This window comes from Methylocella sp. (assembly GCF_044226135.1).
GTDB lineage: Bacteria > Pseudomonadota > Alphaproteobacteria > Rhizobiales > Beijerinckiaceae > Methylocapsa.
Window position 1 is genome coordinate 1 of sequence record NZ_JBGAHM010000028.1, and the last position, 44,820, is coordinate 44,820.

Annotated in this window: 31 protein-coding genes, 1 tRNA gene and 1 pseudogene; 20 read left to right on the top strand and 13 right to left on the bottom strand. The window is 70.9% G+C overall.

What is annotated here, in order from left to right:
* The 3 genes and pseudogenes from ACILRB_RS11800 to ACILRB_RS11810 all read left to right on the top strand — a co-directional run.
* Positions 1 to 450, top strand: a pseudogene (locus ACILRB_RS11800) (NAD(P)/FAD-dependent oxidoreductase); the annotation flags it as partial.
* A gap of 270 nt (positions 451 to 720) precedes the next feature.
* Entirely contained in the window at positions 721 to 2,682 is a 1,962-nt protein-coding gene (locus tag ACILRB_RS11805; RefSeq protein ID WP_395666488.1) for an autotransporter assembly complex family protein, read from the top strand.
* Positions 2,682 to 6,950, top strand: a complete 4,269-nt coding sequence (locus tag ACILRB_RS11810) for a translocation/assembly module TamB domain-containing protein (protein WP_395666489.1) — start codon at positions 2,682 to 2,684, stop codon at positions 6,948 to 6,950. Before ACILRB_RS11805 ends, ACILRB_RS11810 begins: the two co-directional genes overlap by 1 nt.
* Before the next feature lie 22 nt (positions 6,951 to 6,972).
* Here ACILRB_RS11810 and truA read toward each other — a convergent pair whose 3' ends face one another.
* The 7 genes from truA to ACILRB_RS11845 all read right to left on the bottom strand — a co-directional run bounded on the left by truA (position 6,973) and on the right by ACILRB_RS11845 (position 13,135).
* Positions 6,973 to 7,710: a tRNA pseudouridine(38-40) synthase TruA gene (gene truA / locus ACILRB_RS11815; protein ID WP_395666490.1), complete on the bottom strand. Its 738-nt coding sequence runs from the start codon at positions 7,708 to 7,710 to the stop codon at positions 6,973 to 6,975.
* A gap of 10 nt (positions 7,711 to 7,720) precedes the next feature.
* Positions 7,721 to 8,641: a methionyl-tRNA formyltransferase gene (fmt, locus tag ACILRB_RS11820; protein WP_395666517.1), complete on the bottom strand. Its 921-nt coding sequence runs from the start codon at positions 8,639 to 8,641 to the stop codon at positions 7,721 to 7,723.
* A gap of 24 nt (positions 8,642 to 8,665) precedes the next feature.
* Entirely contained in the window at positions 8,666 to 9,241 is a 576-nt protein-coding gene (gene def / locus ACILRB_RS11825) for a peptide deformylase (RefSeq protein WP_395666491.1), read from the bottom strand.
* 86 nt (positions 9,242 to 9,327) lie between these two features.
* On the bottom strand, positions 9,328 to 10,323 hold the full coding sequence (locus tag ACILRB_RS11830) for a hypothetical protein (protein ID WP_395666492.1): 996 nt from the start codon (positions 10,321 to 10,323) through the stop codon (positions 9,328 to 9,330).
* 237 nt (positions 10,324 to 10,560) lie between these two features.
* The gene (locus ACILRB_RS11835; protein ID WP_395666493.1) at positions 10,561 to 11,436 is read right to left on the bottom strand and encodes a C40 family peptidase; all 876 of its coding nucleotides are present in this window, start codon (positions 11,434 to 11,436) and stop codon (positions 10,561 to 10,563) included.
* Positions 11,429 to 11,647: a hypothetical protein gene (locus ACILRB_RS11840; protein WP_395666494.1), complete on the bottom strand. Its 219-nt coding sequence runs from the start codon at positions 11,645 to 11,647 to the stop codon at positions 11,429 to 11,431. The genes ACILRB_RS11835 and ACILRB_RS11840 overlap by 8 nt, the downstream gene beginning before the upstream one ends.
* A 33-nt stretch (positions 11,648 to 11,680) precedes the next feature.
* Entirely contained in the window at positions 11,681 to 13,135 is a 1,455-nt protein-coding gene (locus ACILRB_RS11845) for a leucyl aminopeptidase family protein (protein WP_395666495.1), read from the bottom strand.
* 330 nt (positions 13,136 to 13,465) lie between these two features.
* Between ACILRB_RS11845 and zwf the strand changes: the two genes are divergently transcribed.
* From zwf to ACILRB_RS11885, 8 genes are all read left to right on the top strand, one after another.
* Positions 13,466 to 14,938, top strand: coding sequence for a glucose-6-phosphate dehydrogenase (gene zwf, locus ACILRB_RS11850; RefSeq protein WP_395666496.1), 1,473 nt, complete (start codon positions 13,466 to 13,468; stop codon positions 14,936 to 14,938).
* 62 nt (positions 14,939 to 15,000) lie between these two features.
* Complete coding sequence (gene edd / locus ACILRB_RS11855; protein WP_395666497.1) at positions 15,001 to 16,812, top strand: phosphogluconate dehydratase; 1,812 nt, start codon at positions 15,001 to 15,003, stop codon at positions 16,810 to 16,812.
* Between the two features lie 104 nt (positions 16,813 to 16,916).
* Entirely contained in the window at positions 16,917 to 17,564 is a 648-nt protein-coding gene (gene eda, locus ACILRB_RS11860; protein WP_395666498.1) for a bifunctional 4-hydroxy-2-oxoglutarate aldolase/2-dehydro-3-deoxy-phosphogluconate aldolase, read from the top strand.
* Positions 17,565 to 17,571: 7 nt separating this feature from the next.
* The gene (locus ACILRB_RS11865; protein ID WP_395666499.1) at positions 17,572 to 18,249 is read left to right on the top strand and encodes a class II aldolase/adducin family protein; all 678 of its coding nucleotides are present in this window, start codon (positions 17,572 to 17,574) and stop codon (positions 18,247 to 18,249) included.
* Positions 18,250 to 18,484: 235 nt separating this feature from the next.
* Positions 18,485 to 20,377 (top strand): GSCFA domain-containing protein, encoded by a 1,893-nt coding sequence (locus ACILRB_RS11870; RefSeq protein ID WP_395666500.1) that lies wholly within the window; start codon positions 18,485 to 18,487, stop codon positions 20,375 to 20,377.
* A gap of 68 nt (positions 20,378 to 20,445) precedes the next feature.
* Complete coding sequence (locus tag ACILRB_RS11875) at positions 20,446 to 21,372, top strand: methyltransferase domain-containing protein (protein WP_395666501.1); 927 nt, start codon at positions 20,446 to 20,448, stop codon at positions 21,370 to 21,372.
* Positions 21,373 to 21,439: 67 nt separating this feature from the next.
* Positions 21,440 to 22,333, top strand: a complete 894-nt coding sequence (locus tag ACILRB_RS11880) for a methyltransferase domain-containing protein (protein ID WP_395666502.1) — start codon at positions 21,440 to 21,442, stop codon at positions 22,331 to 22,333.
* Positions 22,330 to 23,664 carry a hypothetical protein gene (locus ACILRB_RS11885; protein ID WP_395666503.1) on the top strand — a complete coding sequence of 445 codons (1,335 nt, stop codon included), beginning with the start codon at positions 22,330 to 22,332 and terminating at the stop codon, positions 23,662 to 23,664. The genes ACILRB_RS11880 and ACILRB_RS11885 overlap by 4 nt, the downstream gene beginning before the upstream one ends.
* Before the next feature lie 22 nt (positions 23,665 to 23,686).
* On the opposite strand, the gene ACILRB_RS11890 is transcribed toward ACILRB_RS11885, so the two are convergent.
* Together ACILRB_RS11890 and ACILRB_RS11895 are read right to left on the bottom strand one after the other, a co-directional pair.
* Positions 23,687 to 27,313: a glycosyltransferase gene (locus tag ACILRB_RS11890; RefSeq protein WP_395666504.1), complete on the bottom strand. Its 3,627-nt coding sequence runs from the start codon at positions 27,311 to 27,313 to the stop codon at positions 23,687 to 23,689.
* The gene (locus ACILRB_RS11895; protein ID WP_395666505.1) at positions 27,298 to 28,608 is read right to left on the bottom strand and encodes a class I SAM-dependent methyltransferase; all 1,311 of its coding nucleotides are present in this window, start codon (positions 28,606 to 28,608) and stop codon (positions 27,298 to 27,300) included. The genes ACILRB_RS11890 and ACILRB_RS11895 overlap by 16 nt, the downstream gene beginning before the upstream one ends.
* Before the next feature lie 174 nt (positions 28,609 to 28,782).
* Between ACILRB_RS11895 and ACILRB_RS11900 the strand changes: the two genes are divergently transcribed.
* Positions 28,783 to 31,083, top strand: coding sequence for a glycosyltransferase (locus tag ACILRB_RS11900; RefSeq protein WP_395666506.1), 2,301 nt, complete (start codon positions 28,783 to 28,785; stop codon positions 31,081 to 31,083).
* 119 nt (positions 31,084 to 31,202) lie between these two features.
* Here ACILRB_RS11900 and ACILRB_RS11905 read toward each other — a convergent pair.
* Positions 31,203 to 31,277 (bottom strand) — tRNA-Thr (locus ACILRB_RS11905).
* Positions 31,278 to 31,969: 692 nt separating this feature from the next.
* On the opposite strand from ACILRB_RS11905, the gene murA reads away from it, so the two are divergent.
* The 4 genes from murA (at position 31,970) to pheS (ending at position 36,964) form a co-directional block, all read left to right on the top strand.
* On the top strand, positions 31,970 to 33,259 hold the full coding sequence (gene murA, locus ACILRB_RS11910) for a UDP-N-acetylglucosamine 1-carboxyvinyltransferase (protein WP_395666507.1): 1,290 nt from the start codon (positions 31,970 to 31,972) through the stop codon (positions 33,257 to 33,259).
* 86 nt (positions 33,260 to 33,345) lie between these two features.
* Positions 33,346 to 33,873, top strand: coding sequence for a DUF2948 family protein (locus ACILRB_RS11915; RefSeq protein WP_395666508.1), 528 nt, complete (start codon positions 33,346 to 33,348; stop codon positions 33,871 to 33,873).
* 101 nt (positions 33,874 to 33,974) lie between these two features.
* A complete protein-coding gene (locus ACILRB_RS11920) occupies positions 33,975 to 35,789 on the top strand; it encodes an aminopeptidase P family protein (RefSeq protein ID WP_395666509.1) in 1,815 nt (604 codons plus the stop codon).
* A 92-nt stretch (positions 35,790 to 35,881) separates the two neighbouring features.
* Positions 35,882 to 36,964 carry a phenylalanine--tRNA ligase subunit alpha gene (gene pheS / locus ACILRB_RS11925; RefSeq protein ID WP_395666510.1) on the top strand — a complete coding sequence of 361 codons (1,083 nt, stop codon included), beginning with the start codon at positions 35,882 to 35,884 and terminating at the stop codon, positions 36,962 to 36,964.
* An 18-nt stretch (positions 36,965 to 36,982) separates the two neighbouring features.
* Here pheS and ACILRB_RS11930 read toward each other — a convergent pair whose 3' ends face one another.
* The 3 genes from ACILRB_RS11930 to trpA all read right to left on the bottom strand — a co-directional run bounded on the left by ACILRB_RS11930 (position 36,983) and on the right by trpA (position 40,301).
* Positions 36,983 to 38,347: a bifunctional folylpolyglutamate synthase/dihydrofolate synthase gene (locus ACILRB_RS11930; RefSeq protein ID WP_395666511.1), complete on the bottom strand. Its 1,365-nt coding sequence runs from the start codon at positions 38,345 to 38,347 to the stop codon at positions 36,983 to 36,985.
* A 23-nt stretch (positions 38,348 to 38,370) separates the two neighbouring features.
* Positions 38,371 to 39,237: an acetyl-CoA carboxylase, carboxyltransferase subunit beta gene (gene accD, locus ACILRB_RS11935; RefSeq protein ID WP_395666512.1), complete on the bottom strand. Its 867-nt coding sequence runs from the start codon at positions 39,235 to 39,237 to the stop codon at positions 38,371 to 38,373.
* Between the two features lie 110 nt (positions 39,238 to 39,347).
* Complete coding sequence (gene trpA / locus ACILRB_RS11940) at positions 39,348 to 40,301, bottom strand: tryptophan synthase subunit alpha (protein ID WP_395666513.1); 954 nt, start codon at positions 40,299 to 40,301, stop codon at positions 39,348 to 39,350.
* A 159-nt stretch (positions 40,302 to 40,460) separates the two neighbouring features.
* Here trpA and ACILRB_RS11945 point away from each other — a divergent pair, with 159 nt between their 5' ends.
* The 4 genes from ACILRB_RS11945 to ACILRB_RS11960 form a co-directional block, all read left to right on the top strand.
* Positions 40,461 to 41,666: a trans-sulfuration enzyme family protein gene (locus ACILRB_RS11945; RefSeq protein ID WP_395666514.1), complete on the top strand. Its 1,206-nt coding sequence runs from the start codon at positions 40,461 to 40,463 to the stop codon at positions 41,664 to 41,666.
* Positions 41,667 to 41,798: 132 nt separating this feature from the next.
* Entirely contained in the window at positions 41,799 to 42,755 is a 957-nt protein-coding gene (locus ACILRB_RS11950) for an ABC transporter permease (protein WP_395666518.1), read from the top strand.
* On the top strand, positions 42,752 to 43,831 hold the full coding sequence (locus ACILRB_RS11955) for an ABC transporter permease (protein WP_395666515.1): 1,080 nt from the start codon (positions 42,752 to 42,754) through the stop codon (positions 43,829 to 43,831). Before ACILRB_RS11950 ends, ACILRB_RS11955 begins: the two co-directional genes overlap by 4 nt.
* On the top strand, positions 43,828 to 44,820 hold a 993-nt coding region (locus ACILRB_RS11960), incomplete at its 3' end, for an ATP-binding cassette domain-containing protein (protein WP_395666516.1). The genes ACILRB_RS11955 and ACILRB_RS11960, both read left to right, overlap by 4 nt.

The following is a 44,820-nucleotide window of genomic DNA, read 5'->3' on the forward strand; positions in this document are numbered from 1 at the left end:
GACCGCGTCGGGCGGCTCCTCGTCGAGCCGGACCTCACCGTGCCGGGCCGGCCCGAGATTTTCGCGGTCGGCGACACGGCCTCGATCAAGGGGCCTGACGGCCAGCCCGTGCCCGGCATCGCGCCGGCCGCGAAGCAGGGCGGAGTCTACGCCGCCCGGACGATCAGGGCGCGGCTCGCCGGCAAGCCCGCGCCCGCGCCATTCCATTATCGCCATGTCGGCAGCCTCGCCACCATCGGCAAGAAGGCGGCGGTCGCCGATTTCGGCTGGATCAAGGTGCGCGGCTCGCTCGCCTGGTGGCTGTGGGGAATCATCCACATCTATTTTCTCATCGGCGTGCGCAACCGCCTCGGCGTCGCCCTGAGCTGGCTGTGGATCTATGTGCTCGGCGACCGCAGCGCGCGGCTCATCACGCAGGGGCGCCAGTGGGCGGGCGAGGACAAGGCCTGAGGCCGCGCCGCGCCGCGCCGCCGCTTGCGGCTCCGGCGCCACAGGTCGAAAGTTAATGACCGGTTAACCACGTCTGAACGAGCAAAATTCACCTTTCCGACGCAAGAAGGCCGAACGTGTTGTTAAGACAGCGCGTCGGGCGAAGATCGCCGCGGCGCCGGCGCGCAGTCCCGCCGGCGCACAGTCTTCGGAGCGTTGATGGCTGAGCCAGGGTCAGGTCGAAAGCGTCGCGCGGGCCGCGTCCGCGCGGCGGCATGGCGGGCGTGCGCCGTGGCGGCGCTTGCGCTTGGCGCCGCGCTCGCGCCCGCCGTCCCCGCCGCGGCCTTTGATTTCTTCGGCCTGTTCCGCTCCGAGGAGCCGCCCGCGCCGACCCCGACGACGCTGCCCTACAAGGTCACTTTCACCGTCGAGGGGGCGGACGGGCTCAAGCAGTCGCTGCAGGACGCCTCCGTCCTGTACCGGCTGCGTCTCGACCCGCCGACCGACGGCGAGGCGCTGGCGCAGCGCGTCTCGGCCGATTTCGTGCCGCTCGTCGAGGCGCTGTGGGCGCAGGGCTATTACAACGCCAAGGTCTATGTCCGCGTCGGCGACGTCGAGCGCAAGCTGCTCGGCGAAGACCTTTCGGCGCTGGCGCGGGCGGCGGACGCCTATCGCGGGCGCGCCGTCGCGCCGGTCGACGTCATCGTGGTCACGGGCGAACTGTTCCGACTCAACGCGATTTCGGCGCGCGCGACGGGCCGCACGCCCCTGCCGCCCGACTTCGACGCGCAGAAGGTGCTGAAGCTGAAGCCCGGCGACCCGGCGGTCGCGGCCGACATGCGCGCCGCCAACGCGCGGCTCGTCGACTATTTCCGCTACCGCTCCCATCCGCTCGTCAAGGCGCCGCTGCCCGAACCGGTCGTCAACCATGCGACGGGCCTCGTCGACGTGGTCTTCACGGTCGATCCGGGGCCGCAGGCGGGCTTTGGCGCGGTCTCGATCGAGGGGCCGCAGGGCTTCGACCCGGCGATCGTGCGCTCCTTCATCTATCTTCAGGACGGCGAGCCCTACAGCCCCCGCACGCTCGCCCGCACGCGCCGCTCGATCGCCTCGATCCCGGCGGTCGGCTCGGTGCGCATCCGCGAGGCCGACCATCTCGACGCCGCCGGCAATCTGCCGATCTTCATCGAGGTCGGCGACCGGCCGAACAATCTCGCCGGCTTCACCGCCGGCTATTCCACCGTCGACGGCCCGACCGGCAGCGTCTATTACGAAAACCGCAACCTGTTCGGCGGGGCGGAAAGCCTGCGCGCCGAAGGCTCGGTGTTCTATACGCCGACCGTTTATGGCCTCACCACCGGAAACACCCAGTTCGGCGAGCAGGACTTCAGCCAGGCGGGGCTTGGCGGGCGCGTGTCGCTGAGCTTCGTCAAGCCCGCGCTCTATGGCTCGCGCTTCGATTTCCTGGCGAGCGGCGCGGCCGAGCTCAACCGCGCCGGCGGCGGCGAGTTCGGCGGCTACGCCTATCAATACGCCGGCGGCACCACGGCGCTGCGCTACCGCTTCAGCGAGGAACTGCAGCTCCAGGGCGGGATCAAGTTCGAGAAGGGCGAGGCGACCGATTCGCTCGGGCGCGTCTCATATACCTATCTCGGCGTGCCGCTGTCGCTGCGCTACGACGGCACGGACGACCTGCTCAATCCCACGCAGGGCTTCCGCGCGAGCGCGACGGTCACGCCCTATCCGTCGGTGTTCGGCTCGGCCGGCTTCACCAAGGCGAGCGTCACGGGCTCGGCCTATTACGCGATCGACGACGCCGCCGACTATGTGCTCGCCGCGCGCGCGGGCTTCGGCTCGATCTTCGGCCAGGACGGCGGGCTCGAGGCGCTGCCGGCCAATTACCGCTTCTATGTCGGCGGCCTCGCCACGGTGCGCGGCTACCGCTACAATTCGGTCGGGCCGCGCACGGCCGAGGGCTACACGGTCGGCGGCCTCAGCGCCTTCAACGCCACGCTCGAGGCGCGGCTCAAGGTGTGGGGCGACTTCGGCGTCGCGCCCTTCTTCGACGTCGGCGGCGCCTATTGCAATTCGTTTCCGTCCGGCGGCTGCGGCGACACGCGGATGTCGGCCGGCCTCGGCGTGCTCTATTATACGCCGATCGGCCCGATCCGCGTCGATTTCGCCCGGCCGCTCAACCCGCGCTCCGGCGATTACCCGGTCGTCTTCTACGTCAGCATAGGGCAGCCTTTCTGATGGCGCGGCGCAGGCTCATCCTCATTCCCGCCGCCGCGCTCGGCGTCACGCTCTCGGTCGGCGCGGGCTTTCTCCTCGTCTCGGCGGCGGGCCGCGCGGCCGACGACCAGAAAAGCCTGCTCGCCAATCTCATCTCGCGCGCGCTGTCGACGCCCGAAAGCCGCGTCTCGATCGGCGACATCCAGGGCGCGCTGACCTCTGACGCGACCGTGACCGACATCCGCATCGCCGACCGCGACGGCGTCTGGCTCACGGTCAACCGCGCGCGCATCGTCTGGAGCTGGCTCGCGCTGCTGCAGCGCCGGCTCGACGTGACGAAGCTCGACGTCGACCATATCGACATGCCGCGCCGCCCGATCCCGGCCGAGGCGCCCGTCTCGGGCGAGGAGCAGCCGCTTCTGCCGGAGCTTCCGGTCAGCGTCGACATCCGCCAGCTGACGCTGGCGCGCGCCGACCTCGGCCAGCCCGTGCTCGGCGTCAAGGCGGCCTTCTCGATGGGCGGCTCGGCCAAGATCGGCGCGCCCTCCGAAGGGCTTCAGGCCTTCCTCGACGCGCAGAGCCTCGACCGGCCCGGAACCTTCAACCTGCGCCTCAACCTGGTGCCGGACACGCAGCGGCTCGACCTCAAGATCAATCTCGACGAGCCGGCCGGCGGCCTCCTCTCCGAGCTCGCCAACATTCCGAACCGCCCGCCGGTGCGCTTCACCGTCGACGGCTCGGGCGTGCTCGACGCCTTTACCGCCAAGCTCCTGTTCGACGCCGGCGCGGGCGTCGGCGCAAAAGGCGACGCGGCGCTGACCCGCGAGGGCGCGGGCCGGCGCTTCGGCTTCGACCTCGCCGCCGAAGTCTCGGGGCTGCTGCCCCCCGTCGCCGCCCCGGTCTTCGCCGGCGTCACCAGGCTCTCCGGCAACGTCAATTTCAACGATGATTCGAGCGTCGCCATTCCCGGCGTGGAGCTGCGCGCCGCCGCCGCCCGCCTCGTCGTCAAGGGCGACGTCTCGAAGGACAAGCAGGCCGACGTCACGGTGACGGCCGAGAACATCCCCAACGCCGGCGCGGCCACCAAGCTGCGCGACGTCGAGATCGGCCGGCTCGCGCTCGACGCCGCGCTGCGCGGCGCGCTCGACCAGCCGACCATCGACTCGACGCTCACCGCCGAGCGCATGAAGCTGCCGACCGCCTCGCTCGGACGGCTCGACGCCAGCTTCAAGGCCGCGCCGAACGGCCCGATCGGCGCGACCTCGACCCTGCTCGTCTCCTCCGTCGACGCCTCGGTCAAGGATCTCGCGCTCGCCAATCCGGCGCTGGCGAAGGCCGTCGGCTCGCAGGCGACCTTCGTCATGCGCGGCAAGACCAACATCCGCGGCGTCACCGACGTCGAGCGGTTCGAGCTGAAGGCGCAGAGCCTCACGGCGGGGTTCAAGGGCCGCGCGGCGCAATCCGAGATCAACGGCCGGCTCGACGCCGCCTTCCCCGACCTTTCGCGCTTTGCGGGCCTCGCCGGGCTCGACCTCGCGGGCGCCGCCGTCCTCAACGCCGACGTCGAGGGCACGCCGCGCTCGAACCGCTATTCGGCCGTCCTCGACGGCAGGGCGAGCCGCTTCGCCACGGGCCTTGCCGCCGTCGACGGTCTGTTTGGCGGCGACCTCACGCTCAAGGGCGGCGCGCGGCTCGACGCCGACGGCGGCGTCGGCTTCAACGACCTTCGCCTCAACGGGCCGCACGCCTCGGCCCGGATCGACGGCGCGGCGACGCCGGCGCGCGCCGACCTCACGGCGCAGGCGTTCGTGCCCGATCTCGCCAAAGCCGACCCGCGCGCGAGCGGCGTCGCCGAGATCGACGCCCATGTCACGGGCACGCTCGACAAGCCCGACGCCGACGCGCGCGTCCTGATCCGCGACGCGAGCCTCATGCGCCGCCCCGTGCCGCGGCTCGAACTGAACGCGCGCGCGCGCGACCTGCGCGGGGCGCTCAGCGCCGAGGCGACGCTTGACGGCGAGATCGACCGCAAGCCGGCGAAAGGCGCCTTCAGCCTGACGCGCCCGGCCGAAGGCGGCTATGCGCTTAAGGACCTCGACCTGCTGATCGGCTCGGCGACGGCGCGGGGCGCGCTCACGCTCGACGCCGCAAATTTCGCCTCGGGCGGCGTGAAGATCCATGCGCCGAACCTCGACGACCTCTCGCCGCTGGCGCTGCAGAAGCTCTCCGGCGCGCTCGACCTTGACGCCGCCTTCCTGCATCAGGACGGCCGGCAGGACGCGACGCTGAAGGCGGCGGGGCAGGGGATTTCGGGCTTCGACGTGACGCTGCGCCGCGTTTCGGCCGATCTTGCCGCGACCGACCTCTACCGCAGCCCGCGCGTTTCGGGCCAGGCCCTGATCGACGAGGCGAAGGTCGCGGGCGAGACCATCTCGCGCGTCAGGCTCGACGCGCGGCCGCAGAACGGGGCGAGCGACGTGACGCTCTCGGCGCTGGCGCGCGGCTTCACGCTCGACGCGCGCGCGGCCGTGGCGGCGCAGACGCCGCTGCGCGTCGATTTTTCGCGGCTCGACGTGACGCGCGGGCGCGACCGCGTGAGCCTTGCGGGCCCGGCCTCGGTCACGATCCAGGACGGGGGCGCCGACATCCGCAATTTCGCGCTGAACCTCAGCGGCGGACGGCTTTTCGTCAACGGGCGCGCGGCGCGCGCGCTCGACCTCAAGGTCGAGGCGCGGAAAATCCCGCTCTCGGTCGCGAATGTGTTCAGCCCCGGCCTCGATCTCGCCGGAACGCTCGACGGCGAGGCCAACGTCTCGGGCCCGGCCGCCGCGCCGACGGGCGGCTACAGGCTCGCCGTCGCCGGGCTCGCCGCGCCGCAGACGCGCGACGCCGGCCTGCCGCCGATCCGCGTCGACGCGAAGGGCCGCTTCGAGGGCGGGCGCGTCACGACCGACGCCGCGATCGACGCCGGAAAGGCCGGCCGCTTCAGGATCGCGGGCTCGGCCCCCATGGGCGGCGCCGGCGCGCTCGATCTCTCCCTGAAAGGAGAGCTCGACGCCAGCGTCGCCAACCGGACCATGTCGTCGGCCGGGCGCAGCGTCGCCGGCCGCGTCGCCGTCGACGGGCGCGTCGGCGGCACGCTCGAAAAGCCGCAGGCGTTCGGCTCGGCGACGCTCTCGAACGGCGCGTTCCAGGACGCGACCCATGGCGTGCGCCTTGCCGACATCCGCGCGCGGCTCGTCGCCGCAGGCGACCGTGTGACCATCGACTCCGCCTCCGCGCGCACGCCGAACGGCGGGACGATCACGGCCTCGGGCGGGCTGCGCATCGATCCGGCGGCGGGCTTTCCGGGCGACGTCCGCGTCAAGGGGAGCAACGCGCAGCTGCTGCAGGGCCCGATCGTGACGGCGGTCGCCAATCTCGACCTTGCCCTCTCGGGGCCGCTCGCGCGCGCGCCGCGCATCGGCGGGCGGGTCGATTTCACGACGGCCAACATCCAGATCCCCGACCGGCTGCCGGCCTCGCTGCGGCCGCTGCCGGCCCGCCAGCTCAATCCGACGCCGACGGCCAGGGCGGTGCTGGCCTCGCTCCAGCGCGATCGCGCCTCGGGGCCGGCGTTCAACGCGCTGCTCGACCTCGCGATCAACGCGCCGGGGGGCATCCGCATCCGCGGGCGCGGCCTCGACGCGACGCTCGGCGGCGGCCTGCGGCTCACGGGCTCGCTGAGCGACCCGAAGCCCGTCGGCGCCTTCAGCCTGGTGTCGGGCAATCTGCGCGTCCTGACCACGGACCTGAGCTTCACCCGGGCCAATCTGACCTTTTCGGGCGACCTCGACCCGACGCTCGACTTCCTCGCCAACACCCAGGCGGGCGGCGCCTCGATCTATGTCGCGATCACGGGCGACCCGGCCGACCCGCAGTTCGCCTTCACCTCGAGCCCCGACCTGCCGCAGGACGAAGTGATCTCGCGCCTGCTGTTCGGCCAGGCGTCGGGCCAGCTCTCGCCGACGCAGGCGCTGATGCTGGCGCAGGCGGTGGCGATCTATACGGGCGGCAATGACGCGCTCGAGGGGCTGCGGCGCTCGCTCGGCCTCGGCGCGCAGGGGTCGGTCGATCCGCTGTCGAAATTCTTCGGCGACCGGGTCTCGGTCGGCGTGCAGACCGGCGCGACGCCGAAGGAGACGGGCGTCGGCGTCAACGTCAACATCTGGAAGGCGGTCAAGGCGCGCGGCGTGATCGACGCGACCGGCGCGGTGCGCGTCGGCGTCGGCGCCGAGCATGAATGGTGAGGCGGCCTGAAGGGCCCGCGCCTCAGTAGTCGACCTGCGTCAGAAACAGCCCGTCGGGCGGGGCGACCTGGCCGCAGCGGCGCCGGTCGCGCGCCTCGAGCGCGTCGACGAGATCGGCCGCGCGCCATCTGCCCGAGCCCACATGTTCGAGCGAGCCGACCATCGAGCGCACCTGCGAATGCAGGAAGGAGCGCGCGCTCACGCGGCAGGCGATGACGTCGTCCTCGCGCGAGACGTCGAAGCGTTCGAGCGTGCGCAGCGGCGAATTGGCCTGGCACTCCGAATCGCGGAAGGTCGAGAAGTCGTGGAAGCCGACGAGGCGCTGCGCGGCGTCATGCATCGCGCGAGCGTCGAGCCTGCGCCGCACCAGCCAGGCGCGCCCGCGCTCAAACGTCAGCGGCGCGCGGCGGTTGACGATGCGGTAGAGATAATGCCGCCGCACGGCCGAAAAGCGCGCGTTGAAGTCGGGCGCGACGCGCTCGGCGGCGAGCGCCGCGACGGGCTGCGGCCGCAGCCAGGCGTTGAGCGCGTCGCGCAGCACGTCGCAGCGCCAGTCGCGCGCAAGGTCGACATGCGCCGTCTGGCCGCTCGCGTGGACGCCGGCGTCGGTGCGCCCCGCGGCCTGCACGTGGACGTCCTCGCCGGTCAGCGCGAGCAGCGCGGCCTCGACCGCCTCCTGCACCGAGACGGCGTTGGCCTGGCGCTGCCAGCCGCTGAAGGGGGCGCCGTCATATTCGAGGGTCAGCTTGAAGCGCGGCATGGCGGGCGCCTCAGGGGCAGGGCAGGCGGGCGCCCGCCGGCAGCGGCGAGCCGCGCGAAAACTCCTCGGCGCTCATGACGCCGCGGCCGGCGCGCTGCAGTTCTTCGAGCCGCAGGGCGCCGCGCCCGCAGGCGATCGTCGGCGCGGCGTCGAGCGCGAGGCCCGGCGCGCCCTCGCCGGACGTCGGCGTCGCGCGAAAAATCTTCACGCGCTCGGGCCCCTTGCCGAAATCGGCCTCGAACCAGGCCCCCGGAAAGGGGGAGAGGCCGCGGATCCGGTCATGCAGCGTTTCGGCGCTCTCGCGCCAGTCGACGCGGGTCTCGCCCTTGTCGATCTTGGCGGCGTAGAGAACGCCGTCTTCGGCCTGCGGCGTGAACACGAGCCCGCCGCGCCCGAGCGCCGCGAGCGCGCGCCCCGAGAGGTCGGCCGCCGCGCGGGAAAGCGCGTCGTGCAGCTCGCCGGCGGTGGTCCCGGGCGCGATGGCGACGCGCTCGACGAGCCCGACCGGCCCCGTGTCGAGCCCTTCCTCCATCTTCATGACCATGACGCCGGTCTCAGCGTCGCCGGCCATGATCGCGCGCTGGATCGGCGCCGCGCCGCGCCAGCGCGGCAGCAGCGAGGCGTGCAGATTGAGGCAGCCGTGCGGAAAGAGATCCAGCACGCGCTTCGGCAGGATCAGCCCATAGGCGACCACCACCGCCGCCTCGGCGTCGAGCGCCTCGAGCGCCGCGACCGTTTCGTCGGATCTGAAATTCGCCGGCGTCTCGACCCTCAGGCCGAAGCGCAGCGCCGCCTGATGCACGGGCGAGGGCACGAGGTCGAGCCCGCGCCGCCCGGCGGGCTTTGGCGCGCGGGTGTAGACGGCGGCGATCTCGTGGCCATGGCCGACAAGCTCGGTGAGGACGGGCACGGAGAATTCCGGCGTTCCCATGAAGACGATGCGCAAGGGGGCCGCCTAAAGGTCTTCGGCGGCGCCATGGGCCGGGCCCGACGCGCGCGGCTTGCGCACCGGCGCGTCATGCTTCGCCGCCTTCTCGAATTTCTTGATCACGCGCGCGCGCTTCAGCCGCGAGATATGGTCGATGAACAGCACGCCGTTGAGATGGTCGATCTCGTGTTGCAGGCAGGTGGCGAGCAGCCCGTCGGCCTCGATCTCGCGGCGCCTGCCGTCGACGTCGAGATAGCCGACGCGCACGGCGGCGGGGCGCGTCACCTCTTCGTAATAGTCGGGGATCGAGAGGCAGCCTTCCTCGTAGAGCGAGGTTTCCTCGGAGGCCCAGAGAATTTCCGGATTGGCGAGGCTGAGCGGCTCGGCGCGGGCGGAATCGTCCCTGCGCTTGGCCACGTCGACCACGATCACGCGACTGTCGACGCCGATCTGCGGCGCGGCGAGGCCGATGCCCGGCGCGTCGTACATGGTTTCGAGCATGTCGTCCATGAGCGCGCGGACGGCGGCGTCGACGGCGACGACGGGCTTGGCGACCATCCGCAGGCGCGGGTCGGGAATGATGAGGATGGGACGAAGCGACATCAGGCAGAGATAGGCCGCGCCGTGAAGAAAGGCAATTTGCCGGACGCCGCCGCGCGTCCCTTCGCCGCGCCGTCCTTCATGGCGCGTCAGGCTCCTTTCGCGCCGAACGGCCAGACGAAGGCCGACGCGAAGGCGGGCGATGCGAAAGGCGAAGGCGCGCCGGACGGCGGCGCTGGGGAGAACGGCGCGGAGGCGAACGGCGCGGAGGAGAACGGCGCGAAGGCGCGGGCGCCGAACGCCATCGAGCAGCGCAGCGCCTCCATGCAGGACGACTGCATGTAGCCGGCGCAAAGCTCGATCGCGCGCTGCGGCGACGGCGCGGCGGCGAGATCGGCGAAGAACGCGCGGCTGTCGTCGGCGGCCTTGCGCAGATAGTCGAGGATGACGCCCGCGGCCGAGTCGAAGCCGGCCGTAAATCCGGGCGACCCCAGAAGCGGGCCGGGTTTCGCCTGCGCGGCGGCGCGACGCGGCGCCGGCGTTTCGGGCGCGGGCGAGACAGACGCGGCCGGCTCGGGCGCTGCGGCCGTGACGGGCGGCGCGGCGGGCGCCGGAGCGGCGGGAGCATGGGCGGGAGCGGCGGCGGCCCTGCGTGGCGCCGCCGTGCGGACGCGCTTTTCCGGCGTGGCGCGCGCGGGTTTTTCGGTCGCGGCCGGGCCTGAGGCTCGCGCCACGGGCTTCGCTTCGGAGTTCGCCGCGGACGCCGGCCCTCGTTCTGCGGGCGTGGCTTCGGCGGCTTTGGCCGCGGCGCTCCTCGCCCCGGTCCGCGCCCGCGCGGGCCTGGCGACGCCGGGCTTGACCGCCGCCGCTTCCGCCTGCGACTGCGCCGGCTTGACGGCCGCGGCCGGCGCCGCGGGCTTCGCCGGGCGGCGCGGCTTTGCGGGGGCCTCCTGGCGCAGGATCTCCTGGCGCAGGATTTCGTCGCGCTCCGAGGCCATGTTTTTCGCGCGGACGGCGCGTTTCGGCCGGTCGTCCTGTTCGCCTGCGGCGCGCGCGGCTTCGGCGCGCACCATGTCCCAGGTGATGTCGTCCTGGGGCGCGGGGGCGGCTCTGGTCTTTGGCGGCTTTTTGGGGGTCGAGGCCATGATGCGATGTCTCCGCGTGGGGCCGAGGCCTCCATGCGGCGTCCATGCGGCGGCGGCGTCAGCTTGTCGTCTCGGATTGAATTGGGTCGGGCTGCGCGTCTGCGGCGCAGTTGGGCGCGCCGCCAAAAATGAGGATCGCAAAAATGAGGCGATTCGCGCGCGGACGCTGAGTCTAAAATAAACGTGACCGGCCTTTGAGTCCAATGTGAGGCGCAAGGCCGTCTTTTCGCGCGCCGCTCAGGCTTCGCCTCCGCCGCGCCGCGCGAACATCCGGCGGATCGAGGAGACGTCGAGCCCGCCGGCGGCGATCCGCGCCCGCGCCTCGGCGAAGGGCTCGCTCGCGACGAGCATGTGGCGCGCGTTGGCGTGCAGCAGGAGGCGTTCGTCGCGCATGATTCCGACATGGCCGCGCCAGAACACGAGGTCGCCGCGCCGCAGCGCCTCGCCGTCGGCGAGGGGCGTTCCCAGCGCATTCTCCTGCATGTCCGTGTCGCGCGGGGCGCCGACGCCCGCCGCGTCGAGCGCGGTCTGCACGAGGCCCGAGCAGTCGACGCCGCGCGCCGACTTGCCGCCCCACAGATAGGGCGCGCCGAGCAGCGTTTCGGCGACCGCCACGAAATCGGGCGCGGGCGCGTCGAGCGGCGCGAGATGGGCGGCGTAGACGAAGCCGCCGTCGGCGAGCCGCGCATAGCCCTGCGCCTCGTCGGCGACGCAAAGGCGCGCGCCGAGCGTCAGCGCCGCAAGGACCGGGCGCTTCATGTCGGGCCGCGGATAGACGAAGGTCTGGGGCGCCGCGACGCGATGCGTCGGCTCGCCCGCCGGCGCCTCCAGCGCGTCGATCGGCAGATAGCCGACATAGGAGTCGCGCGCGAGCTGCGCCCAGCCGAAGCCCGAGGCGGCGTCATAAAGAAGCGCCGTCTCGCCATAAAGCGCCTGCGTGTCGATCGAGGCCGCGAGGTCGGGCGCGGGGCGAAGGTCGGCGAGAGCGACGCGCACGCGCATCGGCCGGCCCTCGGCGAAGGCCGCCGCCTCGACCCGCCCGCGCAAAAAGGCGGCGGCGAGGTCGGGCCGGGCCGGCGTCAGGCGGCGGTCGAAGGCGGGCGCGTCATTCATAGTCCTTGGCGAGCCTCACGGTCAGCACGCCGCCCTTGTCGACGGCCGCGCAATGGCCGCCGAAGCGCTCATTGTCGCCGACGAAGCCGCAGATGCGCACGAGCTGCGGGCCGGCGCCCTGCGCCAGCACCGGGACGCCCGCGTTCTGCAGCGCGATCGCCGAAAGGGCGAGCGCGATCACGGTGAAGACGATCTTGCTGTAAAGGTCCATACGCGCGCCCCCGCCTTTTTTCTCGCCCCGCCGTCACGGCGACAGGTCTTCGGCTCCAAGCTCGTCTTCGTCCTCGTCCGCATGGGCGACGACATGGCGCGCGGCGCGCTGGCCGTGCGGCGGCGGAAAACGCGCCTCAAGGAGATCGTAGAGCAGCCGCGCCGCCTGAATCTCGCCGCCTTCGGGCTTGCCGGGCTTCGCCGAGGGCGTCCAGCCGTAGAGGTCGAAATGGGCCCAGGCCTTCGCCCGGCCGACGAAGCGGCGCAGGAACAGGGCCGCGGTGATCGAGCCCGCGAAGGCGCCGCCGCCGACGTTGTTGAGGTCGGCGACCTTGCTGTCGAGCATGGCGTCGTAGGGGTCCCAGAGCGGCATGCGCCAGACCGGGTCCTGCGCCGCCGCCGCATGGTCCGCGACGGCCTGCGCGAAGGCGTCGTCGGCCGTGTAGAAGGGCGGCAGGTCGGGGCCGAGCGCGACGCGGGCCGCGCCGGTCAGCGTCGCGAAGTCGATGAGCAGCTCGGGCGCCTCCTCGTCGGCGAGCGCCAGCGCGTCGGCGAGGATGAGCCGCCCCTCGGCGTCGGTGTTGCCGATCTCGACGGTGAGCCCCTTGCGGCTCGGATAGACGTCGCCCGGGCGGAAGGCTTCGGCCGAAATGGCGTTTTCGACGATCGGCAGGATCACGCGCAGCCGCAGCGGCAGGGCGGCGTCCATGATCATCGAGGCAAGCGCCAGCGCCGTCGCTGCGCCGCCCATGTCCTTCTTCATGAGCAGCATGCCGGCCGAAGGCTTGACGTCGAGCCCCCCTGAATCGAAGCACACGCCCTTGCCGACCAGCGTGACCTTCGGCGCGTCGGGGTCGCCCCACGAGAAATCGACGAGGCGCGGCGGCTCGGCGGCGGCGCGCCCGACCGCATGGATCAGCGGGAAGCCCGACGCGAGCAGGGCCTCGCCGCGGATGACGTTGGCCTGCGCCTGATATTGCGCGGCGCAGGCGAGCGCCGCGGCTTCGAGCGCCGCCGGGCCGAGGTCGTTCGCCGGCGTGTTGATGAGGTCGCGCCCGAGCGCGACGGCGCTTGCGACGCGCTCGATCCGGGCGGCGTCGACGCCGTCGGGCGCGCAAAGCTCGGCCGCGGCGGCGGCGCCGCCGCTTTTATAGCGGCGGAACTTATAGGCCGAGAGCAGGAAGGAGAGGGCGGCGAGCCCGGCGTCATGCGGCGCGTCGGCGAAGCGCCACAGGCCCGCCGGCAGCAGCGCGGCGAGCCGGCCGGGACGCAGCAGGTCCTTCGCCGCGTCTTCGGCCTCGATCGCGAACAGCGCTCTCGGCGGCTCGCCCGGCAGGATGAGGAAATGGCCGGGCTTCGGCTCGAAGCCGCAGGCCTGCGCATGGGCCGCGGCGGCGGGGTCGAGCGTCTCGCGCAGCGCCGGCCAGTTCGCCGCGGTGACGAAATGGATCGGCGCGGCGTGCGCCGCCGGCTCGCGCAGAAGGGACATCGAAGGCTCCGCAAAAGGCCGCGGCGCGCGGCCCGACCCGTCGAGGGTTAGCGGTTCGCGCGGCGCTTGCAAAGCGTAAAGCTCCCGCGCGGCGGCGCCCGCGCGCCTGGCGCCTGACGCGCAATTGGGCGCGCGGCGTCTTTCGTCTGCGCCCTTTGCGCGCCGTTTCGCCTTTTCTCCGCCGCCCCGGAGCCCTAGAACCCGCTCATGGGGTGAAGCGCTTGGCGCGAATCGGCAGGTTCCGGGCCGGGCGGATCGTTTCTTGCACCGGCCAAGGCCAAGGCCCTGAGCCGGGGCGGGAAACCGCAGCGTCGCAGGAGAGGGCTGTTCATGGTCTCCCGCATAGTGAAAGTCGATCCTTTCGATATCATCGTCTTCGGCGGCACAGGCGACCTCGCCTATCGCAAGCTGTTCCCGGCGCTGTTCCGGCGCTTCCTCGACGGGCAATATTCGGCCGGCACGCGCATCATCGGCGCGGCGCGCCACGACTATGACCGCGCGGCCTTCCGCGACACGGTGGCGAAGGCGCTGCGCCAGTTCGCGGCGGAAGCCGTGCGCGACGCCGACGTCGAGGCGTTTCTCGCCATGGTCGACTATGTCAGCCTCGACATCGGCTCGGACGCCGGCTGGAATTTCCTGGCCGACAGGCTGCCCGAAACGTCGAACGAGGTGCGCGCCTTCTACCTCGCCACCGGCCCCGACCGTTTCGGCGCGGTCGCGGCGCAACTCGCGGCCTACGGGCTCATCACCAAAGGCTCGCGCATCATCGTCGAGAAGCCGATCGGCAAGGACGCGGCCTCGGCGGCCAAGATCAACGACGCGCTCGGCGCGGTGTTCAGCGAAAGCCAGATCTACCGGATCGACCATTATCTCGGCAAGGAGACGGTGCAGAACCTGATGGCGCTGCGTTTCGCCAACGCGCTGTTCGAGCCGCTGTGGAACGCCGCGCACATCGACCATGTCGAGATCACGGTGGCCGAGACCATCGGCGTCGAGGGGCGCGGGGCCTATTACGAGACCTCGGGCGCCCTGCGCGACATGGTGCAGAACCATTTGTTGCAGCTCCTTTGCCTCGTCGCGATGGAGGCGCCGGCGGCGTTCGAGGCCGATTGCGTGCGCGACGAGAAGCTGAAGGTGCTCAAGGCGCTCGCCCCGATCGACGCCTCGAACTACGAATCCTGCACCGTGCGCGGCCAGTACCGCGCCGGCGCCTCGGCGTCGGGCGCGGTGCCGGGCTACCCGGAGGACGTCGGCGACCCGAAGACGCAGGTCGAGACCTTCGTCGCGCTGAAAGTCTTCGTGAACAACTGGCGCTGGGCCGGCACGCCCTTCTACCTGCGCACCGGCAAGCGGCTGCCAAAGCGCGTCTCCGAGCTGATCGTCTCGTTCCGCAACGTGCCGCATTCGATCTTCGGCCCCGAGGTCAAGATCCTGCCGACGCGGCTCGTCGTGCGGCTCCAGCCCGACGAAGGCATCAAGCTCTGGCTGATGCTCAAGGAGCCCGGCGCCGGCGGCATGCGCCTGCGCCATGTGCCGCTCGACATGGATTTCGCCCAAGCCTTCCAGATCTACGCGCCCGAGGCCTATGAGCGCCTGCTGATGGACGTGATCCGCGGCAACGCCACGCTGTTCATGCGGCGCGACGAAGTCGAGGCCGCCTGGGCCTGGATCGACCCGATCCGCGAGGCGTGGAACCAGGCCCCGCTCGAGCCGCGTTTCTATCTCGCCGGCACCTGGGGGCCGGCCTCGGCCACGGCGCTCGTCGAGCGCGACGGCCGGAGCTGGTATGAAGAGACCAGCTGAGCGCAGGCGGGCCGCCGGGACCTGAATCCCGACGCGAACGCCGCGGAATTTCGAGAGGCGCCATGGTTCAGGAGACAGTCGCCCGCGTCACGGCGCGGATCGTCGAGCGCAGCCGGCCGACGCGCGAGGCCTATCTCGCGCGCATGGAGGCGATGGCGCGCAAGGGGCCGCGCCGCGGCGCGCTCGGCTGCGCCAACCTCGCCCACGGCTTCGCCGCCTGCGCGCCGCAGGACAAGGCCGACCTCATCGCCGACGTGGTCCCGAACCTCGCCATCGTCACCGCCTATAACGACATGCTCTCGGCGCACCAGCCCTATGAGGGCTTCCCGGCGATCATCCGCAAGGCGGCGCATGAGGCGGGCGCGGTGGCGCAGGTCGCGGGCGGCGTGCCGGCGATGTGCGACGGCGTCACCCAGGGGCGCGCCGGCATGGAGCTGTCGCTGTTCTCGCGCGACGTCATCGCGCTGTCGGCCTCGATCGCGCTCTCCCACGACATGTTCGACGCCGCCCTGATGCTCGGCGTCTGCGACAAGATCGTGCCCGGGCTCGTCATCGCCGCGCAGGCCTATGGCCATCTGCCGATCGTCTTCGTGCCGGCCGGGCCGATGCCCTCAGGCATCTCGAACGACCAGAAATCCAAGGTGCGCCAGCTCTTCGCCGAGGGCAGGGCGACGCGCGCCGAACTGCTCGAAGCGGAATCGGCCGCCTATCACGCGCCCGGCACCTGCACCTTCTACGGCACGGCGAACTCGAACCAGATGCTGATGGAGGCGATGGGGCTGCATCTGCCGGGCTCCTCCTTCGTCAATCCGAACACGCCGCTGCGCGACGCGCTGACGGCGGCGGCGGCGAGGCGCGCGCTGGCCATCACCGCGCTCGGCAACGACTACACGCCCGCCTCGCAGATCCTCGACGAGCGCGCCTTCGTCAACGGCGTGGTCGCGCTGCACGCCACGGGCGGCTCGACCAACCATGTCATCCATCTCGTCGCCATGGCGCGGGCCGGCGGGATCAGGCTCACGCTCGAGGATTTCGGCGACCTTTCGGGCGTCGTGCCGCTGCTCGCGCGGGTCTATCCGAACGGCTCGGCCGACGTGAACCATTTCACCGCCGCCGGCGGCACGGGCTATCTCATCGGCCAGCTTCTGAAGGCGGGGCTGATGCATCCCGATTCGCGCACCATCGCCGGCCTGCCGCTCGCCGACTACGCCAAGGAGCCCTATCTCGAAGGCGACGAGCTGAAATTCCGCGACGCGCCCGCCGAAAGCCTCGACAAATCCGTGCTGCGGCCGATTTCCGAACCCTTTTCGGCGGACGGCGGGCTCAAGATCCTGTCCGGCAATCTGGGCGCGTCGGTCATCAAGATCAGCGCCGTCGCGCCCGAGCGCCATTTCGTGCGCGCCCCGGCGCGGGTGTTCCATGCGCAGGAGGAGGTCGAGGCCGCCTTCAAGGCCGGCGAGCTTTATCGCGACTTCGTCTGCGTCGTCCGCTTCCAGGGCGTCAAGGCGATCGGCATGCCGGAGCTGCACAAGCTGACGCCGATCCTCGCCTCGGTGATGGCGCGCGGCCATCAGGTCGCGCTGGTGACGGACGGGCGCATGTCGGGCGCCTCGGGCAAGGTGCCCGCCGCCATCCATCTCTCTCCCGAGGCGAAGGCCGGCGGGCCGATCGCGCGCCTGCGCGACGGCGACATGATCACGCTCGACGCGCACGCCGGAACGCTCGAGGCCGAGGTTTCGCCCGAAGAATTTTCCGCGCGGGAGCCTGCGGCCTGTGATCTCGAATCCTATGAACATGGCTACGGCCGCGAGCTGTTCCAAACCTTCCGCCTCGTCGCCACGGGGCCCGAGTTCGGCGCGTCGAGCCTTGGCTGAACGCCGGCTTGATGAAATAACGGGCGCCGCCGCGGCCTGCGCGTCTTGCGTCCGCGGCGGCGGCTGCGCCAGAAACAGAGCCTGACAGTTCGGGGACGGGCCACATGCGCTACCAACACACAGACGCCACGCTCGCCCTCATGCAGGCCGCGCCGGTCATTCCCGTCATGCAGGTGGCCGACGCCGCCGACGCGCTCGCCCAGACCAAGGCGCTGCTCGCCGGAGGGCTGCATGCGCTCGAAATCACCCTGCGCACCCCGGCGGCGCTGAAGGCGATCGAAATGCTCGCCCGCGCCTATCCCGAGGCCGCGATCGGAGCCGGCACCGTCACCTCGCCCGAACTCATGGAGCAGGCGGTCGAGGCCGGCGCGACCTTCCTCGTGAGCCCCGGCATGACGCGCTCCCTGCTCAAGGCGGCGCGCAGGTCGCCCGTGCCGTTTTTGCCCGGCGCCGCCACCGCCTCCGAGGCGATGGAGCTGTTTGAGCGCGGCTTTCGCTGCATGAAATTCTTCCCGGCCGAGCCCGCCGGCGGGGCGAAATATCTCGCCTCGCTCGCCGGGCCGCTGCCCGACCTCGTGTTCTGCCCCACGGGCGGGATCGACCCCGAAAAGGCCAAAGCCTATCTCGCGCTGAAGAACGTCGCCTGCGTCGGCGGGTCGTGGATGGTCGCGCCCGCGCTGATCAGGGCCGGCGACTACGAGGCCGTGGAGCGGCTCGCGCGCGAAGCGGCGGCGCTGCGCCAGACCCCATAGGCGCGCCGTGAGCGAGCCGGGCGAATTCGCCCTGCGCCAGAGCGTCGTGTCGGCCTGCCGCGAGATGAACGCCTCGGGGCTCAACCAGGGCACGGCGGGCAATATTTCCGTGCGCTTCTCGGGCGGGCTGATCGTCACGCCCTCGGGCGTGCCCTATGACGCGATGACGCCCGACGATCTCGTCTTCATGGGCTTCGACGGCTCCTATTCGCACCGCCTCGCGCCCTCGTCCGAATGGCGGCTGCACCGCGACGTGCTCGAGGCGCGGGCGGAGTTTTCGGCCGTCGTCCACGCCCACCCGATCTACTGCACCGCCTTCGCCATGTGCCGGCGGGAGATTCCGGCGGCCCATTACATGATCGCCGCCGCCGGGGGGGCGACGATCCGCTGCGCCGACTATGAAACCTTCGGCACGCCGGAGTTGTCGGCCGCGGCGCTGAAGGCGATGGAGGGCCGCGCCTGCGCGCTCATGGCCAATCACGGCCTCGTCGCCGCCGGCCCCGACCTCGCCCGGGCGATGTGGCTCGCGCTCGAGGTCGAGACGCTGGCGCGCCAATATGCGGCGGCGCTGCAGATCGGCCGCCCGGTGCTGCTCGACGATGCGGAAATCGAACGAAACGTCGAGAAATTCAAGAGCTACGGCCTGCGCCGGCGCCAGGAGCCCGGCCAGGGCCCCGAAGGCTGAACCGCGCGCCGTCCGATCCCCGTTCGCCGCCCCCCCTCCGCGCAGCCAAAAGGCCGGGGAGGGGTCAAAGCCGCGCGCCGGTTTATTTTCGGCGGGCGCGACGCTAAGGTCTGCGCGCGTCCCGGCGCTTCTTCCCCTTCGCCGCCGGCTTGACACATTTCGGCGTTCGGTTCTCTCGATCGGATTTTGGCGTCGATTTTCTGCGCAAAGACGCGCGCCCGGGCAAAGGACGGCCATGAAAATCGTAGTGGGCGGTAATTGTCAGGCGGTGCACGGCCTGGGGCCGAGCGTCAGGGCCATGGTCCCCGAAGCGGAGGTGACGGTCCTGCACGTCGCCGGGCGGCTGCCCGACCCTTTCCCCGAGGCCGACGTGATCTTTTTGCAGACCTATCTGCTGCAGCAGCCGCAGCCGAAGGGCGTGATCCATCCGGCGCCGGGCTTCTACTATCCGGGCTTCCACCCCGACCTGATCTATTGCGGCGTCGACGGCCGCAACCTGCAATCGCCCCTCGACGACTATAATTCCGCGCTCGCCATCTACGGCTGGCTCAGGGGGCTTTCGGTCAAGGACACGGCGCGGCTGTTCTGCGAACCCGTCTTCGAGCGCCTCGGCTATTTCGACTATTGCGCGATCGGCGACAGGGCGCTGGTCGAGGAGGGCGAGCGCGCCCGCATGGACCTTTCGCCCCTGCTCGCCCGATGGAAGACGCAGGGCTGCTTCGCCTATTCGGTCAACCATCCAAAACTGTTCGTCTGCGCCGACGTGGCGGCGCGGCTGCTCGCGCAGGCCGGCGTCCCCATCTCCGCGCCCGACGCCGCGAAAGGGCTGCATGACGGCTTCGGCGACGGTTCGGTCTGGCCGCTCTATCCGGAAATCGGCGCGCGCATGGGCCTTCCGGGAGACTACACGTTCAAATGCGCGCGGGGCGTCTTCGACCTCGAAAGCTTCATCGCGCGCTCCTTTGAAATGTACGCCGCGACCCCTCGCGAAAAGATCCAGCCGACGCGCTTCATCGAGGAGAGCGAGAAATACCGCGACCTCGAGCGGCTCGTCGCAAAACGGGCCGGCAAGGCCGACAACCCCTACGCCGGCCTGCCGGACTCGAGCTACTGGCGCCGCGCCATGACCTTCGGCGATCCGGCCGAGGTCGATCTCGTCGCGGCGCCGAAATTCGCGATCGAGCCCTCGGACGCCATCGCCACCGCCGGCAGCTGCTTCGCGCAGCATCTCGCCAAGACGCTGATCGCCAACGCGAACAATTATTTTTACGCGGAGCTTCCGCCGCCGGGCATGTCGGCGCTCGAGGCGGCCGGGCGCGGCTATGGCGTGTTCAGCGCCCGCTACGGCAACATCTACACGGTGCGCCAGCTGCTGCAGCTGTTCCAGCGCGCCTATGGCGAGTTCGAGCCCGTCGACGTCGCCTGGCGGCGCTCGGACGGGCGCTTCATCGACCCGTTCCGGCCGCAGATCGCGGCGGACGGCTTCGGCTCGCCGGAGGAGGTCGCCGAGGATCGAAGGCTGCATCTCGCCGGCGTCAGGCGCGTGTTCGAGGAGAGCCGCGTCTTCATCTTCACGGCGGGGCTGACCGAGGGCTGGATCGCCGCGGCCGACGGCGCGGCGTTTCCGGTCGCGCCCGGGGCGGCCGACGCGCCGCAGGACCCGGCCGCCTATCGTTTCGTCAACTTCAGGGTCGCGGAGATCGAGGCCGATCTCGAGCTGTTCATCGCCAGGCTCAAGGGCGTCAATCCGGGCGTCAAGCTCATCTTCACCGTGTCGCCCGTTCCGCTCGTCGCGACTTATGAGCGGCGCAACGTCGTCGTCGCCACGACCTACAGCAAATCGGCGCTGCGCGCCGCCGTCGAGGAGGTCGTGCGCGACCGCGCGGACGCGGATTATTTCCCGTCCTATGAGGTGATCACGAGCTGGTACAATCGCGGCCGCTATTTCGCCGACGACCTGCGCTCGGTGACGCCCGAGGGCGTCGCACATGTGATGCGGCTGTTCTCGAAGCATTATCTTGGCGCCGCGGGCGGAAGCGCGCCGGACGCCGCGGCGGCCGTGCGCGCCGAGATCGCGCGCGCGGCGAAGATCGTCTGCGACGAGGAGCTGCTCGACAACGGCGCCTGAGGGCAAGGCCGGTTTTTGATCGTCGCGCGGCCCTCAAGAGCGTGGCGCGACCCGGGAGGATGCGCGCGATGACTCCTGACGCCGTGGCGGCTCCGGCCGGTCCGCCCGAACTCGATTTCGAATTCTACCGCGCAGCCCACGCCGATCTGTCGGGCTTCGACGTCGCGGGGCTGCGGCGCCACTTCGACCTGCATGGCAAGGCGGAAGGCCGGGCCGGCTCGCCGCTCGCCTATCGCGAGCAGTTCGTCGCCGCCGTCCCGCGCGATCTCGACACGCTGGAGATCGGGCCCTTCTGCGCCCCCCTGCTGCGCGGCGAACATGTGTTCTACTTTGACGTCGCCGACCGCGAGGCGCTGATGCGCCGGGCGGCCGTGCTGCAATACCCCTATACCGACGCGCCGGAGATTCACTTCGTGTCGCCGCAGGCCGACATGTCGGTCGTCGACCGCGCGTTCGACCAGCTGTTCAGCTCGCATTGCGTCGAGCACCAGCCGGACCTCGTCCGGCATCTGAACGAGGCGGCGAGAGTCCTGAAGCCCGGCGGCCGCTATTTTCTGCTCGTGCCCGACAAGCGCTACTGCTTCGATCATTTCCAGCCGGCGACGTCGCTTGCGGACGCGCTCGGCGCCCATGTCGAGGGCCGGCGCCGGCATTCTGCGGAAAGCCTGCTCAGGGCCAAACTGATCAGGACGCACAACGACCCCGGCGCGCACTGGCGCGGCTCGCATGGCGCGCCGATCGGGCTTTCGCTCGGCGACGCCCGCATCCGCGAGGCCTTCGGCCAGACCGCGGCCGAAGCCTCGGCCTACGCCGACACCCACGCCTGGTATTTCACGCCAGAGTCGTTCCGCGACGTCGTCTGCGCCCTGCGGCGCCTTTCGCTGCATGGCCTCGACGTCGAACGCGTCTATAATACGCCTTTCGGCCGGATCGAATTCGCCGCGACGCTGAGGAAGCCGTGCGACGGACGGCGCGCGGATGTGGGCGTCGCCTGAACGAAAACATGGTCTTGAACGTCGCGCGGCCGTTCGCGACGCAGCGCGAAGCTGAAGGATATGCGCGATGACGCACGACGTCGTGGAAGCTTCCGCCTTTCCGCCCGAGCTCGATCTCGAATTCTACCGAGCGGCCAACGCCGACCTGTCGGGCTTCGACGTCGCGGGGCTGCGGCGTCATTTCGACCTGCACGGCAAGGCGGAAGGCCGCGCCGGCTCGCCGCTCGCCTACCGCGAGCATTTCCTCGCCGCGATCCCGCGCGACCTCCAGACGCTCGAAATCGGGCCTTTCTGCAAGCCGGCGCTGCGTGGCGGGAACGTCTCTTATTTCGACGTCGCCGACCGTGAGGCGCTGATGCGTCGGGCGGCCGTGCTGCAATATGCTTACACCGAGGCGCCGGAGATCCACTTCGTGTCGCCCGAGGCCGACATGGCGGTGGTCGACCGGACGTTCGACCAGCTGTTCAGCTCGCATTGCGTCGAGCACCAGCCGGACCTTGTCCGGCATCTGAACGACGTGGCGCGCGTGTTGACGGCGGGCGGCCGCTATTTCCTGCTCGTGCCCGACAAACGCTACTGCTTCGACCATTTCCACCCCGGAGCGACGCTTGTCGACGTGCTCGGCGCCCATATCGAAGGGCGGCGCAGGCATTCCGCGGCCAATCTCCTCAGGGCCAAGATCACGGCGACGCATAATGATCCCGGCGCGCACTGGCGGGGCGAACATGGCGCGCCGATCGGGATCGCGGAGGGCGACGCCCGCGTCCGCCAGGCCTTCGACCAGACGACGGCCGAGGCCTCCGTCTATACGGACACGCACGCATGGTATTTCACGCCGGAGGCCTTCCGCGACATCGTCGCCGCGACGGGCCGGCTCGGGCTGCATCCGCTCGAGGTGGAGCGCGTCTACAACACGCCGTTCGGCCGGCTCGAATTCGCCGCGGTTCTGGCCAGGCGGTGAGGGGCGGCGCGACCGCCGGCGCGCCGCCGCTTCGCCTCGTCGCCGCCCTTCTGGCGCTCATGGGGGCGGCGCGCGCCGAGGCGCCCGCGAAGCCGCCGGCCGAGCCGCCGGCCGCCACGTTCGACCTTCAGGAAAAACTCGACGCGATCGCCCAGGGCGGCGAGGCGCGCCTGCCCTGCGGCGCCTTCCGCCTCGCCGAAACCGTCAGCGTCGTCATCGCGCCGGGCGCGCATCTCGCGCTTCGGGGCGGCGGCGCGGGCTGCACCAGGCTTTTCGCCGGAACAAAAGACGCGCTGCGCTTTTTCTATGGCGGGCCGGATTCGAGCCTCACGCTCGAAAATCTCACGCTCGTCACGGAGGGCTCCGGCGCGACGGCGATCGCCCTGACGCTGAAGGCGGCCGAGGCCAATCCGGCGGTCGGGGCGGTCAGCGTGTTGCGCGACGTCGCGCTCGTCGGCGCGGATTTTACGGGCGCGCGGACGAACTTCTGGGCGCGGGGCGTCGTCGTCTCGGGGGTGTCGAACGTCGACTATGACGCGCTGGCCTATATGGGCCGCAGCGGCGTTGGCGAGGCGATCGTCATTCGCGGCGTGGCGGAACGCAAGACCTATTCCGTCTCGCACCGGATCAGGGGCGCGCGCATCGTCAATTGCGGAACCGGCGTTTTTTTCGGCGACTGGACGCAGGGCGTGTGGGTCGTCGACAGCGACGTCGTCGGCTGCGCGCAGGGGATCGTCACCGAGCCGAAGCCCGCCGGCGAGCTCGACCAGCTGTTCGTGCGCGGCAATGAATTCGGCTATGGCCTCAAGGACGTCGTCGTCGCCGGGCCGATCTCCGACGTCGTGATCACGAACAACCAGTTCGGCGACGAGCGCGGGCGCGGCTATGCGGGCGTGACGCTCGCCGGCGCGAGGCAATATGTGGTGGCCGGCAATGTGTTCTTCTCGACCAATGGCGCGGGCGCGACGGCGATCCGCCTCGCCGGCGCCGCGCCGCGCGGCCCCAATCTCGTCAGCGGGAACGCGATCTTCGGCTTCGCCGCGGGCATTGAGGTCGGGCCGGTCGCTGCGCGGGCGAAGATCGCCGGCAATGAGTTCGGCCGCAACGCCGTCGACTACGGCGTCGCCCCGGGCGCGTCCGGGCTTTTGATCGTCGACGACGCGCCGCGCCCGCTCGCCGCCTTGCCGGCCTGCGGCGCGGGCCTCGACGGCTCGCGCTTCGTGGTCAGGGACGCGAAGGCGCCGAAATATCTCGAGCCGCTCGAAGACGGCGGCGAGCGCCGCGTCGAAGCCCTGTGCGACGGGCCCGCGGCCGGCTGGCGCGCGCATTGAAGGCGCGCCCGCAGGCTTCGCGTCAGCCCTGCGCCTCCCGCGCCTTCATGTCCGCCGCAAGGCCCGCCTCGACGGCGTCGATCGTCTCCTTGAAGCGTTCCGGCGAACAGTCCTGCCTGACCCGCTCGAGCGCGTTCTCGCGCAGGCGCGCCCAGAGCGACGCATCGGTATAGAGCCGCGCGCAGGCCTCGGCGAAGGCCTCGGCGTCGTCGCCCGTGAGAAGGTCGCGTCCGTCGCGCCAGCCGAGCTGGCCGGCGAGCAGCGGCGTCGTCACGCAGGGCAGGCCGCGGCTCGCGGCCTCGTGGATCTTGTGCGGGATGCCGGCGGCGAAGCGCGTCGGCGCGACGAAGATCCGGCTGTCCCCGAACAGCTGCGAAAGGTCGTCGAGCGCCCCGGTGGCGACGACGTCGCGGCCGACCCGCTGGCTGACGGCGGGCGATTTGTTGAGCCCGGCGACGATGAATTTGAACGGCTCGCGCAGTTTCTGGCGCAGCAGCGGCAACACCTTGTCGACGAACCAGATGATGGAGTCGCCGTTCGGCGTGTGGTCGGCGTGGATCGCGCCGACGAACAGGATCCCGCCGCGCTCGGCGAAGCCGTTGCGCGTCGGGCGCGGTTCGAGCGCGTGGCCGAGCACGCGCACCTCCTTGTCGGGCCAGCGGCGCGCCACCTTGTCGCGTTCGCCCGGCGAAACGCAGAGCACGGTCGAGGCGAAGCGGGCGATCTGCATCTCCTCTTCGAGCAGGCGCGCCTGCTCCTCCTGCGGGACGGTTTCGCCGCGCAGCCGCTTGAGCGCGATGTCACGGTCGGTGAACAGGGCCTCGGCGTCATAGACGACAGGCCGGCCGCGCAGGAGGTCGGGTTCGCGCTCCAGCGCCGCGTTGAGCGGGGTCATGTTATGCGGGCGGCTGACCAGCACGGCGTCGTAGAAGCCGGCGCGGGCCTTGATGAATTCGAACGCGGTCTCCATCGAATAGCCGAAGGCGACCTCGACCCTCGGGTCGAGAGTCTTGCGGATTTCGGTCCAGGGATGGGGCCGGTCGAAGGTCGGCAGCAGCGTGACCTCGGCGCCGGCGGCGCGCAGCCCCTCGATCATGCGCCGCGCGCGCGGAAAGCCCGCGCCGAGCGCGTCATGCGGCACGAAATCGTCGATCACGAGCAGCCTGAGCTTCCGCGGCCCGGCCGTGCGGGCGAACAGCACATTGGCCGGCGCGGGCGGCAGATGCCGGGCGAGCGTGTCGGCGTGGAGGGCGAGGAACTTGTCGCGGTTGCGGATCTGCAGCTGGATCGCCTGGTCGTTGTTGGCGGCGCTGGCGAATTCGAAATGGTTCACCACGACGGCCGGATCATAGACGATCCGCCAGCCGTTCTCCCACAGCCGCAGGCAGTAGTCGGTCTCCTCGTAATAGGCCGGGACGAAGATCTCGTTGAAGCGGCCGAGGTCGTGGAACAGCGCCGTGCGCGTCAGCAGGAAGGCGCCGGAGCAATAGTCGACGTCGCGGCGGAAATTCGCCTCGAAATGCTCGGGGTCCGCGCCGCGGCGATAGCCGAGGCAGGTCCCGTCGTTCCACATGATGCTGCCGGCCTCCTGCAGCAGCCCGTCCGGCAGGATGAGCCTGGCGCCGACGGCGCCGACGTCGTCATTTTCGCGGATGAGGTCGAGCGCGGCCTCGAGCGTCCCTTCCGGCAGCTCGGTGTCGTTGTTGAGCAGCAGCAGGGTCTCGCCGCGCGCGAGCTCCGAGGCCGCGTTGACCGCGCGCAGGAAGCCGAGATTGCTCTCGTCGCGCCGCACGACGAGATTGTCGCAGCGCTCCAGAAGCTCGCCCGTGCGGTCGCTCGAGCCATTGTCGTAGACGATGATTTCATAGGGGAAGGGCGCGCGGCCGAGGCGCCTTTCGAGCGAGGCGAGGCAGGCGTAGGTGAAATGCGCCTTGTTGAAGAGCACGAGCACGATGCTCATCGCCGGCTGCTCGCTCCGCGTGAAGCGCAGCCTCGCGCCGGAGGCGAGGAAGGCCGAAAGACCATCCTCGATTTTTGCGATATGGAGCGCCTTGAGCTCGGCGAGCGGCTTCGCCGGCGGCGGGTCCTTCGGCCCGCCCCGCGCTTCGGCGAGCGTGCGCTCGGCGAGCGAGACGTCATAGCCCTTCCCGGCCAGAACCTCGCGCCAGCTCCGGCCGCCGTCGTCGGCGAAGCCGTCGCGCAGCGCCATGACCTTGACGAAGGGGAAGCCCTCGTCGATCAGGCCGCGCCAGTCGAACAGCGTGCGGTTGTCGGACTGGGTCGTGGACGGGAAGGCGACCTCGCAGACGAGGCCGGCGCGGCGCAGGGTCGGCGCGAGGCGCACCTCATATTGCCGGATGACCTTGTCCTTGTCGGCGAAGGCCACCACGCCGTCGATGAATTTATGAAAGGCGCGGCTCGCGAGGGCGCGCGCCTTGAGCGCCACGAAGAAGCTCTGCACATGCCAGGAGATCTCCTGGCTTTCGGTGAGGCCGACGAAATCGGCGGCGCTGTCGCGGATCCTGCTCAGGAGGGCGGCGAAATCGGCGTCGTTGGTCGGGCCGAACAGGCTGTCGTTGAGAAGATAGAGGATCTCGACCCCGTAGAGCTCGGGATGGAGCCGCAGCGCATGGGCCCAGGCGGCGAAGTCGAGCCCGGAATTGCGGCGCACGACGAGCCCCGCGACCTCGCCGAGAAGCGCGGCGTCGGCCTCGACGAACTCCGCGTCGGCCGCGACGAGAAGCACGACGTCGACGCCCTGCCGCCTGAGGGCGTGCAGATAATGACGCACATGCGGCTTCAGCCGGCCCGCCGGCGAATGGGTGACGAACAGCGCCGCCTCCCGCCCGACGGCCGGCGGCTTGAGAACGCAGATTTCGGCCGCCTCGACCGGGCTGAAGGGGACGCAGGCGACGCGGCCGCCGGCCTGGCCGTAGCGCAGGAAATGGTCGAGCGGGTCGACGCCGGCGTCGGCGACGTCCTTGTAGAGGCGCAGGTAAAGCTCGGTGTCGAAGCGCAGCGACGGGTCCGCCTTGCGGCCCTTGCCGATCAGCTTGTAGTGGACGAGCGGATTGAGGCCGAGCTCCGCGGCGTCGGGATTCTGCTCCATGTACCAGGAGGTGTCGAAGAGCGGATTGGGATTGCGCCCTTCGGCCGCGCCGTGGCGAATGAAATGGCGCAGCGCGTTGGTGTTCGCCGTGGCGACGTCGGGATAGTGCTCGCGATACCACGACGTGTCGAAATAGGGATTGGGGTCGCGTCCCTCCCTGTCGCCGTGTTCGACGTAATGCTTGAACGGGCTGAGGCCCTCATCGCGCACGTCGGGATTGCGGTCAAGATACCATCTGGCGTCGAACAGCGGGCCGGGGCTGCGTCCCTCGGCCGCGCCGTGCCGCACGAAATGATCGTAGGGCTCCATGCCGCTGTTTCTGACGTCTTCGTAGCGGTCGAGATACCATTTGGCGTCGAACAGCGGATCGGGCTTCTCGAAACGCAGCAGGCGCTTCGCCTGCGAGAGCTTGCGGCGGCCGGCGCGAAGCGGCGCGGTCAGCCGCCAGGACGAGCTTGCAAGCAGCGCCTCACGTTCGCCGCCAAGACGCGCGGCGCCGCGTTTCTCGCGCGCGAGCTCCGCGCTCAGGGCGTGCCGCATTCGGCCTCGACCGGCTTCTTGGCGTCGAGCTCGCGCCGCGTCGCGGCGGCCTTCGTTTCGGCTTCGCCCAGCAGTTTCGTCAGCGTGACGATTTCCTCGACGCGGGTTTCGCTTTGGGCCCCGGCCTCGGCGGCGGCGTCGGCCATGGCGTCGCGCCGGGCTTCGGCCTCGCGCAGTCTGGCGCGCAGCTCGTCGAGGCTCGCCAGGCGCGCGAGGACCCGGGTTTCGAGCGCCTCGGCCGCGGCCTTCGCGGCGATCGCCTCGCGCTCGGTCTCGGAGAGGGCGGCGCGGACCTTCTGGAACGCGGCCTCGGTCGCTTCGGCGCGCTCGGCGAGCGCCGCCTGCGTCGTCCGCGCGGCGGCGGCCTCGCGCGCGCTCGCCTCGAGCGCGGCGCCAAGGCGCCGCCCTTCGGCGCGGGCGGCCTCGATCTCGCCGCGCGCGGCCTCGCGCGCGGCCGAGGCCTCGCGCAGCTGCGCGCCGCTCTCGTCGAGCGCGCGCCGCAGCTTGTGCGCCGCCTCCTCCCAGCGCCTCGCCTCGAACGCCTCGGCGCAGCCGCGCCCGAGCCGGGCGAAGGTTTCGCGCACGGCCCGTCCCGCGTCGGCGTCGCGGTCGATCTCATAGAGGCGCGTCATCCACTCGCTCTGGAGCGCGCCGACGCCGACGACGCCGAGGCCATGGCCATGGCTGAACTCGAAAGTCGGACGCTCCCGCCGGATCTCCTCGAAGAATTTGAAGACGCCGAAGCCGCGCTCCCGCACGTTGACGTCATGCAAGAGGACGACGGCGCGGTCGGAGAGTTTCGGCAGCCAGGTTTCGAAGTCGTGCCGCACGGCCTCATAGGCGTGCAGGCCGTCGATGTGCAGCAGGTCGATCGAGCCGTCGCTGAAATGCGGCGCGGCCTCGTCGAAAGTGCTGCGCACGAGCCGCGAGAACGACGAATAATGCGCGTCGTTGTAGGCCTGCGCGCGCTGATGGATCTCTTCGCCGTAGAGGCCCGCGTGCGCGTCGCCTTTCCAGGTGTCGACGCCATAGCAGCGCGCGTCGAGCCCGAGTTCGGCGACCGCCTGGCAGAACGCGAAATAGGACGGCCCGTTGTAGACGCCAAGCTCCACGACCGTTTGCGGGCGCAGCGCCGCGACCGTCCAGAACGCGAAGGGAATATGCTCGAGCCAGGCGGATTCGGCCAGAAAGGCCGGCGGCGCGAACATCGAGCGCAGGGAGAACAGAAAGGCTGCGCGTCCGGGCGCGTCGTCAGGCTCCGGGCTTTCGGTCTCAGGCGTGTAGGACAGGGCCAAGTGGGGCTCTCCTCATTCCGGTTGCGCGCAGGAATTCCCGCGTCCGTCGGCCGGCGCCGCAGGGCCGCGGCGGCTCAGGCGTGTCACGCTCGCGTGAACGAAGCGTTGACTTGGCGGCGCGGCTTTGTTTTTCTGATGGAAATCTAGCTATTATCACAGATGGATGCAGAAACGGTGCAAATCGACGAAAGCGAAATCGCCCGGGTCGAAACGTCAGAGCTGTTCGACGCCGTCTGGTACCTGAAACACTACCCTGACGTAAAGGCGTCGGGGCTTCGCCCCGCCGAGCATTACATTCGCTACGGCGCCCGTCTTCTGCGCGATCCGGGGCCTGAATTTCATACACGCTTCTATCTCAGGACCTATGAGGACGTGGCGCAGGCGGGCATGAACCCCCTGCTTCATTTCATCAAACATGGGCGATTGGAGGGCCGCGTCGGCAAGGACGCGTCGCGCGGCGCGCGAAAGCGCGCGTCGCCGTTCTCGCCCGCGGCGCCGGCGTCGGGCGCCCGGTCCGGGCGGGGCGACGGACCCGTCGTCCTCGTCTCGGGCGAGCCCTTCGAGCGGCCGGGCTTCGTCTATCGCGTGGAGCGCTACGCCGAAGCCTTCCGCAAGGCCGGAGAGACGGCGCTGATCATTCCGCGCGAGCAGCTCGGCGACCATCTCGAAACGGTCGCCGCGGCGAAGCTCCTGTTCATCTGGCGCGCGAACTGGGGCGGCGTCGCCGCAGCCATCGAGACGGCGCGGCGCAACGACGTTCCGGTCGTGTTCGATCTCGACGACCTGATGGCGCGTCCCGAACTCGCCAACGAAACCTATATCGACGCGATCCGCTTCAACCGCATGAACGTCGACGGCGTGCGCGCGCATTACGACGACATCCGCCGCACCATGCTCGCCTGCGACATGTCGTCGGCGAGCACGCATGAGCTCGCCTGGCACATGCAGGCCGCCAACGAGCGCCGCGCGACCTTCGTGCTGCCGAACGGCTATGCGCAGGAGGCCTATCTGAAGTCGCGCCTCCACGCCCGCCTCAAGCGCGCGCGGGCGCGGGACGATCACGACCGGCTGGTCCGCATCGGCTACGCCAGCGGCAGCCGCACGCATCAGGCGGATTTCCGCCAGTGCGTCGGGGCGGTGGCGCAGGCGCTGCGCGAGAACGAGAACTGCCGGCTCGTGCTGTTCCGGCTCGGGCCCACGAAGACGCTCGACCCTGGCGAATTCGAGGAGCTCGTGGGCCTCGAGGGCCAGATCGAATACCGCCCCTTCGTCGCGCATCACGACCTGCCGACCGAAATGGCGCGCTTCGACGTCAATCTCGCGCCGCTCGAACATGGCAATCCGTTCTGCGAGTCGAAGAGCGAGCTCAAGTTCTTCGAGGCCGCGATCGTCGACGTCCCCACCGTCGCCTCGCCGACGGGCCCGTTCCGCCGCGCGATCGCGCATGGCGAAACGGGCTTCCTCGCCGCCACGCCAGAGGAATGGTCGCAGGCGCTGACGGCGCTCGTCGGCGACGCCGGCCTGCGCCGGCGCATGGGGCGCGAGGCGCATCGCCGCGCGCTCTGGCCATGGGGGCCGACCCGCCGCGCCGAGCTCGCGCGTTCGCTCGTCGACCAGCTGCGGCCCGGGCGTGCCGGCAGCCGCGCGGCCTTTTTCGAGGCGGCCTCGGCGCAGCGCGAGATCGCGCCCGTGCCGATGGCCGAGGCGCGGATCGTCGCCGAACATGATTCGGGCGAAGCCTCGCGCGTGACGGTGGTTGTGCCGCTCTACAATTACGAGGGCTTCATCGAGGAGGCGCTCGACTCGGTCAAGGCGCAGACGCTGCAGGACCTCGACCTCGTCGTGGTCGACGACGCCTCGACCGACGGCTCGCTCGAAACGGTCAGGGGCTGGATGGAGGCGAACGCCGCGCGCTTCAACCGCGCGGTCCTCGTCAGCCATGCAAACAACGTCGGCCTCGGCGCCGCGCGCAACACCGGCATCGACATGGCCGACAGCCTCAGCGTCATGCTGCTCGACGCCGACAACAGGCTCCTGCCCGAATGCTGCGCCGTGAGCCTCGAAAAGATGGAGGCCGAAGGCGCGGCCTTCGTCTATCCGGTCATCAGCGTGTTCGGCGCCGAAACCGGCTTCATCGGCACGCGCCCCTTCCGCCCGGCCAATTTCGTCCCCGGCAACTACGTCGACGCCATGGCCATGATCTCCAAGGAGGCCTGGGCCCGCGTCGGCGGCTTCTGGACGGAGCGGATGGGCTGGCAGGATTATGACTTCTGGTGCCGCCTCGTCGATCATGGCCTGCATGGCGTCCACATCGACGAGACGCTGGCCGAATATCGCGTGCACGGGAAGTCGATGCTGCGCACGGCGACCGACAGGCGCGGCAACAAGGCCGCCCTCGTCGCGCGCCTCGAGGCGCGCTATCCCTGGATCAGCCTGCAGGACGAGCGCGTCGGCTATCGCGTGGCGCAGGACTGAGCCGCCGCCGCGGCTTTGGGCGCGCAAGAGGGTCTTGAGCACAAGAGGGTTTTGGGCGCAAGAGGGTTTTGGGCGCAAGAAGGCGTCAGGCGTCTGGCGGGAAAAACGGCGCATCGGACTGGTGCTGCGAGAGAGGATTGAACTCTCGACCTCTCCATTACCAATGGAGTGCTCTACCACTGAGCTACCGCAGCGCCGGGGGCTGGCCGAAGCCTCGCCTGAGGGCGTCCGTCTTTGGGCGTCCGTCTTTGGGCGACGGTCTCAGGCGACCGTTCCGGGCGACGTCCGCCGGCCGTTCGGCGTCGGCCGATCGGGACCCGCCTATTGGCACAACAATCCGGCGCAGGCAAGCCCGCGCCGCGCCGGGCGGGCCGCTTTCTGGCGCAGGGGCGCGGCTTCGCCGCAAAGCCGCCGCGCTTTGGGCTCATGGGGTCCTGACCTTGGCCGTCGCGCAGCGGGGCGCCGCCGCAGGGGCGCGCCACATGCGCGCGCCACCCACATGGGCTGTCGCGCTTGTCGCGCCGGCCGTGGCGCACTAAAGCTTGCGCCCGCGACGCGCGGCGGGCGTTTGCGCGCGATTTCTTAACGAGATGGCCAGAAAACTTGACGGCCCCCCGGACCCCGACGCGGCCGGGCGGAGCGAAAAAGACGAAAGGCGCAGGCGGCTCGCCGCCGCGCTGCGCGAAAATCTCGGCCGCCGCAAGGCGCAGGGCCGGGAACGCCGCGCCCGGGAGGACGGTCAGGGCGAGGGCGAGGGCGACGAGGGCGCCGGGCGCGAGGACGCGCCGGCTGGGCCCCGCGACGCTTGAGCTGATCGAGCCCCGCGCAGGAGCGGGGCGCGGCGCGGCCCTTCGGGAGGGGCGCCGCCGGACGGAACGGGGGATTGATGGACCGCATTCGCATCGTCGGCGGGCGTGAGCTCAACGGCGTCATTCCGATCTCGGGCGCGAAAAACGCGGCGCTGCCGCTGATGATCGCCTCGCTGCTCACCGCCGAGACGCTGACGCTCGAGAACGTGCCGGACCTCGCCGACGTCAACCGCCTCCTGCGCATCCTCGGCAATCATGGCGTCGACCATATGGTCGAGGGCCGCCGCTTCGGGGACACGCCCGACGCGAGCCGCACCATCCGCCTGTCGGCGCGCGACATCGTCGACGTCACGGCGCCTTACGAGCTCGTCTCCAAGATGCGGGCGAGCTTCTGGGTGGTCGCGCCGCTGCTCGCGCGCATGGGCGAGGCGCGGGTGTCGCTGCCCGGCGGCTGCGCCATCGGCACGCGCCCCGTGGACCTGCTCATCATGGCGCTCGAAAAGCTCGGCGCGAGCGTCGAGATCGAGGCGGGCTACGTCCACGCCACCGCGCCGCGCGGCCTGCGCGGGGCCGAGATCGTCTTTCCGAAAGTGACCGTCGGCGGCACCCATACGGCGCTGATGGCGGCGGCGCTGGCGCAGGGCGCGACGCGGATCGTCAACGCCGCGCGCGAGCCCGAGATCGTCGACCTCGCCGCCTGCCTCAACAAGATGGGCGCGAAAATCACGGGCGCCGGGCGCTCCGAGATCGAGATCACGGGCGTCGGCCGGCTCAACGGCGGGCGCCATCGCGTCCTGCCCGACCGCATCGAGGCCGGCACCTACGCCATCGCCGCCGCCATGACCGGCGGCGAGGTGACGCTGCAGGGGGCCGAGGCCGGGGCGCTGCAGAGCGCGCTCGACGTGCTGGCGGCCGCCGGCGCCGACGTCTCCGTCTCGAACGAGGGGGTCAGGATCCGGCGCAATGGCGCGGGCCTGTTTGCGGTCGACGTCGAGACGGCGCCCTTTCCGGGCTTTCCGACCGATCTTCAGGCGCAGTTCATGGCCCTGATGACGAAGGCGAAGGGCCAGTCCCGGATCACCGAGACGATCTTTGAAAACCGCTTCATGCACGTGCAGGAGCTGGCGCGGCTCGGCGCGCGCATAAAACTCGACGGCGACGTGGCGCTGGTCGAGGGCGTCGAGCGGCTCGAGGGCGCGCCCGTCATGGCGACGGACCTGCGCGCCTCGGTCTCGCTGGTCATCGCCGCGCTCGCCGCCGAAGGCGAGACCATGGTCAACCGCGTCTACCATCTCGACCGCGGCTTCGAGCGGCTCGAAGCCAAGCTTTCGGGCTGCGGCGCGGTGATCGAGCGACTTTCGGGCTGACGGCGGGCGCCGCAAAGCCGCGGAAAATCCGGCTTTGGAGGCCGCGGCGTCTTTACGCCGCGGATTTCCGCATCATCTAACAGCCAGTGGCGAACACGGCCCGCCTCGCGCGGCGCGGCGGCCGGACCAATTTCGAGCGGATCAAGATGACGCAGACGGCGACGACGAGCGAGCTCAGGCTGATCGCGCGCGACGCGGAGGATCTCGCGATCGTTTCGGCCAATCTCCAGGACGCGCTGACGCTGGTCGCAGACATGGCCTTCGACCCGCAGGCCGGGCGCTTCACCCTCTACGCCTGCCGCTTCGACTGGCTGAAGGCGACGACCGGCCCGCTCGAGCGCTGCCGCACGGGCCTCTATTTCGAAGGCGTCGAGAAGGCCTCCTGCGCCGGCTTTTCGCGCGGCGACAAGGCGCGCATCCTCAACCTTCTGAGCGTCGTCTTCCTCGAAGGCGGGGAGGGCGGCGGCGTCGTCGAGCTGACCTTTTCGGACGGCTGCGGCGTGCGTCTCAAGGTCAGCCGGCTCGACGCCAAGCTGTGCGACCGCGGCGAGCGCTGGCCCGCGCGGGTCCGCCCCGGCCACGCCTGCGCCGAGGAGGGCGACGCGCAGGGCTGACGTTCGGTTTCGGGCGTCGCGCGGGGTCCGGGCGCGGCGCGTCAACGCCGCCGCCGGGCGCCCGGCTTGTCGGGCGGCGAAGTTCCGCTTACGTTGCGCAAATGTTTGAAAGCGCTTTCCAATCCTTTGAGGACGCGGCCGACGGCGCGGCCGGTCCTGTTCGTCTCGCGGCCTTGCGGCAGGAGCTCGCCCGCCTCAAGCTCGACGGCTTCGTCGTGCCGCGCGCCGACCGCCACCAGAACGAATATGTCCCTCCCTCCGAGGAGCGGCTCGCCTGGCTCACGGGCTTTTCCGGCTCGGCCGGAACGGCGGTCGCGCTGCAGGACCGGGCCGCGATCTTCGTCGACGGGCGCTATACGCTCGCCGTGCGCGGGCAGGTCGACGTGGACAGCTTCGAGCCTGTCGACAGCGGCGAGACCTCGCCCTCCGACTGGCTCGCGCGGACGCTGAAGCCCGGCGCGCGCGTCGGCTATGATCCGTGGCTGCACACGCAGGGGCAGGCCGAGCGCCTCGCCAAGGCGGTCGCGACGGCGGGGGGAGAGCTCGTCGCGCTCGACGCCAATCCCATCGACGCGATCTGGCGGGACAGGCCGCCGCCGCCGCTCGGGCGCGTCGTCCTTCACCCGCGCAAATTCGCCGGCGAGAGCGCGGCGCGCAAATGCGCGCGCGTCGCGGCCGCGCTCAAGGACGCGGACGCGCTCGTCGTCAGCGACCCGCATGCGCTCGCCTGGCTGTTCAACATCCGCGGCTCCGACGTCGCCCATACGCCGCTGCCGCTCGGCTTCGCGCTCGTGCCGGCGTCAGGCGCGCCAAGTCTCTATCTCGACCCGCGCAAGCCTGGCGCCGCCGCGAAAAAGGCGCTCGCCGCGCTCGCCGAGCTCAAGGCCCCCGACGCGCTCGAACCCGACCTCGCGGCGCTCGCGCAAAAGGGGCGCAGGCTGCTGTTTGACGCCGCGACCGCGCCCTCGCGCCTCGTGACGCTCGTGCGGGGCGCGGGCGGAACGGCCGAGGTCGGGACCGACCCGATCGCGCTCATGAAGGCGCGCAAGAACGACGCCGAGCTCGACGGCGCGCGCGCCGCGCAGCTTCGCGACGGCGCGGCGCTCACGCGCTTCCTGTTCTGGTTTTCGCAGAACGCGCCGGCGGGCGGGCTGACCGAGATCGAGGCGGCGCAGGCGCTCGAAGGGTTTCGCCGGCAGACCGGGCTTTTGAAGGACCTGTCCTTTCCGACCATTTCGGCGGCGGGGGCGAACGCGGCGAGCCCGCATTACCGCGTCACCACGAAAACCAACGCCCGCATCGGCCGGGGGATCTATCTCGTCGATTCGGGCGCCCAGTACGAGGACGGCACCACCGACGTCACGAGGACCCTCGCCGTCGGGCGCCCGACCCCCGAGATGCGCGACCGTTTCACCCGCGTGCTGAAAGGTCATGTCGCCATCGCCCGTCTGGTCTTTCCGAAGGGCGTGTCGGGCGCGCAGATCGACGCCTTCGCGCGGGCGGCGCTGTGGCGCGCGGGGCTCGACTTCGACCATGGCACGGGCCATGGCGTCGGCGCCTATCTTTCGGTGCATGAGGGGCCGCAGCGCATCTCGAAGCTCGGCGCGACGCCGCTCGAACCGGGCATGATCCTGTCGAACGAGCCCGGCTACTACAAGGCCGGCTGCTGGGGCATCCGCATCGAGACTCTGGTCGTCGTCGAGCCCCGCGCGATCAGGGGCGCCGAGCGGGAGACCTACGGCTTCGAGACGCTCACGCTCGCGCCGATCGACAGGGCCCTGATCGAGCCGAAGCTGCTCGACGACGGGGAGCGGGCGTGGCTCGACGCCTACCACGCGCGCGTGCGCAAGGCGCTCCAGCCTTTCCTTTCGCGCGAGGAAAAACGCTGGCTCGCGGCGGCGACGGCGCCGCTCTAGCGGGCCTGCGGGCGTTTGCGGCTTTCGCGCCGCGCGAAATGATTTAAGAAGACCGCGCGAACCCCACATACAGGCGCCTGGCCGATCTTTCGATGACAGACATCTCCGCACTCGAGACGAACATCCTCGCCGACATCGCCGCCGCCTCCGACGAGGCCGCGCTCGAAGCGGTCCGCGTCGCCGCGCTCGGCAAGAAGGGCTCGGTCTCGGCGCTTCTCTCAGGGCTCGGCAAAATGTCGCCCGAGGCGCGCAAGACCGAAGGCGCCAGGATCAATCTCGTCAAGGAGGCGGTCGCCGGCGCGCTGGCCGAGCGCCGCGCGGCGCTGAAGGAGGCCGCGCTCGAGGCGCGCCTCGCGTCGGAGACCGTCGACGTCACCCTGCCGCTGCGGGCGCAGGGGGCGGCCGCGGGCCGGGTCCATCCGGTGAGCCAGGTGACGGACGAGCTCGCCGAGATCTTCGCCGACATGGGCTTCTCGATCGCCGAGGGGCCGGACATCGAGAGCGACGACTATAATTTCACCAGGCTCAACTTTCCGCCGGACCATCCGGCGCGGGAGATGCACGACACCTTCTTCTTCGAGCCCGGCCCCGACGGGACGCGCCGCCTGCTGCGCACCCATACGAGCCCGGTGCAGGTGCGCACCATGCTGACGCAGACGCCGCCGATCAGGGTCATCTGCCCCGGCCGCACCTATCGCTGCGACTCGGACCAGACGCATACGCCGATGTTCCATCAGGTCGAGGGGCTGGTCATCGACCGCTCGTCGAACCTTGGCCATCTGAAGTGGATTCTCGAAGAATTCCTGAAGGCGTTCTTCGAAACAAAAAGCGTCAAGCTGCGCTTCCGGCCGAGCTATTTCCCCTTCACCGAGCCCTCGATGGAGGTCGACGTGCAATGTTCGCGCGCCGGCGGCGAGATCAGGTTCGGCGAGGGCGACGACTGGCTCGAGATTCTTGGCTGCGGCATGGTCCATCCGAACGTGCTGAAGAACTGCGGGCTCGACCCGCAGACCTATCAGGGCTTCGCCTGGGGCGTCGGCATCGACCGGCTCGCCATGCTCAAATATGGCATGGCCGACCTGCGCGCCTTTTTTGAAGCGGACGTGCGCTGGCTGAAGCACTACGGCTTCCGCCCGCTCGATTTCCCGAGCCTCGCCGCCGGCCTCAGCGCGTAACGGGGCCGCGCGAAAACTTCAGCGCGGCGGGGTGCCGTTGAGCGCCAGCGCCTCGCCGGCGAGATAGAGGCTGCCGGCGATGAGGATGCGCGGCGGCGTCGGCCATTCGCGCGCCGCGAGAAAGCGCAGCGCGTCGGCGACGCTGTCGCAGGCGGCGGCGTCGACGCCGGCGGCCTTGGCGGCGGCGGCGACTTCGGCCGCCGGCTTGCCGTAGAGGTCGGCCCTGACCGGCACGGCGATGGCCTCCTGCGCCAGCCCTGCGAAGGCGCGCAGGAAGGCGCCCGTGTCTTTCGTGGTCAGCGTGCCGCAGACGAGCACCAGCGGGCGCTCGGCGCGCTCGCCGAAATCGGCCATGGCCTCGGCGACCGCGCGGCCGCCGTCCTCATTGTGGCCGCCGTCGAGCCAGATCTCGGCCCCCGCGGGGGCGAGTTCGACGAGCCGGCCCTTGACGATGTTCTGCAGCCGCGCCGGCCATTCGACCTGCAGCAGCCCGCGCTCGAAGGCCTCGGCCGGAAGCTCCGGCGCGATCAGGCGCGCGAGCGCGACGGCGGTCGCGGCGTTCTCGATCTGGTGGCGCCCGGGCAGGCGCGGCAGCGGCAGATCGATGAGGCCGCGCTCGTCCTCGAAGATCAGCCGGCCCTGCTCGGCGCGCGCGAAAAAATCGCGCTGCGCCTCGATCAGCGGCGCGCCCTTGCGCCGCGCCTCGCGCCGCAGCACGTCGAGCGCGCGCCCGTCCTGGGGGGCGACCACGGCCGGGACGCCGGGCTTGAACACGCCGGCCTTCTCGAAGGCGATTCTGTCCACCGTCGCGCCCAGAAACTCCGGGTGGTCGATGGAGATCGAGGTGATCGCGCAGGCCGCCGGCCGCTCGACCACATTGGTCGCGTCGCCACGCCCGCCGAGCCCGACTTCGAGCAGCAGGAAGTCGGCCGCATGGCGCGCGAAAATGTCGAAGGCCGCGGCGGTGGTGAACTCGAAGAAGGTGATGGGGGCGCCGCCGTTCACCTCCTCGCAGCGCTTCAGCGCGGCGTAAAGCGTCTCGTCGTCGACGAGCTGGCCCGCCCCCGGCGCGCCGAGGCGAATGCGCTCATGGAAGCGCACGAGATGCGGCGAGGTGTAGACATGGGCGGTCTGGCCGCCGGCCTCGAGGATCGCCCGCAGGAAGGCGATGGTCGAGCCCTTGCCGTTGGTGCCGGCGACATGGACGATCGGCGGCAGGCGGCGCTCGGGCGAGCCGAGCGCGGCGAGCAGCCGCTCCATGCGCCCGAGCGTGAGCTCGATGTCCTTTTTGTGCAGCAGGTAGAGGCGGCCGAGCAGCGCGTCGAGCGCGCGTTCGGTCTCGTGCGGCCCGGTTGCGGCCTCGCCTGGAGCGGCGGCGGACATCGGCGCGTCCGTTTTCCTGACGCTCACGCGGCCGCGGCCGGGCGCGGCGTATGCGTCATGATCGAGCACAGCCGCGCGAGCGTGGCGCGCATGTCGTGGCGATGCACCACCATGTCGATCATGCCGTGCGCTTCGAGATATTCGGCGCGCTGGAAGCCTTCGGGCAGGCGCTCCCTGATGGTCTGCTCGATCACGCGCGGGCCGGCGAAGCCGATCACCGCGCCGGGCTCGGCGATCTGGACGTCGCCCAGCATGGCGTAGGAGGCGGTGACGCCGCCGGTCGTCGGATTGGTCAGCACCACGATATAGGGCAGGTTGGAGTCGCGCAGGCGCTGCACGGCGATGGTCGTGCGCGGCATCTGCATCAGCGAGAAGATGCCCTCCTGCATGCGCGCCCCGCCCGAGGCGGTGAAGATGATGAAAGGCGTCTGGCGCTCATAGGCCGTCGTCATGCCGGTGACGATCGCCTCGCCCGCCGCCATGCCGAGCGAGCCGCCGAGAAAGTCGAAGTCCTGCACGGCGACGACGATCTCCATGCCGTCGAGCCGCCCGAACGCGAGCTTGACGGCGTCGGGGGCTTCGGTCTTGGCGCGATATTCCTTGAGCCGGTCGGTGTAGCGCTTGATGTCGCGGAATTTCAGCGGATCGAGCGGCACGTCGGGCGTCGGCAGTTCGTCATAGACGCCGCCGTCGAACAGATTGGCGAGGCGCGCCTTGGGGGCGAGGCGCATGTGATAGCCAGAGCCCGGCACCACGAACAGATTGGCCTCGAGGTCCTTGTGGAACACGAGCTCGCCGCTCTCGGGACATTTGACCCAGAGGTTTTCCGGCGTCTCGCGGCGCAGGAAGGATCGGACCTTGGGCGGGACGACGTTGGAGATCCAGTTCATGGGCGGTTCCGAAGCGGCGGACCCTCGCCGGGCCGGCGCTATTTAAGGGCGATCGCGCCCTTTTGCGACAGAATTATAATACAAATTTCGGAGGGACGCAGCGGCCGCCCTCAGGCCGGCGCGCGCGCCGCAGACCGTGCGCCGGCGGCGAGCGCGCGCACCAGCCCGGCGACGCTTTCGACCGTCCGCGCGCTCGCCCGGCCGTCGGCGTCGAGCGAGCGGCGCAGCGCCTCGACCAGCGCCGAGCCCGACACCACGCCGTCGGCGTGGGCGGCGATGGCCTGCGCGTCCTGCGCCGTCCTGACGCCGAAGCCGACCGCGACCGGCAGCGGCGTGTGGCGCTTGATCCGCGCGACGGCGGCGGCGGTCTTCGAATAGTCGGGCGTCGCCGCGCCGGTGGTGCCGGTGATCGACACATAATAAACGAAGCCCGAGGTGTTTTCGAGCACCGCCGGAAGGCGCGCGTCGTCGGTCGTCGGCGTCGCGAGGCGGATGAAATTGAGCCCCGCGGCGAGCGCCGGCAGGCACAGCTCCGCGTCCTCCTCGGGCGGCAGGTCGACGACGATCAGCCCGTCGACGCCGGCGGCCCTCGCCTCGTCGAGGAAGCGCGCGACGCCATGGACGTAGATGGGGTTGTAATAGCCCATCAGCACCAGCGGCGTGTCGGCGTCGCCCTTGCGGAAGTCGGCCGCAAGGCGCAGCGTCCGTTCGAGCGTCATGCCGGCCTTCAGCGCGCGCAGGCCCGCCGCCTGGATCGCCGGGCCGTCGGCCATCGGGTCGGTGAAGGGCATGCCGAGTTCGATCACGTCGGCGCCCGCGCCAGGCAGCGCCTGCAGCACGGCGAGGCTCGTCTCCGGGTCCGGGTCGCCCGCCATGACAAAGGCGACGAGCGCGGCGCGCCCCTCGGCGCCGAGCGCCGCGAAGCGGCGGTCGATGCGGGTGGCGGGGGCGGCGGCTCCGGAAGCCTCGGACTTGGCGGCCTCAGATTTGGCGGCCTCGGATTTGGCGGCCTCGGATTTGGCGGCCTCGGACATGCGGGCCTCGGACATGGGGGCGTCGGACATGGGGCGCGGGCCTCTTTTCGCGCTGTGGCGCAGGCGCTGGGCAATAAAGGATTTTTCGCCGCTTCGCAAAGCCCGCGGCGAGATGCGGCGCCCGCGCCGGGGCCGCGCCGGGCTAGGCTCGGGGCGGCTCACGCCCAAAACCGTCGACAGGACCGTGACATGACCGAAACGCCGAAATTGAGCGACGCCGCGCTCGCGCTCCACGCCGGCGACAAAGACCGCGCGCTCGGCGCGCCGCTCTCGCCCCCGATCGTGCTCTCGTCCAATTTTTACAGCCATCCCGACGCGATCGGCTTTTCGGCCAACGAGCTTCAGGCCGACGCGCCGCATTTCTATGCGCGCTGGAGCAATCCGACCGTCGATCTGCTCGAAAGGCGCCTCGCCGCGCTCGAAGGGGCCGAGGCGGGCCTGTGCTTTGCGAGCGGCATGGCGGCGCTCGCCGCCCTGTTCTTCGGCGTGCTCAGGCCCGGCGACGAGCTTCTGATCTCGGACGTCTGCTACGCCGGCACGGCCGAACTCGCCTTCGGCGCGCTGGCCGCGCGCGGCGTCGGCGTCAAAAGCTTCGACGCCAGCGACCTTGGCGCGCTCGAGCGCGCGCTTTCGCCAGCGACCCGGCTCATCCATATCGAGACGCCGGCGAACCCCATCCTGCGCGTTCATGACATCGAGGCGATCGCCGGCCTCGCCCGCGCGTCGGGCGCGGAGCTTTCGGTCGATTCGACCATCGCCACGCCGATCGCGACCAAGCCGCTCGCGCTCGGGGCCGACTACGTCGTCCATTCGCTGACCAAATATCTCTGCGGCCATGGCGACGCGCTCGGCGGCGCGATTTTGGGCCGCGCCGCGCCGCTGGCGGAGCTGCGCGCCGGCGAACTCATCCATTTTGGCGGCGCGCTCGCGCCGTTCCCGGCCTTTTTGATCCTGCGCGGGCTCGAAACGCTCGGCCTGCGCATGGCCCGCCACGAGGCCAACGCCCGCGCGCTCGAAGATTTTCTCGCGGGCCATGCAAAAGTGCGCCGAACCCTGTGGCCGGGCTCGCCGCGCCACCCGCAGCACGCGCTCGCCAAAAGGCAGATGCGCAATTTCTCGGGGCTGTTCTCCTTTTCGGCGAAAGAGGGGAGCGCGGCGCTGGCGCGGCGTGTCGCCGAGACGGTCAGGCTGTTCAGCTACGCCGTCTCGCTCGGCAAGTCGAAGAGCCTCATCTATTACATCCCGACCGACGCGCTGCTGCGCAATTCGCTGCGCCTCGACGCGGCCGCCGAAGCCTCCTACCGCGACTGGGCGGGCGAAGGCGTGTTCCGCGTCTCGCCGGGCCTTGAGGAGGCTGACGAACTGATCGCCGACCTCGACCGGGCGCTGGCGTGAGGCAGGCCTGCGCCACAAGACTTGCGCCCAGGAAGACTTGCGCCACAAGACTTGCGCCACAAGACTTGCGCAGGGGCCGCCGCGGCGCGATGCTCGGCGCCCATGACCCGTCCGATTCCCTGAAGGCCCGCCCTGGCCGCCCGCGCGCTTTTTCGCATTTTCGGCGCGGCCGCGGCGTTCTTCGCGGTCGTCGTCCTGTCTTTTCTGCTGATGCGGCTCGCGCCCGGCGGCCCCTTCGACGCCGAGCGGCCGCTCGATCCGCAGGCGGCCGCGGCGCTGCGCCGCGTCTACAAGCTCGACCTGCCGCCGGCCGAACAGCTCTGGCTCTATTTCAAGAGCCTCATGCATGGCGACTTCGGGCCGAGCCTCCACTGGCGCGGCTTTTCGGTCAATGAGCTTCTCGCCCATGCGCTGCCGATCTCGCTGCGGCTCGGCGCCGAGGCGATGCTGCTCGCGCTCGGCCTTGGCGGCGCGCTCGGCCTTTTTGGCGCGCGGGCGGGGCGGGGCCTGTCCGCGCGGCTCGGCGCCTTTGCGGTCGCGGCCGTGGGCGTCGTCGGCTTCGCCGCGCCGGCCTTCGTCATCGCGCCGCTGCTCCAGCTCGTGTTCGGCCTGCGGCTCGGCCTGCTGCCCGTCGGCGGCTGGACGGACGGCGGAGCCGGGCCCGTCTCGTGGCGCAACCAGGTCCTGCCGGCCGCGACCCTCGCCCTGCCGCAGATCGCCATCGTCGCGCGGCTGACGCAGGCGGGGCTGCGCGACGCGTTCGACGAGCCCTATGTGCGCACGCTGCGCGCCTTCGGCCTGCCGCGCGCCCATATCGCGCTGCGCGCCCTGCGGGCCGCGATCCTGCCCACGCTGTCCTATCTCGGCCTCGCCGCGGCCGGTCTGCTGACCGGCTCGGTGGCGGTCGAAACGGTGTTCGGCATTCCCGGCATGGGGCGCTATTTCGTGGAGGGCGCGCTCGGGCGCGACTATCCGCTGGTCATGGGGACGGTGGTGGTCGTGGCGGCGCTGGTCATCTTCTTCAATCTTCTGGTCGATCTCGCCTATGGCTGGCTCGACCCGCGCGTCGCCGAGGGCGCGTCGGCGTGATCCCGCAAGGCCTTCGCGCAGCCTTCGGCCGCGTCCCGAAATCGGCGCTCGTGCTCGGCCTCGTCGCGCTCGCCTGCGTGTTCGGCCCGATGCTTGCGCCGCATCCCTTCGACGCGGTCTATCGCGACCATGTCCGCGTCGCGCCCTCGCTGTCGCCGCGCCCGGACGCGGCGGCGCTGCTCGCCGTCGCCGAAGACCTCGCCCGGCGCGCCGGCGCCTCGCTCGACGAGGCCGAGGACGCGGGCGAGGCGCTGCTCCTGCGCCTGTCGGCGATAACCCCGATCGACGCCGAGGCGATCCTGTCGCTCCAGCCCTCCGGCGCCTTCGGCCGGCCGCGCGCGCTCGAAGCCCGCGACGGCGGGCGCGAGCTGTTCGTGGCCGTGCCGCTCACGCGCGAGACCTTTCTGTTTGGAACCGACGCCAACGGGCGCGACCTGCTCGCCCGGACGCTCTGGGCCGGCCGCGTCTCGCTCGCCGTGGGGCTTTGCGCCTCGCTCGTCGCGCTCGTCGTCGGCGTCGCCTATGGCGCGACGGCGGGGCTCGCCGGCGGCGCGCTCGACGCCGCCATGATGCGCGTCGTGGAGGTGATCTACGCGCTGCCCTTCATCTTTTTCGTGATCATGCTGGCCATGGTCTTCGGCCGGCGCTTCTCGCTGATCTTCGTCGCCGTCGGCGCGGTCGAATGGCTCGACATGGCGCGGCTCGCGCGCGGCCAGACGCTGGCCCTCAAGGAGAAAGACTATGTGGCCGCCGCCCGCGCGCTGGGGGCGGGGCCGTTCGACGTCCTGCGCCGCCATATTTTGCCGAACGCGGCCGGGCCGATCCTCGCCTTTCTGGCGGTGGTCGTCGCCCGCGCCATCGTGCTCGAAAGCTTCGTCTCCTTCCTCGGGCTTGGCGTGCAGGAGCCGCTGACGAGCTGGGGCGCGCTGATCGCCGAAGGGGCGCGCAACATCCAGGACGCGCCGCATCTCCTCGTCGCGCCGGCGCTGTTTCTGGGGCTGACGCTGGCCGCGCTGCAAAGCCTCGGCCAGACGCTCGAGGCGCGCTTCGCCCTGCGCGAGACGGAAGGCCGGTGAGCGCCGCCCCGCTCATCGAATTCCGCGCGCTCTCGGTGCGCTACGGCGGGCGCGAGGCGGTGCGCGCGGCGAGCTTCAGCGTCGCGCGCGGCGAGATCGCGGCGCTCGTCGGGGCGTCGGGCTCGGGCAAGAGCCAGACGGCGCTGGCCGCGCTCGGGCTCCTGCCCGAGGCCGCGCGCGTTTCGGGCGAAATTCTATTTGCGGGCGAAAATCTCGTCGGCCTGCCGCGCCGGCGGCTCGACGCGCTGCGCGGAAAAAGGCTCGCCGTCGTATTCCAGGAGCCGGCCGCGGCGCTCGACCCGTTTCTTTCCGTCGGGGCGCAGATCTGCGCCGTGCTGCGCCTCAGGGCCGGGCTCGGGCGGGCCGCGGCGCGCGCCCGCGCGCGCGAACTTCTGGCGCTCGCGCGCCTGCCCGATCCGGACGCGGCCTTTGCGGCCGCCCCGCGCCAGCTTTCGGGCGGGCAGCTCCAGCGCGCGGCGATCGCCATGGCGCTCTCCTGCGAACCCGAGCTGCTTGTCGCCGACGAGCCGACGACCGCCCTCGACATGGGCGTGGCGGCGCAGATCCTCGACCTTCTGCAGGCGCTGCGCGCGACGCTCGGCCTCGGCATGATCTTCATCACCCACGACCTGCCGCTCGCCGCCCGTTTCGCCGACGTCATGCATGTGATGGCGCGGGGCGCGGTCGTCGAGAGCGGCCCGCCGGGCGCGCTGCTGCGGCGCGAGGGCGGCGAGGCGGCGCGGCTGATGCGCGCCGAGGCCGGGCCACGCCATTCTGAAGCCGCGCCACGTCATGCCCAAGCCGCGCCACGTCATGCGGAAGCCGCGCCGGACGCGCCGCCGCTGCTCGAGATCGAGGCGCTGCGGGTCGAGGGGGTTCGCCGCGAAGGCTTCCTGCGCGCGCGGCCGGCGCCGATCCTGCGCGGCGTCGGCCTTTCGCTCGCGCCGGGGCGCACGCTCGCCGTGCTCGGCGAATCGGGCGCGGGCAAG

Excerpts from the sequence above, each read along its gene's own strand:
- ACILRB_RS11810 (WP_395666489.1), top strand. The coding sequence starts at position 2,682 with ATGGCGCGGCGCAGGCTCATCCTCATTCCCGCCGCCGCGCTCGGCGTC.
- truA (WP_395666490.1), bottom strand. The coding sequence starts at position 7,710 with ATGCCGCGCTTCAAGCTGACCCTCGAATATGACGGCGCCCCCTTCAGC.
- fmt (WP_395666517.1), bottom strand. The coding sequence starts at position 8,641 with ATGGGAACGCCGGAATTCTCCGTGCCCGTCCTCACCGAGCTTGTCGGC.
- def (WP_395666491.1), bottom strand. The coding sequence starts at position 9,241 with ATGTCGCTTCGTCCCATCCTCATCATTCCCGACCCGCGCCTGCGGATG.
- ACILRB_RS11830 (WP_395666492.1), bottom strand. The coding sequence starts at position 10,323 with ATGGCCTCGACCCCCAAAAAGCCGCCAAAGACCAGAGCCGCCCCCGCG.
- ACILRB_RS11835 (WP_395666493.1), bottom strand. The coding sequence starts at position 11,436 with ATGAATGACGCGCCCGCCTTCGACCGCCGCCTGACGCCGGCCCGGCCC.
- ACILRB_RS11840 (WP_395666494.1), bottom strand. The coding sequence starts at position 11,647 with ATGGACCTTTACAGCAAGATCGTCTTCACCGTGATCGCGCTCGCCCTT.
- ACILRB_RS11845 (WP_395666495.1), bottom strand. The coding sequence starts at position 13,135 with ATGTCCCTTCTGCGCGAGCCGGCGGCGCACGCCGCGCCGATCCATTTC.
- zwf (WP_395666496.1), top strand. The coding sequence starts at position 13,466 with ATGGTCTCCCGCATAGTGAAAGTCGATCCTTTCGATATCATCGTCTTC.
- edd (WP_395666497.1), top strand. The coding sequence starts at position 15,001 with ATGGTTCAGGAGACAGTCGCCCGCGTCACGGCGCGGATCGTCGAGCGC.
- eda (WP_395666498.1), top strand. The coding sequence starts at position 16,917 with ATGCGCTACCAACACACAGACGCCACGCTCGCCCTCATGCAGGCCGCG.
- ACILRB_RS11870 (WP_395666500.1), top strand. The coding sequence starts at position 18,485 with ATGAAAATCGTAGTGGGCGGTAATTGTCAGGCGGTGCACGGCCTGGGG.
- ACILRB_RS11875 (WP_395666501.1), top strand. The coding sequence starts at position 20,446 with ATGACTCCTGACGCCGTGGCGGCTCCGGCCGGTCCGCCCGAACTCGAT.
- ACILRB_RS11880 (WP_395666502.1), top strand. The coding sequence starts at position 21,440 with ATGACGCACGACGTCGTGGAAGCTTCCGCCTTTCCGCCCGAGCTCGAT.
- ACILRB_RS11890 (WP_395666504.1), bottom strand. The coding sequence starts at position 27,313 with ATGCGGCACGCCCTGAGCGCGGAGCTCGCGCGCGAGAAACGCGGCGCC.
- murA (WP_395666507.1), top strand. The coding sequence starts at position 31,970 with ATGGACCGCATTCGCATCGTCGGCGGGCGTGAGCTCAACGGCGTCATT.
- ACILRB_RS11920 (WP_395666509.1), top strand. The coding sequence starts at position 33,975 with ATGTTTGAAAGCGCTTTCCAATCCTTTGAGGACGCGGCCGACGGCGCG.
- pheS (WP_395666510.1), top strand. The coding sequence starts at position 35,882 with ATGACAGACATCTCCGCACTCGAGACGAACATCCTCGCCGACATCGCC.
- ACILRB_RS11930 (WP_395666511.1), bottom strand. The coding sequence starts at position 38,347 with ATGTCCGCCGCCGCTCCAGGCGAGGCCGCAACCGGGCCGCACGAGACC.
- accD (WP_395666512.1), bottom strand. The coding sequence starts at position 39,237 with ATGAACTGGATCTCCAACGTCGTCCCGCCCAAGGTCCGATCCTTCCTG.
- trpA (WP_395666513.1), bottom strand. The coding sequence starts at position 40,301 with ATGTCCGACGCCCCCATGTCCGAGGCCCGCATGTCCGAGGCCGCCAAA.
- ACILRB_RS11945 (WP_395666514.1), top strand. The coding sequence starts at position 40,461 with ATGACCGAAACGCCGAAATTGAGCGACGCCGCGCTCGCGCTCCACGCC.